Source organism: Trinickia mobilis (assembly GCF_017315705.1).
Taxonomy (GTDB): domain Bacteria; phylum Pseudomonadota; class Gammaproteobacteria; order Burkholderiales; family Burkholderiaceae; genus Trinickia_A; species Trinickia_A mobilis.
The window spans coordinates 152,930-210,600 of record NZ_JAFLRF010000010.1 but is presented as its reverse complement, the minus strand read 5'-3'; the positions used below and the strand labels follow the sequence as shown (position 1 = coordinate 210,600).

At 65.1% G+C, this 57,671-nt stretch carries 46 protein-coding genes, 2 tRNA genes and 1 pseudogene (1 of these 49 cut by a window edge); 19 read left to right on the top strand and 30 right to left on the bottom strand.

Annotation, left to right across the window (positions count from 1 at the left end; genetic code table 11):
- The 3 genes in view from J3489_RS16505 to J3489_RS16495 are tightly spaced (at most 47 nt apart) and all read left to right on the top strand, a layout consistent with a single transcriptional unit that may run on beyond the window.
- Positions 1-1,191 carry the 3' portion of an acyl-CoA synthetase gene (locus J3489_RS16505; protein WP_206999733.1) on the top strand. Its footprint begins 444 nt before the window's first position, so 1,191 of the gene's 1,635 nt are visible here — the last part of the coding sequence; the start codon falls outside the window, past its left edge; the stop codon is at positions 1,189-1,191.
- Between the two features lie 47 nt (positions 1,192-1,238).
- Positions 1,239-1,559, top strand: coding sequence for a DUF2288 domain-containing protein (locus J3489_RS16500; RefSeq protein WP_206999731.1), 321 nt, complete (start codon positions 1,239-1,241; stop codon positions 1,557-1,559).
- A 10-nt stretch (positions 1,560-1,569) separates the two neighbouring features.
- The gene (locus tag J3489_RS16495; RefSeq protein WP_374193457.1) at positions 1,570-2,997 is read left to right on the top strand and encodes an MATE family efflux transporter; all 1,428 of its coding nucleotides are present in this window, start codon (positions 1,570-1,572) and stop codon (positions 2,995-2,997) included.
- An 82-nt stretch (positions 2,998-3,079) separates the two neighbouring features.
- Here J3489_RS16495 and J3489_RS16490 read toward each other — a convergent pair whose 3' ends face one another.
- A complete protein-coding gene (locus J3489_RS16490) occupies positions 3,080-3,241 on the bottom strand; it encodes a hypothetical protein (RefSeq protein ID WP_206999729.1) in 162 nt (53 codons plus the stop codon).
- A 245-nt stretch (positions 3,242-3,486) separates the two neighbouring features.
- Between J3489_RS16490 and J3489_RS16485 the strand changes: the two genes are divergently transcribed.
- Both J3489_RS16485 and J3489_RS16480 read left to right on the top strand, forming a co-directional pair.
- Positions 3,487-3,660 (top strand): hypothetical protein, encoded by a 174-nt coding sequence (locus J3489_RS16485; protein ID WP_206999727.1) that lies wholly within the window; start codon positions 3,487-3,489, stop codon positions 3,658-3,660.
- A gap of 341 nt (positions 3,661-4,001) precedes the next feature.
- Positions 4,002-4,991 (top strand): sulfonate ABC transporter substrate-binding protein, encoded by a 990-nt coding sequence (locus J3489_RS16480; protein WP_206999725.1) that lies wholly within the window; start codon positions 4,002-4,004, stop codon positions 4,989-4,991.
- A gap of 10 nt (positions 4,992-5,001) precedes the next feature.
- Here the strand turns inward: J3489_RS16480 and J3489_RS16475 are convergent, their stop codons facing one another.
- The 3 genes from J3489_RS16475 to J3489_RS16465 form a co-directional block, all read right to left on the bottom strand.
- Positions 5,002-5,292 (bottom strand): hypothetical protein, encoded by a 291-nt coding sequence (locus J3489_RS16475; protein WP_206999722.1) that lies wholly within the window; start codon positions 5,290-5,292, stop codon positions 5,002-5,004.
- Positions 5,293-5,456: 164 nt separating this feature from the next.
- Positions 5,457-6,995 carry a glycosyltransferase family 2 protein gene (locus tag J3489_RS16470; RefSeq protein ID WP_206999720.1) on the bottom strand — a complete coding sequence of 513 codons (1,539 nt, stop codon included), beginning with the start codon at positions 6,993-6,995 and terminating at the stop codon, positions 5,457-5,459.
- Positions 6,992-7,519: a cytochrome b gene (locus tag J3489_RS16465; RefSeq protein WP_374193459.1), complete on the bottom strand. Its 528-nt coding sequence runs from the start codon at positions 7,517-7,519 to the stop codon at positions 6,992-6,994. The genes J3489_RS16470 and J3489_RS16465 overlap by 4 nt, the downstream gene beginning before the upstream one ends.
- 520 nt (positions 7,520-8,039) lie before the next feature.
- Between J3489_RS16465 and J3489_RS16460 the strand changes: the two genes are divergently transcribed.
- Positions 8,040-8,606 (top strand): phasin family protein, encoded by a 567-nt coding sequence (locus J3489_RS16460; RefSeq protein ID WP_206999716.1) that lies wholly within the window; start codon positions 8,040-8,042, stop codon positions 8,604-8,606.
- A 490-nt stretch (positions 8,607-9,096) separates the two neighbouring features.
- Here J3489_RS16460 and J3489_RS16455 read toward each other — a convergent pair.
- Positions 9,097-9,173: transfer RNA gene (locus tag J3489_RS16455), tRNA-Pro, on the bottom strand.
- 143 nt (positions 9,174-9,316) lie between these two features.
- Here J3489_RS16455 and J3489_RS16450 point away from each other — a divergent pair.
- Positions 9,317-9,775, top strand: a complete 459-nt coding sequence (locus tag J3489_RS16450; RefSeq protein ID WP_206999715.1) for a SixA phosphatase family protein — start codon at positions 9,317-9,319, stop codon at positions 9,773-9,775.
- Between the two features lie 121 nt (positions 9,776-9,896).
- On the top strand, positions 9,897-10,715 hold the full coding sequence (locus J3489_RS16445) for a GNAT family N-acetyltransferase (protein ID WP_206999713.1): 819 nt from the start codon (positions 9,897-9,899) through the stop codon (positions 10,713-10,715).
- Positions 10,716-10,804: 89 nt separating this feature from the next.
- On the opposite strand, the gene J3489_RS16440 is transcribed toward J3489_RS16445, so the two are convergent.
- Positions 10,805-12,394: a Ppx/GppA phosphatase family protein gene (locus J3489_RS16440; RefSeq protein WP_374193456.1), complete on the bottom strand. Its 1,590-nt coding sequence runs from the start codon at positions 12,392-12,394 to the stop codon at positions 10,805-10,807.
- Positions 12,395-12,536: 142 nt separating this feature from the next.
- Here J3489_RS16440 and ppk1 point away from each other — a divergent pair, with 142 nt between their 5' ends.
- Positions 12,537-14,657 (top strand): polyphosphate kinase 1, encoded by a 2,121-nt coding sequence (ppk1, locus tag J3489_RS16435; protein ID WP_309491378.1) that lies wholly within the window; start codon positions 12,537-12,539, stop codon positions 14,655-14,657.
- A gap of 95 nt (positions 14,658-14,752) precedes the next feature.
- Here the strand turns inward: ppk1 and phoR are convergent, their stop codons facing one another.
- The 11 genes from phoR to J3489_RS16380 form a co-directional block, all read right to left on the bottom strand.
- Positions 14,753-16,066: a phosphate regulon sensor histidine kinase PhoR gene (gene phoR / locus J3489_RS16430; protein ID WP_206999708.1), complete on the bottom strand. Its 1,314-nt coding sequence runs from the start codon at positions 16,064-16,066 to the stop codon at positions 14,753-14,755.
- 125 nt (positions 16,067-16,191) lie between these two features.
- The gene (gene phoB / locus J3489_RS16425; RefSeq protein ID WP_137333025.1) at positions 16,192-16,893 is read right to left on the bottom strand and encodes a phosphate regulon transcriptional regulator PhoB; all 702 of its coding nucleotides are present in this window, start codon (positions 16,891-16,893) and stop codon (positions 16,192-16,194) included.
- A gap of 17 nt (positions 16,894-16,910) precedes the next feature.
- Positions 16,911-17,615, bottom strand: a complete 705-nt coding sequence (gene phoU / locus J3489_RS16420; protein ID WP_206999706.1) for a phosphate signaling complex protein PhoU — start codon at positions 17,613-17,615, stop codon at positions 16,911-16,913.
- 28 nt (positions 17,616-17,643) lie between these two features.
- Positions 17,644-18,492, bottom strand: coding sequence for a phosphate ABC transporter ATP-binding protein PstB (gene pstB / locus J3489_RS16415; RefSeq protein ID WP_206999704.1), 849 nt, complete (start codon positions 18,490-18,492; stop codon positions 17,644-17,646).
- 15 nt (positions 18,493-18,507) lie between these two features.
- Positions 18,508-19,404, bottom strand: coding sequence for a phosphate ABC transporter permease PstA (gene pstA, locus J3489_RS16410; protein ID WP_206999702.1), 897 nt, complete (start codon positions 19,402-19,404; stop codon positions 18,508-18,510).
- Complete coding sequence (pstC, locus tag J3489_RS16405; RefSeq protein ID WP_206999701.1) at positions 19,401-20,387, bottom strand: phosphate ABC transporter permease PstC; 987 nt, start codon at positions 20,385-20,387, stop codon at positions 19,401-19,403. Before pstC ends, pstA begins: the two co-directional genes overlap by 4 nt.
- Before the next feature lie 141 nt (positions 20,388-20,528).
- Positions 20,529-21,560 (bottom strand): phosphate ABC transporter substrate-binding protein PstS, encoded by a 1,032-nt coding sequence (pstS, locus tag J3489_RS16400; RefSeq protein WP_206999700.1) that lies wholly within the window; start codon positions 21,558-21,560, stop codon positions 20,529-20,531.
- Between the two features lie 387 nt (positions 21,561-21,947).
- Positions 21,948-23,306 carry a phosphoglucosamine mutase gene (glmM, locus tag J3489_RS16395; RefSeq protein ID WP_206999699.1) on the bottom strand — a complete coding sequence of 453 codons (1,359 nt, stop codon included), beginning with the start codon at positions 23,304-23,306 and terminating at the stop codon, positions 21,948-21,950.
- A 27-nt stretch (positions 23,307-23,333) separates the two neighbouring features.
- Positions 23,334-24,305 (bottom strand): dihydropteroate synthase, encoded by a 972-nt coding sequence (gene folP / locus J3489_RS16390; protein WP_242540062.1) that lies wholly within the window; start codon positions 24,303-24,305, stop codon positions 23,334-23,336.
- 16 nt (positions 24,306-24,321) lie between these two features.
- The gene (gene ftsH / locus J3489_RS16385) at positions 24,322-26,208 is read right to left on the bottom strand and encodes an ATP-dependent zinc metalloprotease FtsH (RefSeq protein WP_206999698.1); all 1,887 of its coding nucleotides are present in this window, start codon (positions 26,206-26,208) and stop codon (positions 24,322-24,324) included.
- Positions 26,209-26,399: 191 nt separating this feature from the next.
- A complete protein-coding gene (locus J3489_RS16380) occupies positions 26,400-27,062 on the bottom strand; it encodes an RlmE family RNA methyltransferase (RefSeq protein ID WP_206999697.1) in 663 nt (220 codons plus the stop codon).
- 200 nt (positions 27,063-27,262) lie between these two features.
- On the opposite strand from J3489_RS16380, the gene J3489_RS16375 reads away from it, so the two are divergent.
- The gene (locus J3489_RS16375) at positions 27,263-27,790 is read left to right on the top strand and encodes a YhbY family RNA-binding protein (protein WP_206999696.1); all 528 of its coding nucleotides are present in this window, start codon (positions 27,263-27,265) and stop codon (positions 27,788-27,790) included.
- A gap of 106 nt (positions 27,791-27,896) precedes the next feature.
- Here the strand turns inward: J3489_RS16375 and J3489_RS16370 are convergent, their stop codons facing one another.
- The 6 genes from J3489_RS16370 to gloB form a co-directional block, all read right to left on the bottom strand.
- Positions 27,897-28,370, bottom strand: coding sequence for a DUF4149 domain-containing protein (locus tag J3489_RS16370; protein WP_206999801.1), 474 nt, complete (start codon positions 28,368-28,370; stop codon positions 27,897-27,899).
- Between the two features lie 51 nt (positions 28,371-28,421).
- On the bottom strand, positions 28,422-28,898 hold the full coding sequence (gene greA / locus J3489_RS16365) for a transcription elongation factor GreA (RefSeq protein WP_206999695.1): 477 nt from the start codon (positions 28,896-28,898) through the stop codon (positions 28,422-28,424).
- Positions 28,899-29,038: 140 nt separating this feature from the next.
- Positions 29,039-32,293, bottom strand: a complete 3,255-nt coding sequence (gene carB, locus J3489_RS16360) for a carbamoyl-phosphate synthase large subunit (protein WP_206999693.1) — start codon at positions 32,291-32,293, stop codon at positions 29,039-29,041.
- 145 nt (positions 32,294-32,438) lie between these two features.
- Positions 32,439-33,593 carry a glutamine-hydrolyzing carbamoyl-phosphate synthase small subunit gene (carA, locus tag J3489_RS16355; RefSeq protein ID WP_206999691.1) on the bottom strand — a complete coding sequence of 385 codons (1,155 nt, stop codon included), beginning with the start codon at positions 33,591-33,593 and terminating at the stop codon, positions 32,439-32,441.
- A gap of 644 nt (positions 33,594-34,237) precedes the next feature.
- Positions 34,238-35,908: a transglycosylase SLT domain-containing protein gene (locus J3489_RS16350; protein WP_206999690.1), complete on the bottom strand. Its 1,671-nt coding sequence runs from the start codon at positions 35,906-35,908 to the stop codon at positions 34,238-34,240.
- Positions 35,909-36,068: 160 nt separating this feature from the next.
- A complete protein-coding gene (gloB, locus tag J3489_RS16345; RefSeq protein WP_206999689.1) occupies positions 36,069-36,872 on the bottom strand; it encodes a hydroxyacylglutathione hydrolase in 804 nt (267 codons plus the stop codon).
- Between the two features lie 19 nt (positions 36,873-36,891).
- Between gloB and J3489_RS16340 the strand changes: the two genes are divergently transcribed.
- The 4 genes from J3489_RS16340 (at position 36,892) to J3489_RS16325 (ending at position 39,106) form a co-directional block, all read left to right on the top strand.
- Entirely contained in the window at positions 36,892-37,737 is an 846-nt protein-coding gene (locus J3489_RS16340; protein ID WP_206999688.1) for a class I SAM-dependent methyltransferase, read from the top strand.
- Positions 37,727-38,194, top strand: a complete 468-nt coding sequence (gene rnhA, locus J3489_RS16335; RefSeq protein ID WP_206999687.1) for a ribonuclease HI — start codon at positions 37,727-37,729, stop codon at positions 38,192-38,194. Before J3489_RS16340 ends, rnhA begins: the two co-directional genes overlap by 11 nt.
- 30 nt (positions 38,195-38,224) lie before the next feature.
- Positions 38,225-38,983 (top strand): DNA polymerase III subunit epsilon, encoded by a 759-nt coding sequence (gene dnaQ / locus J3489_RS16330; protein ID WP_206999686.1) that lies wholly within the window; start codon positions 38,225-38,227, stop codon positions 38,981-38,983.
- Between the two features lie 48 nt (positions 38,984-39,031).
- Positions 39,032-39,106: transfer RNA gene (locus tag J3489_RS16325), tRNA-Val, on the top strand.
- Between the two features lie 173 nt (positions 39,107-39,279).
- On the opposite strand, the pseudogene J3489_RS16320 reads toward J3489_RS16325, so the two are convergent.
- The 3 genes and pseudogenes from J3489_RS16320 to mdlC all read right to left on the bottom strand — a co-directional run.
- Positions 39,280-40,537, bottom strand: a pseudogene (locus J3489_RS16320) (MFS transporter); the annotation flags it as partial.
- 40 nt (positions 40,538-40,577) lie between these two features.
- Entirely contained in the window at positions 40,578-42,029 is a 1,452-nt protein-coding gene (locus tag J3489_RS16315) for an aldehyde dehydrogenase (protein WP_206999685.1), read from the bottom strand.
- Positions 42,030-42,090: 61 nt separating this feature from the next.
- Positions 42,091-43,698 carry a benzoylformate decarboxylase gene (gene mdlC, locus J3489_RS16310; protein ID WP_206999683.1) on the bottom strand — a complete coding sequence of 536 codons (1,608 nt, stop codon included), beginning with the start codon at positions 43,696-43,698 and terminating at the stop codon, positions 42,091-42,093.
- Positions 43,699-43,893: 195 nt separating this feature from the next.
- On the opposite strand from mdlC, the gene J3489_RS16305 reads away from it, so the two are divergent.
- The 5 genes from J3489_RS16305 (at position 43,894) to J3489_RS16285 (ending at position 48,961) form a co-directional block, all read left to right on the top strand.
- Positions 43,894-44,799 (top strand): LysR family transcriptional regulator, encoded by a 906-nt coding sequence (locus J3489_RS16305; RefSeq protein ID WP_206999681.1) that lies wholly within the window; start codon positions 43,894-43,896, stop codon positions 44,797-44,799.
- Between the two features lie 55 nt (positions 44,800-44,854).
- Entirely contained in the window at positions 44,855-45,913 is a 1,059-nt protein-coding gene (locus J3489_RS16300) for an aldo/keto reductase (RefSeq protein ID WP_206999679.1), read from the top strand.
- A gap of 188 nt (positions 45,914-46,101) precedes the next feature.
- A complete protein-coding gene (locus J3489_RS16295) occupies positions 46,102-46,815 on the top strand; it encodes a PadR family transcriptional regulator (protein ID WP_206999678.1) in 714 nt (237 codons plus the stop codon).
- 17 nt (positions 46,816-46,832) lie between these two features.
- The gene (locus tag J3489_RS16290; RefSeq protein ID WP_206999677.1) at positions 46,833-47,648 is read left to right on the top strand and encodes a siderophore-interacting protein; all 816 of its coding nucleotides are present in this window, start codon (positions 46,833-46,835) and stop codon (positions 47,646-47,648) included.
- A gap of 56 nt (positions 47,649-47,704) precedes the next feature.
- Positions 47,705-48,961 carry an MFS transporter gene (locus J3489_RS16285; RefSeq protein ID WP_206999676.1) on the top strand — a complete coding sequence of 419 codons (1,257 nt, stop codon included), beginning with the start codon at positions 47,705-47,707 and terminating at the stop codon, positions 48,959-48,961.
- 122 nt (positions 48,962-49,083) lie between these two features.
- Here the strand turns inward: J3489_RS16285 and uvrA are convergent, their stop codons facing one another.
- The 4 genes from uvrA to J3489_RS16265 form a co-directional block, all read right to left on the bottom strand.
- Entirely contained in the window at positions 49,084-55,068 is a 5,985-nt protein-coding gene (gene uvrA / locus J3489_RS16280) for an excinuclease ABC subunit UvrA (RefSeq protein WP_206999675.1), read from the bottom strand.
- Positions 55,069-55,380: 312 nt separating this feature from the next.
- On the bottom strand, positions 55,381-55,986 hold the full coding sequence (locus tag J3489_RS16275; RefSeq protein WP_206999674.1) for a uracil-DNA glycosylase family protein: 606 nt from the start codon (positions 55,984-55,986) through the stop codon (positions 55,381-55,383).
- Between the two features lie 16 nt (positions 55,987-56,002).
- Positions 56,003-56,371, bottom strand: coding sequence for a DUF488 domain-containing protein (locus J3489_RS16270; RefSeq protein ID WP_206999673.1), 369 nt, complete (start codon positions 56,369-56,371; stop codon positions 56,003-56,005).
- Positions 56,372-56,590: 219 nt separating this feature from the next.
- Complete coding sequence (locus J3489_RS16265; RefSeq protein ID WP_206999672.1) at positions 56,591-57,463, bottom strand: hypothetical protein; 873 nt, start codon at positions 57,461-57,463, stop codon at positions 56,591-56,593.
- Between the last annotated feature and the right edge of the window lie 208 nt (positions 57,464-57,671).

The window sequence follows — 57,671 nt, the reverse complement described above, 5'->3', positions numbered from 1 at the left end:
CTGAAGAGCATCTATTGCATCGACGCCGATCCTGCCGCCGCGGCCGCCCCAGGCGTTCAATCGTTCTGGCCCGCACTGCAAGGCGAATCCGATGCGTTCGAGCCCGTCGATACTGCCGCCGACGACCCGGCCGTGATCATCTACACCTCGGGCACGACCGGCAAACCGAAGGGCGCGCTGCATGGCCATCGCGTCCTGCTCGGCCACCTGCCGGGCGTCGAGATGCCGCAAGCGTTTTTCCCCGAAGGCGCCAAGCTGTTCTGGACGCCGGCCGACTGGGCGTGGATCGGCGGCCTGCTCGACGTGCTGCTGCCCGCGTGGCACCACGGCGTGCCCGTGCTCGCGCGGCGCTTCGAGAAGTTCGACGCCGATGCCGCTTTCGACTTGATGGCGCGCCACGGCGTCACGCACACGTTCCTGCCGCCCACCGCGCTGAAAATGATGCGGGCCGTCGAGCGGCCGGCCGAGCGTTACCGGCTCGCGCTGCGCGCGGTCGCGAGCGGCGGCGAATCGCTCGGCGTCGAGCTGATCGAATGGGGCCGCGCGGCGCTCGGCGTCACGATCAACGAGTTCTACGGGCAGACCGAGTGCAACGTCGTGCTGAGTTCGTGCAGCACGCTGTTCGAGCCGCGCATCGGCTCGATCGGCAAGGCGGTGCCGGGCCACGAAATCGCGATCGTCGACGACGCCGGCCGCGTGCTGCCGCGCGGCACCGAAGGCAACATCGGCGTGCGCGCGCCGGACCCGGTGATGTTCCTCGGCTACTGGCGCAATCCGGAGGCGACGCGCGAAAAGTTCGCAGGCGACTATCTCGTCACCGGCGACGTCGGCGTGATGGACGAGGACGGTTTCGTGCGCTTTGTCGGACGCAACGACGACGTGATCACGAGCGCGGGCTACCGCATCGGCCCCGGCCCGATCGAGGACTGCCTGCTCGGCCACCCGGCCGTGAGGATGGCGGCCGTCGTCGGCATGCCGGACGAGACGCGCACCGAGATCGTCAAGGCCTTTATCGTGCTGAACGCGGGCTTCGAACCCGGCGCCGCGCTCGTGCGCGAGATCCAGACGCACGTGAAGACCCGGCTCGCTGCGCACGAGTACCCGCGCGAAATCGCGTTCGTCGACAGCCTGCCGATGACCGCGACCGGCAAGATCATTCGCCGCGAACTGCGTAGCGCCAAGGGGCCTTGACCGATGGTTTATAGTTACGCCCGCCTGACTGACATCACGCACATTCGATGACTTCCCCCGATACGTCCAGTGCAGGCTCCCACAGCCCGCTCTACATGAAGCTGCTCGCCGAAACCGCCAAGATCGGCTGGTCCGAGCTCGAACGGTTCTTTGCACGCGGCCTGCTGCTGCGCGTGGCGCGCGACCTCGATCTGGTGAGCGTGGCCGTCGCCGTCGCCAACGACGACACGACGCAAGTCGCGCAATGGCTGTCCGCCGGGCTCATCGAGCGCGTGCAGGCCGAGACCGCCGCCGATTTCGCGGCACGCGACCCGGATCTGTGGGCGGTCGTCGTGTCGCCGTGGGTGTGCGTGCAGGAACGCGGCTAGGCACGCCCGCGTGAACCCGCCCTCCCGCCCTGCCGAAACCGCAGAAGACCCTCAGCCCGAGTCCGTCCCAAGCGCCGCGGCGCATGCCGCTCACGTGTTGCCGACACGCTGGCATCGCCGCGTGCTGACGCTCGCGTTTCCGATCGTTCTCGCGAATCTCACGCAGCCGCTGTTGTCGGCCGTCGATACCGCCGTCGCCGGGCATCTGAACGGCGCGGCGTATCTCGGCGGCGTGGCGCTCGGCGGGCTATTCTTCAGCTTCGTGTTCTGGGGCTTCGGCTTTTTGCGGATGGGCACGACCGGACTCGTCGCGCAAGCATTCGGCGCACAGGACCACGCCGGCGTGCGCTCGAACGTCGTGCGCGCGCTCTTGCTGGCGTTCGCGATCGGCGCCGTCGTGCTCGCGCTGCAAACGCCGCTGGTCCGCTATGCGCTCGCCGCGCTCGGCGGCAGCGATGCGGTACGCCAGAACGCAGCCGCCTATTGCCATGCGCGCATCTGGGCCGCGCCGCTCGCGCTCGCGAACTACGTCGTGCTCGGCTACCTGCTCGGCGCGCAGCGCGTGCGTCTTGCGCTGATCACGCAAGTCTTCATCAACGCCGTCAACATCGTGGCCGTGCTGCTCTACGTGTACACGTTCGACTGGGACGTCGCGGGCATGGGCGCCGCCACGGCCACGGCCGATGCGTGCGGCTTCGTGCTAGGCGCGTTCATCCTGTGGCAGTTGCGCCCACGCGGCTTGCCGGCGCTCGACGCCGCGTCGCTGATGGACACCGCCGCGCTCAAGCGGCTCGTCGCGATCAACCGCGACATCTTCATTCGCACGCTCTGCCTGCTCGCAGCGTTCGGCTGGTTCGCGCACGTCGGCGCCCAGGAAGGCGACGCGACGCTCGCCGCGAACGCGCTGCTGCTCAATTTCCAGACCTTCATGGCCTTCGGGCTCGACGGCTTCGCCCACGCCGCCGAAGCGCTCGTCGGCGCCGCGCTCGGCGCCCGGAATCGCAACGCGTTCCGGCAGGCCGTCAAGGTCACGCTGCTGTGGTCGGTGCTCGGCGCGCTCGCGTTCTCGCTCGTCTACTGGAGCGCGGGCGTGTGGATCATCGAACGGCTGACCGATCAGGCCCTCGTGCGCGCCGCCGCCGAGCGTTATCTGCCATGGGCGGCGCTATCGCCGGTGATTTCGGTGTGGGGCTTTCTGCTCGACGGCGTGTTCATCGGCGCGACGCAAACTCGCGAGCTGATGAAATCGATGGCGATATCTTTTGCGGTGTTCATGTGCGCGTCGTGGCTGCTCGCCGGGCCGCTCGGCAATCATGGCCTGTGGCTCGCGCTCACGATCTTCATGGCAGCGCGCGGCTTGGCGCTCGGCGCCTATTTGCCGCGTCTTTCGGCGGGCTTCGGCGACGGCCGCGGGCGGCGCCTGCCGGCCGCGACCTGAGTTTCGCAGCGGATCGCGCGAGCCCGTCGCGCCCCGCTGCGCTCAATCAGACCCCGACGCCCGCCGACGGCGCTTGCCGCCGCTATTGCGGCGCAGCGGGCGCATCGATCATCGAAGGCGGCCGGTCGTCGGTCGGCACGCCGTGGTAGTCGGGCGGATCTTGCGGCGGCTTGCCGTGATGAGGGGCGTCGACACAGCCGGCGATCGTCGTCGCGAGCAAGACAGCGATAGCAATGCGTTTCATGAAGGGTCCCGAATCGGATTAGGAACAGAGAAAAGAACGCGTGAGTCTAAATGAAAACGCCGGCCGGGTTCGATTCGACGTGTGCCCCCCGATGTCGTCAAGCGCGTTTTCTTCCGACATCACGAATCCCGCCCTTACTAACCGCCGACAACCATCCGCCTTTTGCGCGAGGTCGTACCCATCACGATTTCCTCGCGCATGTCCTACTATGTACGAGTGGCTGCAATCGCGAAAAGGAGGCTGCCATGGACGCTGAATCGATCGCTGGGCTGGTCGGGCTCGGAGTGGGTCTACTGGTGCTATTGGCGCTCACGATATTCGAATCGCGGTCGTACAAGCGCGAGCACAACGGTGAAGGGATGCTGCATCACTGGCTCGCGGAGCATCACATGCTCGATTGGCGGCGGACAAAACACTGACGTTCGCTGTCTCGCACATTTCAGGGGTTGCCGGCGCAGGCCTGCAACCCCTTCGTCATGCCCGAAACGCCGGAAGCACTGGCACGCCGAGTCGCCGGGCGGGACGTTTCGCGCTTACGAAGTGCAACAGCCGCCGCGATGGCCGGCTGGCGGCCGCTCACGCGCTTAGCGCCTGTTCATGCTAATAACGGGCCGTAACGGCTTTTCGTAAAAACGTTATCGAAAATCGTTGGTTTTCAGCCGGGCAGGCGCCCCGTAGATTCGGTGGTTTCGATACGGCGTTGCGCGCGACGCGCCCCTCGTTCGCGGCAACGCCCAACCTCACGCGAGACCACCGAGCCATGAAACACGACACCCCCTCAAATCTCGAGCGGCGCGCCTTGCTCAAAGCGTCCTTGGCGGCTGCGGCCGGCACGCTGATCGCGGGCGCCGGCGCGCTCGCGCCACTCGCCGCCCGCGCCGACGGCAGCGCCAAAGTGCTGCGCGTCGGCTATCAGAAGTACGGCGCGCTGATCCTGCTGAAGGCCCGCGGCACGCTCGAAAAACGGCTCGCGCCGCTCGGCGTCACGGTCGAGTGGCGAGAATTTCCGGCCGGGCCGCAATTGCTCGAAGGGCTGAACGCCGGCGCGATCGATGTGGGCACCGTGGGCGAAACGCCGCCGATCTTCGCGCAAGCGGGCGGTGTCAATTTCGTCTACATCGGCAACGAGCCGCCCGCACCCGCGGCCGAGGCGATCGTCGTCCCGCACGACTCGCCGCTCAAGACCGTCGCCGATCTGCGCGGCAAGCGCGTAGCGCTCAACCGCGGCTCGAACGTCCATTTCCTGCTCGTGCGCGCGCTCGAGAAAGCGGGCCTCAAGTACACCGATATCCAGCCGAACTACCTCACGCCGTCCGACGCGCGCGCGGCGTTCACGCAGGGAGGCATCGATGCGTGGGTGATCTGGGACCCGTATTTCGCGGCCATCCAGCGCCAGGAAAACGCGCGCGTGCTGACCGACGGCACCGGGCTCGTGAAGAATCTGCAGTTCTACGTCGCCACGCGCAGCTACGCGGGCTCGCAGCCGGCGATCTTGAATGCGCTGCTCGACGAAATTGCGGCGCTCGACGCGTGGGGCGCGCAGCATCTCCCCGACGTCTCGGCGTTATTGGCGGGACAAACCGGGTTGGACAACGCGACGGTCGACCTGGCGGTCAAGCGCACGATGTTCGGCGCGACCCGCATCACCGATGCGACGCTCGCCTACCAGCAGCAGATCGCCGACGCGTTCAACGAACTCAAGCTGATTCCGAAACCGTTGACCGTGACCGAGGCGCGCTGGAAGGTGTGAAGGCGGCAGCTCACTCTTGCTGCCAGCGCGGCACGCACTCGAAGCGCAAATCGGCCTCGCGCTGACTGAATCCGCGCACGCCGAAAGTGCCGATATCGACTTCGTGCATTGCCTTGTCCTGCTGGGCGCAGAACTCCGTTGCCGGACCGATGCTCGCGTTCATCAGATGGCGCCAGGAGACCAACGGATTGCTCGTCTTCGAGACCACCGTGTAGCGCTCGCGGGCCTCTCGCTGGATCGGGGAAACGCTGGTACACCCGTACAGCAGCAGGGCAACGGACAGCGCGGTATAGGTCTTCATCGGCTAAGGACGGTTGGATTTCGGCGATTCTGTCGTGCGGCTTGCGATTGTGCAAGCGGTTAGGCGACGGCTTCGGACGCCGCGGCGCCCGTTGGGAACCCAAGGTTATCTATGCGTCCGCCGATTCCAATCCAGAGGACAAGCCCCAATCTCGCGCGCCTGAATCACGGCGCGCCCACGCCTCCCCGGTCGCTCGCGACGAGTCCCGTGCGCTGCTGCGCCCCCCAGCTCCGGCGTCCGCTCAGAAAATGCAGCCAGCCGAGCGCCGCGCCCGTGTGCCGCAGCAACTGGAAGCTGAACGGCTCGGCGAGTGCCGCCAGAATCGCCATCGACAAATGCGAGCCTTGACGATTGGCCGTCCAGCGCCGGTACAGATGCACGGACCAGAGATGAAACGCGAGGTCCGCCACGATCTTCGCGAGGATGACGCCCGATACCGACAGCGCGATCCCGAGCCGCCCCGTGAAGAGAAACATCAGCAGCAGAACGAATGCGGTCAGCCCGTAGATCGGCTGCAGCGTATCGAATGCCTTCACCGGCATCATCAGCAAGCCCAGCGCACCGTAGCGGCGATTGCCGGTGATGTCGCGATTCCAGTACTGAGTCTGCAGGAATCCCGCGAACCAGCGGCGCCGCTGACGCAGGAAGCTCGCGAGCGTGCCCGGCGCGTCGGTATGCGCGCGCGCATCGCCGATCACACGCACGCGCCAGGTCTCGCCGTGCTCGACCGCATAGCGGCGCAAGCGATGGATCAGCTCGTAGTCTTCGACGAGACACTCCGGATCGAAACCGCCGACCGTCAGAAGCGCATCGCGCCGGAAGCACGCGAACGCGCCCGACACCAGCAGCAGACTGTCCGCACGCATCCACGCAAAGCGCGAAATGGAGTTGCGGATGTACTCGTAGGTCTGGAACCACTGGAAGAAGCGGCCGGCGGCATCCTTCGCGCACAGCGGCGTGAGAATGCCGGTCGCCGCGACCAGCTCCCGTTCGGCGGCGAACGCGCGGAACATGGCGGCGCACGCGTCCGGCTCGACGCGCGTGTCGGCGTCGACCGTCAGCACGACATCCGTGTCGAGCGCAGTGATCGCCGCGTTCAAAGCGCACGCCTTGCCCGCATGCGGCACGCGCAGCCAGCGCAACGACGGGAACCGCGAGCTCGGCTCGCTGAGCTGCCCTTCTGCCGGCTCGATCAAACCGTATTCGCCCGTGAGCAATGCCGCGGTGCCGTCGGTCGAACCGTCGTCCGCGATCACGATTTGCGCCGGCGCCGCTGTTTGTTCGAGCAGGCCCTCGAGCGTCACCGGCAACACCGCCGCCTCGTTGTAGGCGGCCACGACGACGCCGAGCGCAGGCAACGCCGGCGGATCGGTCGGTGTGCCGGTTCGCGGCTTCAGCAACGGCAAGGTCTTGAACGTGACGAAGGCCAGGAGCAGCGTATCGTAGATTACATACGCGATGCCGACCGACCACGCGACCACGCCATGCAGCATGAACGCGCGCACAAAGAGCGTGATCCAGAGGACGAACACGCCGCCGTGAATCAGCACGCTGGCAAGCGGCGTGCCGCGCGGGGACACGCGCGGCGACACGCGCGCAAACGCGTCGTCGAGCGCGTTGCGCTCGGCGCACGCCGGCTGCCGGCGATGCGCGCGCGGGCGCTGCCGCTTCGGCGCAAAGGCCGGATGCGTGGGCGAGCTCATGGCAGCATCCGGCGCAAAACAGATTCGCGGTCGATCAGCTCATGCTTGAGCGCGCCGCCGATATGCAGCGCGAGCACCGCGTACAGCCCATATCCGAAGCAGGTGTGCAGGGCGCCGAGCACGTCGTGCATGTGCTCCTTGAAAGCCGGCTCGAGGTTCATCACGAAGCCGATGCGCGGCCACGGCACGAGGTGGAAAAGCGTCATCGGATGCGTTGCCGCGTCCTTCCAAGCCGAATCGTGCAGCCAGCCCGAAAGGGGCAGGCCGATCATCAACACATACAGCAGCAGATGCGCGGCGTGCGCGCTCGCGCGTTCCCACGACGGAAACGCCTTCGGCAACGGCGGCGGCCGGTGCGCGACGCGCCAGAGGATGCGCAGCAGCACGAGCCCGAGCACGGTGATGCCGATCGACTTGTGCGTGTCGATCACAGGGCGAATCCAATCGTCGGGCAGGAAGTCGACCGAGAGACCGAGCGCGACGTTGCAGAGGATTCCCGCCGCGATCACCCAGTGAAGAATCATGGCCGTGCGGCTGTAGCGAATGAGCGGCTCGGCATGATGCGGCGAACCTGTTTGGTATTTTGTAACGTCGGCTGGCGTAGTCATCGGTGGCGTGCTGTGTTTTGGGTTCTTTGGAGATCAACGTACGTCGCGGCAACGTATCGGCGATATCGATGGGCACCGGCGGCCGCGCCCGTACACCGAGAACGCGGGGACCGCATAGTTTATTCCCATGTTGGTCGGCGAGCAGACCGTCAAGGAGATCGCCACCAAGGCGGGAATGCGAAACCGGGCAAGGATCGGAGCTCGCGCCCCCAAAAAAGTACCGCCGAATGTCACACATACTTCATAAGACATTGTTTTACTGATAAATTATCGATTTTGTGCAGCGCACAAAAAAATCCTTGACACAGCGCTTTGCTGACCTAGAATGACGATGGTTGCTGCAACGCACAATGATTCGCCGCATCAGCAATAGCCACTTCCAACGTCAATTCAACGAGGTCCACACCGGGTGGGCCCGTCCATCAGGAGCGCAGACATGAACCTGCTCACGCCCGAGCAATTTGCCGCAGCCCAAAAGGCCACCCTCGAGACCCTCTTCGGCCTGACGAACAAGGCTTTTGACGGTATCGAAAAGCTGACCGAACTGAATCTGCAAGTCGTGAAGTCGACGCTCGCGGAAGGCCAGGAAAACGCACAACGCGCGCTGTCGGCCAAGGACGCGCAGGAAATCCTCGCGCTGCAAGCCAGCATCGTGCAGCCGGCAGCGGAAAAGGTCCTGTCGTACGGCCGTCATCTGTATGAGATCGCGTCGGCGACGCAAGCCGAGTTCGCGCGCGCCGTCGAAGCGCAATACGAAGATCAGAACCGCAAGGTTCAAGCGCTCGTCGACAACGTCGCGAAGAACGCGCCGGCCGGCTCGGAAACCGCTGTCGCCGTGATGAAGGCCGCGATCACCGCCGCCAACACCACGTACGAAACGGTTCAGAAGGCCGCGAAGCAAGCCGTCGAAATCGCCGAAAGCAACTTCAACGCCGCTACGACGGCTGCGACGAAGGCTGCCGAACAAGCCTCGCGCGCAAGCAAGAAGGCCGCTGCGGTTTAAGTACCGGGCGCGCCGCTGCAAAGAGCGCGATCTCCTGCAGCGGTGCGGCCAGCGAGAAGCGCCGCGCAGTCGTCCCTTCAGGTGGATGGCTGCGCGGTCCAACGCTCCGATACGTTCAGCAGCGTATCGTTTGCCCGGCGAACGCCGGGAATTTTTTTGTCGACCAGAGTTAGTGCTTCAGCTGTCGGTCGGAGTTAGTGCTTCAGCACTTACTCGAGTCCCATGCAGAGCGGTTTCTGCACGCCGCCTTCCACGAATCCTTTCGCCCGCGCATCGTCTGAACGTACTGGCGGCCGGAAAGAGATGTCCCCAGCGCCATTCGAGCGCGTGGTCTGCGCTGATCAAGAACGTTCCGATGGGTCCTCGCGCCGACGATCCCTCGGCGCCTGAACCGAAACTGCGCAAATCGAATTTGCCTTGAAAGGCCCTACACGAATTCCAGAAAAGCAAAAGCCCGGCCATTGAGACCGGGCTACATGCTTGATTCCATTGGTCGGAGCGATAGGATTCGAACCTACGACCCTCTGATCCCAAATCAGATGCGCTACCAGGCTGCGCTACGCTCCGACGAATCCGAGATACTAGCGCGAATGCGTCTCCTCGGTCAATCGCGAATTCCGCCTTCACTGCCCGCTCAACGGCCGATATAGTCTCTGCCCATCACCTGGGCGCAGACAAAGACGCCCTTCGCCCCCCTTCCGGAGCCGACCATGAACCTCATCCTATGGCGCCACGCCGAAGCCGAAGACACCGCATCGAGCGACCTCGCCCGCCAGCTCACCCCACGCGGGCGCAAGCAGGCGCTGACGGTCGCCAAATGGCTGCGCAAGCGCCTCGAGCCGGATGCCGTGATCCTGGTCAGCCCGGCTGCGCGCACCGTGCAAACGGTCGAGCCTCTGACCGACCAGTACCGCGTCGTAAAGGAAATCGCCCCGGGCGCCAGCGTGCCGGACGTGCTCGAAGCCGCCGCGTGGCCCGACGGCATCGCGCCGACGGTCGTCATCGTCGGCCATCAGCCCACCCTCGCACGCGTCGCGTCGTTCCTGGTAACGGGCCAGGAAACCGATTGGACCATCAAGAAAGGCGGCCTCTGGTGGCTCTACAAGCGCGAGCGCAACGGCGACGACCAAGTGATCGTACGTGCTGTCATATCTTCCGACCTTGCGTGAAACGGGTGTGTCGGTATGACAACTTGTCATCCCATAGACACGGATTTGCCACGCAAAAGTCATCCCCGGTTACTACATTGGCGGGAACGTTGCATCCGACCAATCTCGATCAGGAAGCCTCATGCGAGAACTGCCGACGCCTGACCTGCCCCTCGCTTCGATCCCCGTCGATTCCCGCCGCCGTCTGCCCCGCGCGGAAGAGACGGTCACCGCGCAGCACCGCCTGCAAGTGGCCTGGGCGCGTACCGAAGAGGAGCTTCGCGAAGCACAGCGGCTGCGCTACCGCGTCTTCGCCGATGAAATGGGCGCGCAAGTGGCCGGCCCTGCCGGCCTCGACGTCGACTCCTTCGACACCTACTGCGACCACCTGCTGGTGCGCGATCTCGACACGCTCAAAGTGGTCGGCACGTATCGCGTGCTGCCGCCGCACGAGGCTGCCCGTATCGGCCGCCTCTACGCGGAAGGCGAATTCGACCTGTCTCGCTTGACGCACCTGCGCTCGAAGATGGTGGAAGTGGGCCGCTCGTGCGTGCACCCGGACTACCGCAGCGGCTCGGTGATCATGTCGCTGTGGGGCGGTCTCGGCGCTTACATGACGCAAAACGGCTACGAAACGATGCTCGGCTGCGCGAGCGTGCCGATGGCCGACGGCGGCCACTTCGCAGCGAACCTGTACTGCTCGCTGCGTGACCAGTCGCTTACGGCGCCGGAATACCGCGCGTTCCCGCACACGCCGCTGCCGGTCGACGAACTGCGGACCGGCGCGCAAGTCGCACCGCCGCTACTGATCAAGGGCTACCTGCGACTCGGCGCGAAGATTTGCGGCGCGCCGGCCTGGGACCCCGACTTCAACTGCGCTGATTTCCTGACGCTGTTCCGTTTGTCGGACATCAACGCGCGCTACGCCCGCCACTTCCTCGGCGACGCACTGCCGCGCTAACGCCGTCCTGTGCAGCGTTGCATGGGACAAAAAAGCCCGGTTGCTTCAACGCAACCGGGCTTTTCCTTTCGATATCGAGCAACGTCGCTTTATTGGTCGTCCGTGTAAACCACGCGATACGGAATGCCAACCTTTTCCCACTCGGCGGCCTCCTGAATCAAGCTGTAGTCGGTCAGCGGATTGTTCGCTACCCACTCGTTCGGCACCCGAACCTCATAGCCGCCGTTCGCCTGCGCGACGAGAATGCCGGGCAGCCCGACGTCGGTGCGCCGCCGGCACAGCAACGCGGCGAGCCGCAGACAGAACAGCAACCGCCATTCGACGTCGCGAGATTGCGACAGCTTGCCGAGCTTGCCCGCGTGGCCCAGCACGAGCGCGGCCAGACGCGCCTGATCGGTGCGAGAGAAGCCGGGCATATCCGCATTGCTCGCGATGTAAGCCGAATGCTTGTGATACGAGCTATGCGAAATCGACAGTCCGATTTCATGCAGCGCGGCGGCCCAACTGACGAACATCCGGTTTTCCTCGGCGACTTCCGCGTCCGGCTCCTTCAACTGATCGTAGAAGCCAATCGCAAGATCGCGGATGCGGTCGGCCTGCGGACGATCGATGCCGTAGCGCCGCATAAAGCCTTCGACCGTGACTGCACGCATGTCCTCGTGCTGCGAGCGTCCGAGCAAGTCGTACAGGACGCCGAGGCGCAACGCGCCGTCGGTGGTATCGACATAGTCGACGCCGAGTTCTTCGAACACCGCCAGCATGATCGACAGACCGCCCGCCAGCACCGGCACGCGATCCGGTTTCAGCGCGACGAGCTTCAGCCGATTGACGTTCTCGGCCTTGATGAGCGCGCGTTTGAGCCGCTCGAGCCCGCCGCGCGAGATGCCGTGCGTGATGCCCGGGTCGTTGAAGCCGTTCGCCTCGACCAGTTCGGCAAGCGCCCGCGCCGTGCCCGACGAGCCGATCGCCTGATCCCAGCCGGTCTGCTTGTACTCGCGCGAGATGATCTCAATCTCGCGCGTGGCGGCGAGTTCGGCCTGCCGCATCGTGTACTCGTCGACGTTGCCCGCCGGAAAGAAAGCACGGCTGTGGCTCACACAGCCGATATAGAGGCTCTCCATGATGAGCGGCGTGTAGTGCGAGCCGATGATGAATTCGGTCGAGCCGCCGCCGATGTCGACGACGAGCCGCTTGCCCGAGATCGCGGGCACCGAATGCGCGGCGCCCGCGTAAATCAGGCGCGCCTCTTCGCGCCCCGCGATCACTTCGATCGGGAAACCGAGCGCCGCTTCGGCTTCGACTAGAAATTCACGCGCGTTTTTTGCCACGCGCAGCGTATTGGTGGCGACCGCCCGAACGTGGTCCGGATGAAAATCGCGCAGGCGTTCGCCGAAGCGCTTGAGTGCGTCCCATGCGCGCACTTGCGACGCGCGGTCGAGCAGCTTGTCCGCCGACAATCCTGCCGCGAGCCGGACCGGTTCGCGCAAGGCGTCGACTTGATAGATTTGACTGCCGGCTGGTGTCTCCTCGACGCGCCCGACGATAAGCCGGAAGCTGTTCGAGCCGAGATCGACGGAGGCCAGAAGATGTGGTGTTGTAACCATCGGGTAACGAGGCTCCGTTCGCGAACGCGGCTTCGCCCGTGACATTGGGGCAGCAGCGCGGTTCAAAGACGCCATTTTAAGCATAGTGCCCCCACAGTGCCATTCGTTACGAACCATGAGCCCGCGCACGCCGAATACCCGTCTCCCGGTCTCAAATTAGATGAAATACCGCGTAAAATTGATGACAACGAGTACGTCACGAGCCTGTCACCAAATTGTGAGAATTTCCGAGCGCCCTTTCGAAGCCCCCACCGAACCGTCCTACACCCCGCAGATGGCCCAACGCTACCCGCTTTTGAACCGCGAATTGGGCATTCTGGGTTTCAACGAGCGCGTGCTTGCACAAGCGGCCGATCCGTCGGTCCCGCTCCTCGAACGGCTGCGCTTCATCTGCATCACGAGCAGCAACCTCGACGAATTCTTCGAAGTCCGCATGGCGGGGCTGCAGGAGCAGATGCGCGACAATCCCGGCACGCTGTCGCCGGACGGCATGTCGCTCCAGCATGTGTATGACCTCGTCGTCGAACGCGCGCAAAAGCTGGTGCACCGCCAGTACACGATGCTGCACGACACGGTGCTTTCCGCGCTCGAACAGGAAGGCATCTACTTCCACGGCACCGACATGTGGAACGAGGCGCAGACCGCATGGGCGCGCCAGTACTTCTTCAACGAGCTGCTGCCGGTGCTGACGCCGATCGGCCTCGACCCCGCGCACCCTTTTCCGCGAGTACTGAACAAGAGCCTGAACTTCGCGATCGAGCTCGAAGGCAAGGACGCCTTCGGCCGCCAGGCGGTGATGGGCATCGTGCAGGCCCCGCGCGCGCTGCCGCGCCTCGTGCGCATGCCGCAGGAGCTGTCGGGCTTCGCGCACGGCTTCGTGCTGCTGAGCTCGCTGATGCAGCGCTTCGTCAACGAGCTGTTCCCGAACCTCGTCGTGCGAAGCTGCAACCAGTTCCGCATCACGCGCAACAGCGAGCTGTTCGTCGACGAGGACGAAATCACGAACCTGCGCGTCGCGCTGCAGGGCGAACTGCCCGCGCGCCATCTCGGCAATGCGGTACGGCTCGAAGTCTCGGCGGAAACGCCGCTCTATCTCGTGAAGCGGCTGCTCGACGAGAGCGGGCTCAGCGAGAAGGACTGCTATCGCGTCGATGGTCCGGTGAATCTCGTGCGCTTGATGCAATTGCCCGAGATGGTCGACCGGCCGGACCTGAAATTCGTCCCGCATATTCCGGCGATTCCGTCGTCGATCGCCAATTCGGCGAACCTGTTCGATGCGATCGATCGGGGCGACATCCTGCTGCATCATCCGTACGAGAGCTTCCAGCCGGTGCTCGAAATGCTGCTGCAGGCGGCGAAAGACCCGAACGTCGTGGCGATCAAGCAGACGATCTACCGCACCGGCACCGATTCGCCGCTGATGGATGCGCTCATGCAGGCGGCCCGCAACGGCAAGGAAGTGACGGTCGTCGTGGAGCTGCTCGCGCGCTTCGACGAGGAAACCAACATCAACTGGGCCGCGCAGCTCGAAGCAGTGGGTGCGCATGTGGTGTACGGCGTCGTCGGCCACAAGTGCCACGCGAAGATGATGCTGGTCGTGCGGCGCGTGACGGCCGGCGGCAAGTCGGTGCTCAAGCGCTACGCGCACCTCGGCACCGGCAATTACCATCCGCGCACCGCGCGTCTTTACACCGACTACGGCCTGATGACCGCCGACCAGAAAATCTGCGAAGACGTGCATCACGTTTTCCAGCAGTTGACCGGCATCGGCGGCGAGCTCTCGCTGAACGAGCTGTGGCAGTCGCCGTTCACGCTGCATCCGCGGCTCGTCGACGCGATTCGCGCTGAAAGCGAGAACGCGCGCGCCGGCAAGAAAGCGCGCATCGTCGCGAAGATGAATGCGCTGCTCGAACCGACGGTCATCGCAGAGCTATATGAAGCGTCGCAGGCGGGCGTGAAGATCGATCTGATCGTGCGCGGCGTGTGCTCGCTGCAGCCGGGTGTGGCCGGGCTGTCGGAGAACATCTCCGTGCGCTCGATCGTCGGGCGCTTCCTCGAGCATCACCGGATCTTCTATTTCTACGCAGACGGTGCCGAGAACGTCTATCTATCGAGCGCCGATTGGATGGACCGCAACTTCTTCCGCCGCGTCGAAGTCGCGTTTCCGATCAAGAACCGGCGCCTGAAGCGCCGCGTGATCGCCGAAGGCCTGTCGGCGTTCCTCGGCGACAATCAATGCGCGTGGATCATGCAAAGCGACGGACACTATCGGCGCCGTCGGCCCGGCAAGTCGATACGCAACGCGCAGCTCAACCTGCTCGCCAAATTCTGTTCGTAGTTGGGATTGCGCCGCGCTTGGCCTTGGGTCGCGCCGGTGGTCCGTGCAGTCGCTCAGGCTTCCGACGGGCGGACCGCCAGTGTTTCGCGTGACGCTTACGCGTGCGTCGCCTGATGACGCATCGAGCGCTGCGCCGGAAAGCGCACCGTGAACGTGCTCCCGCGCCCTTCTTCGCTCTTCACGTCGAGCACCGCGTCGTGGCGCTGCAGCACGTGCTTGACGATCGCGAGCCCCAGCCCGGTCCCGCCCGTGTCGCGTGAACGGCTCCGGTCGACGCGATAGAACCGCTCCGTCAGGCGCGGAATGTCCGCGGCCGGAATGCCGAAACCGCTGTCCGTCACCGAAAAAACCGCGCTGTGGCCGCTCATCCGCCAGTCGACGTGGATCGTGCCGCCGTCCGGCGTATAGCGGATCGCGTTCGTCACCAGATTACCGAGCGCGCTGAGGATTTCCGTCTCGACGCCCTTGACCGTCAACGTCTCGTCGACATCGAACGCGATCCGGTGCCGGTCGCCGGAGAGGGTTGCCGCATCCTCGCGCAGATGCCGCACCACCGATCCCATGTCGATTACGTGATCGCTCGGCGGCTTGTTGTCGCCTTCGAGCTTCGCGAGCACGAGCAAGTCGTCGACGATATGCCGCATGCGCGACGCCTGCTGTTCCATCAGCTCCAGATAGCGCGTGCGCTCTTCCTCGCCGAGCGGCAACTCGCGCATGGTCTCCAGAAAACCTGACAGCACCGTGAGCGGCGTCTTCAATTCATGCGACACGTTCGCGACGAAGTCGCGCCGCATCGAATCGGTACGCTCGAGCTCGGTGATGTCCTGCGACAGCACGAGCTTGCGGTTCTCGCCGTACGGAAACACCTGCACCGAGAGCACGTTCTGGCGCTTGTCACCCATGCCTCGCATGATGAGCATTTCTTCGTAGCGCTGCGAGTTCAGATAGCGGATGAACTCCGGACGGCGCACGAGATGCGTGACGTGCTGTCGCAAGTCGCGTTTTGCATCGAGGCCGAAGTGCTGCTCCGAAATCGCGTTGCACCACTCGATCTGATCGTGATCGTCGAGCATAGCGACGCCGTTCGGCGACGCCTGAATCGCCTGTATGAAACGCGAGTGCTGCTGCTCGACTTGCCGCACTTGCGCGTGCCAGCGCTTCGCGAGCTTGTGCAGCCGGTAGTAGATCTCGCCCCAGACGCCCGGCGCGCTCGGCACTTCGCCGTACACGGGCGCATCGAGCAGGCGCCAGAGGCGCTGCGTGTGATAGAGCGCAAAGACACCCTGAGCGACGAGCACGACAACCGCGAATATCAACGCCGTCTTGACGCCGGCAAATGCGCCGAGCGCCACGCACAGAACAGCAAGCAGCACGAGCGACACAATCGAGCGCGCCCAAATGATGTTCATGTGTGTAGAAATCCTGCGTTCAAGAGGAGGACGCACGCCGCGACAGAACATCACGGCGGATGAAGCTGAAGCCGCCGGCTCGACGCTGACCGACGGTAGAAACCAACGCGTTCTGCAGCGGCCGCTTAAGCGCTCTTCGCAAGCCGGTAGCCGCTGCCGCGCACCGTTTCAATCATAGCATCGCAGCCTGCGGGCTTGAGCGCCGCGCGCAGTCGCTTGATGTGCACGTCGACGGTGCGCTCCTCGACGAACACATGATCGCCCCACACCTGATCGAGCAATTGCGTGCGGCTGTGCACGCGCTCGGGATGGGTCATGAAGAAATGCAGCAGACGGAATTCGGTCGGGCCGAGATCGAGCTTGATCTCGCTGCCTTCTGCGTGGGCGGCGACGCGGTGCGTCGCCGGATCGAGCTTCAGGCCGTTGATTGCGACCACGTCCTCAGTGAGCTGCGGCGCACGGCGGCGCAGCACCGCCTTGATGCGCGCCATCAGCTCCTTCGGCGAGAACGGCTTCGTCACGTAGTCGTCGGCGCCGATCTCGAGGCCGAGCACCTTGTCCTGCTCATCGCCGCGCGCGGTCAACATGATGATCGGGATGTGCTTCGTGCGCTCGTTGTTGCGCAGATCGCGGGCGAACGCGATGCCTGACTTGCCCGGCAACATCCAGTCGAGCAGGACGAGATCGGGCAGCACATCGCTGATCAGGGTCTGCGCCTGCTCGGCGTTGTACGCGCGAATCGCGCAATGTCCCGCGTGCTGAAGATTGACCGAAATCAGCTCGGAAATCGCGGGTTCATCTTCAATGACGAGAATGCTGCTGGGCATCGGCACCTCTGGACCTTTTAGCTGAGAGCTTCGCGCTCGAGCGCGTCGCGCGACTTGTGCCGCACGTCCGTGCCCTTCACGATATAGATGATGAATTCGGCGATGTTCTTCGCGTGATCGCCGATCCGCTCGATCGCCTTCGCGATGAACAGGAACTCGAGGCCCGCCGAAATCGTGCGCGGGTCTTCCATCATGTAGGTGACGAGCTTGCGCACGAACGCGCGGAATTCCTCGTCGATCGCTTTGTCGTCGCGCACGATCTGCGCGGCGGCAACGGTGTCGAGACGCGCGAACGCATCGAGTGCGCGACGCAGGATCGACACGGCCATGTCGCCCGACAGCTTGATCTCGGCGATGTTCACCGTGCGCGACGCGCCGTCTTCCATCAGGCGCTTCACGCGCTTGGCGATCTTCTCGGCTTCGTCGCCGGCGCGCTCGAGATTGGTGATCGTCTTCGAAATCGCGAGCAAGAGGCGCAGGTCGCGCGCAGCGGGCTGGCGGCGCGCGATGATGTTGCTGCACTCCTCATCGATCTCGATTTCCATCGAGTTCACGCGCTCTTCCGCCGCGATCACCTGGTCGGCCACGTCGGCGTCGAAGTTGTTGAGGGCTTGCATCGCGTGGGTGATCTGCGCCTCGATGAGGCCGCCCATTTCGAGCACCTTCGACGAGACGAGGTTCAGATCGGCGTCGAATTGGCTCGACAGGTGTTTATCGGACATGATGAGCTCCCGCGGTCTTAGTTTTGCCTCAGCCGAAGCGGCCGGTAATGTAATCCTCGGTTTCCTTGCGGACCGGCTTGATAAAGATCTTCTCCGTATCGCCGAATTCGATCAGTTCACCCAGGTACATATAGGCAGTGTAGTCCGAACAACGCGCGGCCTGCTGCATGTTGTGCGTCACGATCACGACCGTGTAGTCGCTCTTCAGCTCCGCGATCAGCTCTTCGATGCGGCCCGTCGAGATCGGGTCGAGCGCCGAGCACGGCTCATCGAGCAGCAGCACTTCCGGACGGATCGCAATGCCGCGCGCGATGCACAGGCGCTGCTGCTGGCCGCCCGAGAGGCCGTAGCCGCTCTGGCTGAGCTTGTCCCTCACTTCGTTCCAGAGCGCCGCTTTCGTCAGCGCCCACTCGACGCGATCGTCCATCTCCGAGCGCGGCAGCGTCTCGAACATCTTCACGCCGAACGCGATGTTGTCGTAGATCGACATCGGGAACGGCGTCGGCTTCTGGAACACCATGCCGATGCGCGCGCGCAAAAGCGAGATGTCGCGCTTGGCCGTGAGCAGGTTTTCGCCGTCCATCATGATCTCGCCCTCGGCCCGCTGTTCCGGGTAGAGCGCATACATCTTGTTGAACGTGCGCAAGAGCGTGGACTTGCCGCAGCCCGACGGGCCGATGAACGCCGTCACCTTCCCTTCGGGAACGCGCAGATTGATGTTCTTCAGCGCGTGGTACTTGCCGTAGAAGAAGTTGAGGTTGTTGACCTCGATCTTCGGCGTGATCGGCGCGAGCGGACGGCCGTTCGTCGCGGAGTCGAAACCGGCCGGCGCCGAGGCGCGTTCGATGGGGTTCAGGTGGCTCTCTGCCATATTCATCGGATTGCTCCGCCGTTACTTGTTCGAAAACATGGCGCGCGCGAGGATGTTCAAGCCCAGCACGCCCAATGTAATGAGGAACACACCCGCCCACGCGAGCGACTGCCACTGCGCAAACGGACTCATTGCGAATTTGTAGATCGTGACCGGCAGGTTAGCGATCGGCTGATTCATGTTCAGCGAGAAGAACTGATTCGACAGCGCAGTGAAGAGCAGCGGCGCAGTTTCGCCGGCGATGCGCGCGACCGCGAGCAGCACGCCCGTCACGATGCCGCCCACCGACGCCTTCAGCGTGATCGACAGAATCATCTTCCACTTCGGCGTGCCGAGCGCGAACGCCGCTTCGCGCAGCGCGTTAGGCACGAGCTTCAGCATGTTCTCGGTCGTGCGGATGACGATCGGGATTTGCAGCAGCGCGAGCGCGATGACACCGGCCCAGCCGCTGAAATTGCCCATGCTCGCGACGACGATCGCATACACGAACAGGCCGACGACGATCGAAGGCGCCGACAGCAGGATGTCGTTGATGAAGCGCGTGATTTGCGCGAGCCAGCCCTTCTGCCCGTACTCGGCCAGATAGACGCCGGCAAGGATGCCGATCGGCGTGCCGATGAACGTCGCGAGCACCACGAGCATCAGGCTGCCGACGATCGCGTTCGCGAGACCGCCGCCATCGGTGTTCGGGGGCGGCGTCGACTGCGTGAACAGCTCGACCGACAAACCGCCGATACCGAGGCGCAGCGTCGTATAGAGAATCCAGACGAGCCAGAGGAGGCCGAAGGCCATCGCCGCGAGCGACAGCGTGAGCGCGACCGCGTTGGTCGCACGGCGCCGCCTTTGCAGGCGGTCGCGCACCGCCTCGAGTTGTTCGGGGCTTGCCGAACCCGGCATCTTCATGGACGACTGGCTCATTTCGTGCCCTCACTCTTTTCGAGGCGCAGAAGCATCATCTTCGAGATCGCCAGCACGATGAACGTAATCACGAACAGGATCAGACCAAGCTCCATGAGCGCAGACGTATGCAGGCCGGGGCTCGCTTCCGCGAACTCGTTCGCGAGCGCCGACGTGATGCTGTTGCCGGGCGAGAACAGCGACACGTTGTCGAGCAGGTTCGTGTTGCCGATCACGAACGTGACGGCCATCGTCTCGCCGAGCGCGCGGCCGAGGCCGAGCATGATGCCGCCGATCACGCCGGTTTTCGTGAACGGCAGCACGATCTTCCACATCACTTCCCAGGTCGTGCAACCGATTCCGTACGCCGACTCTTTCAGCAGCACCGGCGTCACTTCGAAGACGTCGCGCATCACCGAGGCGATGTACGGAATGATCATGATCGCGAGAATCACGCCTGCGGACAGAATGCCGATGCCGATCGGGGGGCCCTGGAAGAGCGCACCCAAAAACGGAATCGGACCGAGCACGTCGCCGATCGGTTTCTCGAAGTACTGCGCGAAGATCGGCGCGAACACGAGCAGACCCCACATGCCGTACACGATCGACGGAATCGCCGCGAGCAGTTCGATCGCGATGCCGAGCGGACGGCGCAGCCAGGCGGGAGAGAGTTCGGTCAAGAAGAGCGCAATGCCGAAGCTGACGGGCACCGCGATGATGAGTGCAATGATCGACGTGGCAATCGTGCCGTAGATGGGCACGAGCGCGCCGTAGGTGTCGCTGGGCGGATCCCAGTCGGACGTCCACAGGAACGCGAGCCCGAATTTGTGGATGGTCGGCAGCGACGCGACGATCAGCGACACAATAATGCCGCCGAGCAGCAGTAAGGTCACGATCGCAGAAAGACGCGTAAGGCCGCCGAAGATGATGTCGCCGGCAGGGCTTGGCGCGCGCTGCGTCCCCTGGCTGGCGGGCGGCGACGACGCGAGGTTAATGTCGGACATTTGACCTGTTTCCTGAAGCCGCGCGTCACGTGCCGCGCGACCGATACCGCAAGCCGCCCAGCCTCGAGCGAGGTCTGGGCGGCGGATCACCCTGTGCCGCAACGCCGGTGCAGCGGGCGAAGCGGCTGGCCGAAAGCCTTATTACTCAGCAACTGCCTTGCCCGAAGCGTCCTTGACCTTCGCCTTCCATTGCGAGCGGATTTCCGACACGACCGACTCTGGCAGCGAGATGTAGTCGAGATTGTCCGCGGCTTGCGTGCCGTTCTTGAACGCCCAGTCGAAGAACTTCAGCGTTTCCGTGCCTTGGGCCGGCTTATCCTGCGTCGTGTGCAGCAGCACGAACGTCGCGCCGACGACCGGCCATGCGTCCTTGCCCGGCTCGTTCGTCAGGATCTGGTAGAACGACTTCTTCCAGTCCGCACCAGCAGCGGCGGCCTTGAAGGTTGGCGTGTCCGGCTGAACCACGGCGCCAGACTCGTTCTTCATAGCCGTGTAGATCATATGGTTCTGCTTCGCGTACGCCCACTCCACATAGCCGATCGCGCCCGGCAGACGCTGCACGAAGGCCGCCACGCCGTCATTGCCCTTGCCGCCGGTGCCCGTCGGCCAACTGACGGTCGTGCCTTCGCCGACCTTGCTCTTCCACTCGGGGTTCACCTTCGACAGGTAGTTCGTCCAAATGAACGACGTGCCCGAACCGTCGGCGCGGCGGACCACGGCGATGTCGAGGTCAGGCAGCTTCACTTTCGGGTTCAGCGCGACGATGGCCGGATCGTTCCACTTCTTGATCTTGCCGAGGTAGATGTCGCCGAGCACTTCGCCCGAGAGCACAATTTCGCCGGCCTTCACGCCCGGAACGTTGATCGCCGGCACGACGCCGCCGACCACCGTCGGGAACTGGAACAGGCCATCCTTCGCCAGTTCGTCGTCCTTCAGCGGTGCGTCCGAGCCTGCGAAGTCAACGGTCTTCGCGTTGATTTGCTTGATGCCGCCCGACGAACCGATGCCTTGGTAGTTGACCTTGCCGCCACCGGACTTCTGGTAGGCGTCGGCCCACTTCGTGTAGATCGGTGCTGCAAAGGTGCTGCCCGCGCCGGTGATGTCGGTGGCTTGCGCTGCGATCGCGAAGAGCGCGCTAGCCAAGCCAGCGAACGCGGTTTGCATCAATTTCATGGGACAACCTCCAGGTGGTGTGAGCGGTAATTTGCGACACCGCGAAGGTTAGGGCCTCACTGTGACAGTAACGTGACTATCGATGAAGAATCCATGACAGAAACATTACCGACATGAAAGGAAATTAGCCGATGTTGGGCTTATGTAAGGCGAAGTTAACCCCTGTCTGTAGAGACTAGATGAAAAATCGCCTGACGGGAAATGTGGCAGCCCCGATGACGGAAATCTGTAAGGCCAAGGTTTTGTCCGTTTGCGCAGTGATCGCATGACACATTCGGACGCGGCTTTCAAAAAAACCAATGGGCTGATGAAAGCTTTGGGGCCGGGGTGCGACAGCTTGCCGCACCCCGGCCCCGCTTGCAGACTTCTTGCAGGCGCGTTCGCCGCTCAGGTCGCGACCGCCTTCACCACACGCGCGATGCTCTCCGCGTGCTCCAGCGCGTCCGGAGCATGTTCCGCTTCCACCATCACGCGCAGCACCGGCTCGGTGCCGGACGCCCGGATCAGCACGCGGCCCGCGCTGCCGAGCGCACGCTCCGCCTCGCCGATCGCTTGCCGGATCGCGTCACTGCCCTTCCAGTCGGCGCCCGGCCGCATCCGGACGTTGATGAGCGTCTGCGGAAACAGCGTGACGCCCTCGAGCAGGTCGGCAAGCGAGCGGCCGCTGCGCTTCATCGCCGCGAGGATGAGCAGCGCGGAAACGATGCCGTCGCCGGTTGAATGCCGGTCGAGCGACAGAATATGTCCCGAGCCTTCCGCGCCAAGCTGCCAGCCGTGCTCGCGCAGCTTTTCGAGCACGTACCGGTCGCCGACCGCCGCCCGCACGAACTTCACGCCTTCGCGCTCGAGCGCGACTTCGACCGCCATGTTGGTCATCAGCGTGCCGACCGCGCCGGGGACGCTGCCGTGAGTCGCGATGCGGTCCTTGACGAGCACGTACAGCAGTTCGTCGCCGTTGTAGAGGCGCCCCGCCGCATCGACGACTTGCAAACGGTCCGCGTCGCCGTCGAGCGCAATGCCGAAATCCGCGCGATTCGCACGCACCGCTCGCATCAGCGCATCGGGCGCGGTTGCGCCGACACCGTCGTTGATATTGAAGCCGTTCGGAGCGACGCCGATCGGAATGACGTCCGCGCCGAGCTCGTGGAACACGTGCGGCGCGACGTCGTACGCGGCGCCATGCGCGCAATCGACGACGAGCTTGATCCCGCGCAGATCGAACGCCGCCGGGAACGTGCTCTTGCAGAATTCGATGTAGCGGCCGGCGGCGTCATCCAGCCTGCGCGCCTTGCCGAGGCGCTCGGACGGCGCGCACTCGAGCGGTTCGTCGAGCTGCTTCTCGATCTCCAGTTCGACATCGTCCGGCAGCTTGTTGCCGTCGGCCGAAAAGAACTTGATGCCGTTGTCAAAGTACGGGTTGTGCGACGCGCTGATGACGACGCCCGCCGCAAGCCGCAGCGCGCGCGTCAGATAAGCGACGCCGGGGGTCGGCATCGGACCGGCCAACATGACGTCGACACCGGCCGCCGAGAAGCCCGATTCGAGCGCGGCTTCGAGCATATAGCCCGACACGCGCGTGTCCTTGCCGATCAGCACCGTGGGGCGCGTGCCCGTCTTCGCCCAATTGTCCGCGCCGGCGAGCACCTTGCCTGCCGCATACCCAAGCCGCAACACAAAATCCGGCGTGATCGGCGCCTCGCCGACTTTGCCCCGAATGCCGTCTGTACCGAAATAGCGACGTGCCATATTGAATATTTCTCCTCGTCTACTGATTCAGCCGCGTCGTGTCGCATCGCGCACGGCGGCCCATATTTTCATCGCGTCCACGGTTTGCGCGACCTCATGCACGCGCACGATCGCGGCGCCACGTTCGGCCGCGCACACTGCCGCGGCGATGCTCGCCGCGACGCGCTCCGGTGCGGGACGCCCTATCACCGCCCCCAGCATCGACTTGCGCGACATGCCGGCGAGGATCGGGAACGGCCTCGCGCCGGCGGGCGGTCGCGGCGCCGTATCCTGCAAATGCGCGAGCAGCGCGTAGTTGTGCTCGACCACTGACTTGCCGAATCCGAAGCCGGGATCGACGCTGATGCGCCCGCGAGCGACGCCCGCCCCCATCAACGCGTCGACGCGAGCATCGAGAAACGCGCGCACGTCTTCGACCACATCGCGATAAGACGGCTCACCGCGCTGCATCGTCTGCGGTTCACCGAACATGTGCATCACGCACAGCCCGCAGCCGCTATCGCGCACCGCGTCGATCGCGCCTTCCTGCCGGAACCCCCAGATATCGTTGATCAGATCGGCTCCCGCCGCCAGCGCTTCGCGCATCACCTGCGGCTTATAGGTATCGACCGACAGCGGCACATTCGCATCGCGCAACACCTCGACGAGCGGTAAAACCCGCTCGAGCTCCTCGTCGAGCGGCACCGGCGGAGCGCCCGGACGGGTCGACTCGCCGCCGATATCGATGATGTCCGCCCCGTCCATGAGCATCCGTTCCGCTTGCCGCAGCGCCGCGCCGCGCTCGACATAACGGCCGCCATCGGAAAACGAGTCAGGCGTGACATTGAGGATGCCCATCACGAGCGGGCGTTCGAAGGACAGCGTGAACCGGCCGCATTGCAGCGGTTCGGGAATGACAAGGCTAGAGAGATCGGCGAGCGACACGACGGGAAACAAGCGGGTGGGGAAACTGGGATAAACGAAAAAACGGGCCGGTGTGAAACCACACCAGCCCGTCATTCGCTCACGCGCAAAATCACGCCGGTGCGGTGGCGCTGCCCGGCTTGACTTCGGTGCCGGCGCTACCGCTGCTGCCCGACGAGGTGTCCGTGGGCACGCTCTTCGGCGAGCGCGGCGGCCGGCCTTCCATGATGTCGTTGATCTGATCGGCGTCGATCGTTTCCCATTCCATCAGCGCCGCGGTCATTGCCTCGACCTTGTCGCGGTTTGCTTCGAGCAGGCGGCGCGCCAAGCTGTACTGTTCGTCGAGCACGCTGCGGATTTCCGCGTCAACTTTCTGCTGCGTCGCTTCGGAAATGGTCCGCGTGAAGCCGCGGCCAAACGGCGACGCATCGTTTTCGTCGTCGACGTAGACCATCGGCCCCAGTGCATCGGTCATGCCAAAGCGGGCAACCATCGCGCGGGCGGTCTGGGTCGCCTTATTGAAGTCGTCCGACGCCCCCGTGCTGATCAGGTTCAGGAACAACTCTTCCGCAACACGGCCGCCGAACAGGATCGCCAGACGGTCCAGCAGATAGTCCTTCGAGTACGTTTCGTTATCGTGTTCCGGCAGCTGCCACGTGACGCCAAGCGCGCGGCCGCGCGGAATGATCGTGACTTTGTGGACAGGATCGGCCTTCGGCAACAGCTTCGCAATGACCGCGTGACCTGACTCGTGGTACGCCGTCGCGCGCTTTGCCTCTTCGCGAATCACCGCCGACTTGCGCTCCGGACCCATGAAGATCTTGTCCTTCGCGTCTTCGAAATCCTGCATCTCGACGATGCGCTTGCCACGGCGTGCCGCAAAGAGCGCCGCTTCGTTGACGAGGTTCGCGAGGTCGGCGCCGGAGAAGCCCGGCGTGCCGCGCGCGATCACCGCCGCATCGACGTCGTTTGCGATCGGCACCTTGCGCAGGTGCACCTTCATGATCTGCTCGCGGCCGCGGATATCGGGCAAGCCGACATACACCTGGCGGTCGAAGCGGCCCGGACGCAAGAGCGCTTTGTCGAGCACGTCCGAACGGTTGGTTGCCGCGATCACGATGACGCCCGAGTTCGCCTCGAAACCATCCATTTCGACGAGCATCTGGTTCAGCGTCTGCTCGCGTTCGTCGTTGCCGCCGCCCATGCCGGCGCCGCGATGACGGCCGACCGCGTCGATTTCGTCGATGAACACGATACACGGCGCGTGTTTCTTCGCCTGCTCAAACATGTCGCGCACGCGGGCGGCACCCACGCCGACGAACATTTCGACGAAGTCCGAACCCGAGATCGAGAAGAACGGCACCTTCGCCTCGCCGGCGATCGCACGGGCGAGCAACGTCTTACCGGTACCCGGAGGGCCGACGAGCAGCACGCCGCGGGGAATGCGGCCGCCGAGCTTTTGGAACTTCTGCGGATCGCGCAGGAAGTCGACGAGCTCCGAGACTTCTTCTTTGGCTTCGTCGCAGCCGGCGACGTCGGTGAAATTAATGGCGTTGTTGTTCTCGTCGATCAGGCGCGCACGGGATTTGCCGAACGAAAAGGCCCCGCCTTTGCCGCCCCCCTGCATCTGCCTCATCATGTAGAACCAGAACCCGATGATCAGGATCGTCGGCCCGAGGTAGTACAACGCGGAGACCAGCGCGTTCGGCTCTTCGTCAGCCTTGCCGCTCACCTGCACGCCGTATTTCATCAGGTCGCCGACCATCCAGATGTCGCCGGGAGACACGATCTGATACTTCTGACCGTCCGCTGGAGTGACCGTGAGATTCCGCCCCTGGACGATGACGCTCTTGACCTTGCCGTTCTTGGCGTCGTCCATGAATTGCGAGTACGAAACGCCTTCCTGAACGCGGGGCTTGTCGAACTGCTTGAACACTGTAAACAGCACCAGTGCGATGACCAGCCACACTGCTGCCTTCGAAAACATATTGTTGTTCAAAGCACCACTCCTTCACTGAAGACCATGCGCCTACATTTTCCTTGCGGCGCCATCAAGTCATTCTAATCCAGACCGGGGGCCCCTGCCATAACGTTTCTCTACCGCTTACATAGCTTGCCGGGCTGTTGCGACGGCATTTTCGCGGCAATTATCGCGCTTTCGGCGGAACCTCGACCCGCACCTCTCGCCCTTTACGCCGGGCGCTTCAGGTGCTTACCCAAAATAAATGTTTCCGACGATTTGTCCCGCGACGCTTTCGGTTTGCGCGCGGCAACCGTCTTAAATTGATGCTTGAACTTTTCGACAATCTGACTGTAGCCGCTGCCGTGAAAGCATTTGACTAAAAGGGCACCATCCGGCTTCAGGTGGTTTTGCGCAAACTCGAGCGCGAGATCGCACACATGCTCGATCCGCGCCGCGTCGGCCACCGCCACTCCCGACAGATTGGGTGCCATGTCCGAAATTACAAGATCCACTTGGCGGCCGCCGACGACTTCTTCCAATTGGCTCAAAACACTGTCCTCGCGGAAGTCGCCCTGAATGAAATGCACGTCGGCGATCGGCTCCATCGGCAGCATGTCGAGCGCAATGATCGTGCCTTCGATACCGCCCTCGCGGACTGCATCGCGCCGCGCGCTCTGCGCGAGCTTGTTGCGCGCATACTGACTCCAGCTCCCCGGCGCCGAGCCCAGGTCGACGATGATCTGCCCCGGACGGATCAGTTTGTCCTGCTCGTCGATTTCCTTCAGCTTGTAGGCGGCGCGCGCACGATAGCCTTCCCGCTGCGCCATCTTCACGTACGGGTCGTTGATGTGGTCATGCAGCCACGATTGATTGAAGCGGTTTTTTGCCATTAACAGTTGAACTCTTGCTGCGTGATGCGGCGCTTTTAGCGGATAATACGCGTCTTATCGGCGCGGCTTCCGGCTTTCAAGCGGCAAGCCGCGATTCTACGTTGTTCTGATGCGCCGCCGTGCCGCGTGCACGTTCATGCGGCCCTCCGCCGCCCTGCCGTGCGGGCGCCATCATTTTAGTCGAGTCGTACAGTTTCCCTATGCCAGCCCTCAAAGTCTCCCCCGCCGAACGCGCGGACTTGCGTTCCCAGGCCCATGCGCTCAAACCGGTCGTGCTGATCGGCGCCGAAGGTCTGACTGATGCCGTGCTGGCCGAGATCAAAGTCCACCTCGCTGCGCACGAACTGATCAAGATTCGCGTGTTTGGCGACGAGCGCGAAGCGCGCGTCGCGATCTACGAAGAGATCTGCGATCGATTGAACGCTGCACCGATACAGCATATCGGCAAGCTGCTCGTGATCTGGAAGCCGGAAGCGGCCGAGCCGGCCGCCAAGACTAAGCGCGCAGGCGGTTTGCCGAGCGCGCGCGAAGCCGCCGGCGAAAAGCCCGCCGGCGGCGCCGCGCCGCGCATCGTCAAAGTCGTGAAGCAGACGGACAATCCGGTGCGCCGCCCGCGGCCGCAAAAAGTCGTGGTTCGCGGCAATGAGCGCGTGACGGCAGGCGGCAATGTCAAGCGCGCGAAAAAGCGCCAGACCAGCGCGAAGCGCCAGCATCAGACCGTAAAGTAAATCGAGGGTTGCGCTGCGTGCGCCATCCGCGCAGCGCTGACGCCATCAATGGCAGCGGCTCGGTCAGGCCGCGCTACCGCCCGGCACCGCCGGACGCCGCCCCGCGTCAATGACCCGCGCTCTTGGGCGCGCCGACCTCTACCCGCCCGGACACACCATCGCCCGCTGGCAGCTTCCAAATCAGGACGAGGCCAAGCAGGCTCTCAATCACGTAAAACAAGCTCGACACGCCGTGCAACATGCCGAAACGCGCCGCATAAGCCGAGTGTCCGACGTCCGCGCCTTCGGCAAGGGCCGCGAGACGCAGCGCGTTCATGAACGGCTGCAATGCAAAGTAACCAAACAGCACGCAAATCAGCATGCCGGTCAACACCCAGCGCAGCCGTCGGTACGCTGTCGCGCCACGGCGCACCAGCAAATTGCCGAGCGCCAGCAGCAAGACGCCGCACAGCACGCCTACGATCGCTTCGATGCGAAAAAGCTGCGCGGCAACCGCGCCCGCCGAGATCCGATCGAGCATCACGAACAACGTAGGCGCGGCTGCATAGCCGATGGTCAACAAGCTGCCGACCCAGATCATCGTCAACAGCCGGAACACGCGATGAGGTACCGGAGACACGAACGCGCGCCTTTAGACGTAGCGGACCGCGATGATTTCGTACTCGCGCACGCCACTGGGCGCCTGCACAGAAGCGACGTCGCCTTCGAACTTGCCGATCAGCGCACGCGCGATCGGCGAGCTGATCGAGATCAGACCATGCTCGAGATCCGCCTCATCGTCGCCGACGATCTGATAGGTAACGGTATCACCCGAATCGAGATCCTCGAGCTCGACGGTCGCCGCAAACACAATGCGGCCCTCCGCGTCGACCGCGGACGGGTCGATTACTTGGGCCGCAGCCAGCTTCGATTCGATCTCCGCAATGCGGCCTTCGATGAAACCCTGCTTCTCTTTCGCAGCGTCGTACTCGGCGTTTTCCGACAAGTCGCCTTGCGCGCGCGCTTCGGCGATGGAATTGATGACTGACGGACGCTCGACCGATTTCAGTCGTTGCAGTTCGTCGCGCAATTGGTCGGCGCCACGCTTCGTCAATGGAATCGTGCTCATAGAATTCAGTAGCAAAAAACGGCAATAAAAAAGCACCGCGGTTAAGTGCATCCCGCCGGGCGCCGCATGCGAACTCGCGCTGCAGCCCGGGGGACGCCGCTTAACCGCGGCATCGATCGGTTGGACAGATTGTCGAGGCTTTAGTTTAGGCGAGCATGGAGTCCTTGTAAATCATAGACTTCCAAGTTCTTCAGATAGCGCAGACCCTCTACCGCGGCACGCGCGCCCGACATCGTCGTGTAGTAAGTGACCTTGTTCGCCTGCGCGCTCATGCGGATCGAACGCGAGTCGGCGATCGCCGCGCGCGTTTCGTCGACGGTGGTGAAGACGAGTGCAATCTCGCCGTTCTTGATCATGTCGACGATGTGCGGACGGCCGTCCTTCACCTTGTTCACGACTTTCACCGGCACGCCGGCCGCCTCGATCGCCGCCGCCGTGCCCTTCGTCGCGACGAGCGGATAGCCGAGCTCGTGCAGCATGCGCGCGACTTCGACGGCCTTCGCCTTGTCGGCATCCATCACGGTCAAAAGCACTGTACCCGACTCGGGCAGGCGCGAGCCCGCTGCGAGCTGCGACTTGAAGAGCGCTTCGCCGAACGTCTGGCCCACGCCCATCACTTCGCCGGTCGAACGCATTTCCGGTCCGAGCACCGGGTCGACGGTCGGGAACTTGACGAACGGAAATACCGCTTCCTTCACGCTGAAGTACGGCGGCTCGACTTCCTTCGTGACGCCCTGCTCCGCGAGCTTCTGGCCGACCATCGCGCGCGCGGCGATCTTCGCGAGCGGCAGGCTCGTCGCCTTCGAGACGTACGGCACCGTGCGCGACGCGCGCGGATTCACTTCGAGCACGTAGATCACGTCCTTCACGGAGCCATTGTCTTGCGGTACCTGCTGGATCGCGAACTGCACGTTCATCAAGCCGATCACGTTCAGCGCCTTCGCCATCGCGGCAGTCTGGTGCTTCAGCTCGGCGACGGTGTCCTTCGACAGCGAGTATGGCGGCAACGAGCAGGCGGAATCGCCCGAGTGCACGCCCGCCTGCTCGATGTGCTCCATCACGCCGCCGATGAACACCGCGTCGCCATCGGAGATGCAATCGACGTCGCATTCGATCGCGTCGTTCAGGAAGCGGTCGAGCAGCACCGGCGAATCGTTCGACACCTTCACGGCCTCGCGCATGTAGCGCTCGAGATCGCGCGGCTCGTGGACGATTTCCATCGCGCGGCCACCCAGCACGTACGACGGACGCACCACGAGCGGGTAACCGATTTCGTCGGCAAGCTTCAGCGCTTCGTCCTCGGTGCGCGCCGTGCGATTCGGCGGCTGGCGCAAGTTGAGATCCTGCAAGAGCTTCTGGAAGCGCTCGCGGTCTTCGGCAGCGTCGATCATGTCCGGCGAGGTGCCGATGATCGGCACGCCGTTCGCTTCGAGATCGAGCGCGAGCTTGAGCGGCGTTTGGCCACCGTATTGGACGATCACGCCGAGCGGCTTTTCCTTGTCGACGATTTCGAGCACGTCCTCGAGCGTGAGCGGCTCGAAGTACAGGCGATCGGACGTGTCGTAGTCGGTCGAAACGGTCTCGGGGTTGCAGTTGACCATGATCGTTTCATAGCCGTCCTCGCGCATCGCGAGCGCCGCGTGCACGCAGCAGTAATCGAACTCGATGCCCTGACCGATCCGGTTCGGGCCGCCGCCCAGCACCATGATTTTCTTGTTGTTGGTCGGCTGCGCCTCGCACTCTTCTTCGTACGTCGAGTACATGTAAGCGGTCTTCGTCGCGAATTCCGCGGCGCAGGTATCGACGCGCTTGTAGACCGGGCGAACATTCAGTTCGATACGGCGCTTGCGGACATCGGCCGGCGCGGCACCGAGCAGCTTCGCGAGACGGCGGTCCGAGAAACCGCTTTGCTTGAGATAATGCAGTTCTTCCTTCGTCAGGCTCACGAGCGTGCGGCCGGCAAGTGCCTTTTCCTTCAGCACGATCTGCTCGATCTGCGCAAGGAACCACGGGTCGATCGCGGTTTCCTCGAAGATCTCCTGCAGGCTCATGCCGACGCGGAACGCGTCGCCGACGTACCAGATCCGGTCCGGACCGGCTTCGCCGATCTCGCGCACGATCTCGTCGCGGCTCGTGGTCTTTTCGTCGAGCCCGTCCACGCCGACTTCGAGGCCGCGCAGTGCCTTCTGGAACGACTCCTGGAACGTGCGGCCGATCGCCATCACTTCGCCGACCGACTTCATCTGCGTCGTCAGGCGCGGATCGGCTTCGCGGAATTTCTCGAATGCAAAGCGCGGGATCTTCGTGACGACGTAGTCGATTGTCGGCTCGAACGAGGCCGGCGTCTGGCCGCCTGTGATTTCGTTCTTGAGTTCGTCGAGCGTGTAGCCGACCGCGAGCTTCGCCGCGACCTTCGCGATCGGGAAGCCGGTCGCTTTCGACGCGAGCGCCGACGAGCGCGACACGCGCGGGTTCATTTCGATGACGATCACTCGGCCGTCCTGCGGATTGACCGAGAACTGCACGTTCGAACCGCCGGTATCGACGCCGATCTCGCGCAGCACCGCGAGCGATGCGTTGCGCAGCAGTTGGTATTCCTTGTCGGTGAGCGTCTGCGCAGGCGCGACGGTGATCGAGTCGCCCGTGTGGATGCCCATTGGATCGAGGTTTTCGATCGAGCAGACGATGATGCAGTTGTCCTTTTTGTCGCGGACCACTTCCATCTCGTACTCTTTCCAGCCGAGCAGCGACTCTTCGATCAAGAGCTCGCGCGTCGGCGACAGGTCGAGCCCGCGCTTGCAGATCTCTTCGAATTCCTCACGGTTGTACGCGATGCCGCCACCCGAGCCGCCCAGCGTGAACGAAGGACGAATCACGACCGGATAGCCCATGGTGTTGGTGGCCGCCGCGATCTCGTTTTGCACCTTCAGCGCTTCTTCCATCGAATGCGCGCTGCCCGATTTCGCCGAGCCCAGGCCGATCTTCGTCATCGCGTCCTTGAACTTCTGACGGTCCTCAGCCTTGTCGATCGCTTCCGGCGACGCGCCGATCAGCTCGACGTTGTATTTCTTGAGCACACCATGATGGTGGAGATCGAGCGCGCAGTTCAGTGCGGTCTGCCCGCCCATCGTCGGCAGGATCGCATCCGGGCGCTCCTTCGCGATGATGCGCTCGACCACTTCCCACGTGATCGGCTCGATGTAGGTGACGTCGGCCGTGTTCGGGTCGGTCATGATCGTCGCCGGATTGCTGTTGACGAGAATGACCTTGTAGCCTTCCTCACGCAGCGCCTTGCATGCCTGCGCGCCCGAGTAGTCGAACTCGCACGCCTGGCCGATGATGATCGGACCCGCGCCGATGATGAGGATGCTCTTGATGTCTGTCCGCTTGGGCATAACGCTCTCGCTAATGGATTCCTGAGTTCTTTCTGTTGGCGCGCTGCCGGGCGGCGCGCGCTCGTGTGCGTTTTCGGGCTGGCGCGACATGCCGTGTCGCGCTGCGCTGCCGCCGCTCGGTTTGCCGTTATCGCCTGGTCGTTCGTTACGCTGCCGCGTTGCTGCGCGCGCGCTTCGCGTCCATCAACACGGTAAAGCGGTCGAACAGATAGCCGATGTCGTGCGGCCCGGGCGACGCCTCCGGGTGTCCCTGGAAGCAGAACGCCGGCTTGTCGGTCAATTCGAAGCCCTGGAGCGTGCCGTCGAAAAGCGAGATGTGCGTCGCGCGTGCATTCGCGGGCAACGTGTCGGCATCGACCGCAAAGCCGTGATTCTGCGACGTGATCACGACGCGGCCATCGATCAGATCCTTCACCGGGTGATTGGCGCCGTGGTGGCCCGTCTTCATCTTCATCGTCTTCGCGCCGACCGCAAGGCCCATGATCTGGTGCCCCAGGCAGATGCCGAAGGTCGGCACGCCGCGTTCGATGAACGTCTTGGTCGCGGCAATCGCGTAGTCGCAAGGCTCGGGATCGCCAGGGCCGTTCGACAAGAACACGCCGTCCGGATTGAGCGCCAGGGCTTCGGCCGCGCTGGCCTGAGCCGGCAGAACGGTGACCTGGCAGCCGCGCTCGGCCAGCATGCGCAGGATGTTGTGCTTGACGCCGTAGTCGAACGCGACGACGCGATACTTCGGCGTGCGTTGCGCGCCGTAGCCGCCTTCAAGGCGCCATTCGGTCTGAGTCCATTCGAACGGCTTCGTGGTCGAGACGACCTTCGCGAGATCCATCCCGGCGAGCCCCGGGAACGAGCGAGCGAGTTCGATGGCCTCGGCTTCGTCGCCGCTGCCGGCGAGAATGCAGCCGCTTTGCGCGCCCTTGTCGCGCAGCACGCGCGTCAGCTTGCGCGTGTCAATGCCCGCGATCGCGACGACGCCCTCATCTCCCAAGTACTCCGAGAGCGTACGTTCCATCCGGAAGTTGGACGCGAGAACCGGCAGATCACGCACGATCAGGCCGGCGGCATGGACTTTCGTCGCCTCGACATCTTCAGCATTGACGCCGACGTTGCCGATATGAGGATACGTGAGGGTAACGATCTGGCGCGCGTAACTCGGGTCCGTCAGGATTTCCTGATAGCCGGTGATCGCGGTATTGAACACGACTTCGCCGATCGTGTGACCGGGCGCGCCGATCGAATAGCCACGAAAGACCGTGCCGTCGGCGAGCGCGAATATTGCGGGAGAAAAAGACGGCAACACGAGAGGCTCCTTGGGGGAACACCCTGTTGCCGACCTGTCTCTCCGACGTGCGGGCTCTCGCTTGAATCGCGACCATCGCAAAAATGTGCGTGCGAGGAGCCCGCTCGCTGTCGCGGCTGACGTTGGAGGGCGCAATGCAGTCCGTCGTACGGACGCCTCGGCAGCACGCTCCAATCACGCCAAATCACGCGATATGCGGCGGATAAACGGTGTGGGGAAGGTAGGCGCTAGGGTGCGGGTTGATTAGTGCAAACTTTCAAATTATAGCGGGAAATAGGCCTTCCCTCAATCGCGAAATGGTGACGGAAGCCATGCGACAGACTCTCGCAAGGCGGCTCACCGCGCGGCGGGGCTCCGCGAAGCGCAACTTGTAATGCGGCGATCGTACACCCGCCGAAGATCCCCGCAAACGCCGCGAGTCATGCTCGGGTCGACCGCTCTGCATGGGACCCGAGTAACCGCTGAAGCGCTAACTCGGGTCGACCGCTCTGCATGGGACCCGAGTAACCGCTGAAGCGCTAACTCGGGTCGACAAACGAAAACGCCGTCACACACGTGACGGCGCCTGAAAAGAACGAGAGGTGATCGGAGCGCACTTCATGCGCTGCCCCCGCAGCGCATGGGGTCACCTTCGTGGGAGCCGCTTATTGTGGCTTGTGCTTCTGCGCCCCGGCCGCAGTCTTCGGGCGGCTAGCTGCAGCCTTCGACGCCTTGTTGGTCGAGCTCGGCGAACCCCCGGCTTTCGACGACTTCGACTTGCCGGCCGGATCGGCCACCTTGACGGCCTTGGCCGTCGCCTGACCCCGACCCTTCTTGCTATCGTAGCGCGAATTATTCTTCGCGTCCGAAACGCGCGCATCGACCTTCTCGATGCGGCCGCCGGCCGGAATCGCCGTGGCGATCTTCTGCGGTCCGGGCTCGGCCGGCATCGCCTTGCCGACCGGCACGTGCAGAACGATCACCTGACCCGGCATCACAACATCGCGCTTCGTCTTGTTCCAGCCCTTCAATTGCGCGACGGAGACGCCGTAACGGCTCGCCAGCGCCGACATCGGCTGGTTGCGGCGAACGCGGATGAGCATCTTGCGCGTATCGGGGACGTCGGGCTCCATCGCGAGCACTGCGCTTTCGGCGACGTCGGCGCTGATGTCCTCGTCGTCATCATCGGTGCGCGGCACGACGAGCGTCGAACCCGACTTCAAGCGCATGCCCACCGGAATCTTGTTCACCGACATCAGCGTGTCCGCGTCGACGCCGATCTTCTCGGCGAGCGCCGCAGGCGTCGTGCGCTCGTTCACCGTGTAAGTGGTCCACGACGACAGCGCGCCGGAGTACGACTTCAGATTGCGCTCGAACGCGCTGGCGTTATCGAACGGCAGCAGGATCTGCGGCTGGGTCGCACCGAGAATGACCGGCTTCGAGAACGACGGATTGAGCGAGCGGAACTCGTCGGTCGTCATGTTCGCGAGCTTCGCGGCCATCGTCACGTCGATGTCGTGCGACGTCGTGACCGTCACGAAATACGGGTGGTTCGGGATGTCCGGCAGCGTCAGGCCATACTGCCGCGGGTTCATCACGATGTTCTTGATCGCCTGCAGCTTCGGCACGTAGTTGCGCGTCTCGTTCGGCATGCGCAGGCTTTGATAGTCGGTCGGCAGGCCGGCCGCCTGGTTGCGGGCGATCGCGCGCTGCACATTGCCCTCGCCCCAGTTGTATGCGGCAAGCGCCAGATACCAGTCGCCGAACATGTCATGCAGACGGGACAAGTAATCGAGCGCCGCGCTCGTCGACGCGAGCACGTCGCGGCGCTCGTCCTGCCACATGTTCTGCTTGAGCTTGTAGGTCTTGCCGGTACCCGGCACGAACTGCCACATCCCGGCCGCCTTCGCGACCGACAGCGCCTGCGGGTTATACGCGGATTCGACGAACGGCAAGAGGGCAAGCTCGGTCGGCATGTTCCGCGCCTCGAGCTCTTCGACGATGTGATACAGGTACTTTTGCGAGCGCTCCGTCATGCGCTGGACGTAGTCCGGGCGCTGCGCATACCAGTTGGCCTGCATGTCGACGAGATCGCTTTGCAGGTCGGGAATCTGAAAACCACGGCGTATGCGGCCCCAAAGATCAGCGTCTTGACTCTCCAGTTGATCAACCGAGCTGTTGTCGACATCGATGGTTTCGTTGGCGGCGGCGGTCTTGCGGAGGGTATCGGATACGGCTTGCGGATCAGAAGCTGCAGCTGGATTGGACGCTATCGGGCCTTGGCTCGCGCACGCGGCGAGCGTCAGGACCAATAGCGCGCTGGAAATGAATCGCATGGAACGTCTCGGATTCCAAAAGGCTGGAAATTGCAGGCGATAGTACGAAAGTGTGCCTCCTGCGTCAATAAGAAAAAGGCGAAAAAAAACCTTCGAAATCTGAGGGTTGGCACACGTTCTCTAGTATTGAGATGAGCTTGTCCCCCAATTCTTCATTTCCTCAGCGGAATCGATTTTTCCACTCGCGCATCAGCGTGAACGAGGTCAGCCGATCCGGCACCGTTTCGTGCAATTGCTCGGCAAGCGTGTGCTGGACTGCGGCCACGTCCGCGCGCAGGAACGGGTTCACGGCGCGCTCATGCGCGATCGTGGTCGGCAAGGTCGGCTCGTTGCGCGCGCGGCGTGCGTGCGCTTCTTCATGCCAGGCATGCAAGTCGGCATTGCCCGGTTCGCAAGCGAGCGCGAACTTGATGTTCGACAGTGTGTACTCGTGCGCACAATGCACTTCGGTCGCGCCCGGCAATGCGGCGAGGGCATCGAGCGACGCGAGCATCTGGCGCGGCGTGCCCTCGAAGAGACGCCCGCAGCCGCAGGCGAACAGCGTGTCGCCGCAGAACACGTGCGGCGTGCCGCGCGGATCGGCAGCCTGAAAGTAGGCGATGTGGCCGCTCGTGTGGCCCGGGACGTCGAGCACCGTGAATTCGGCGGCAGGCGACGCGATCTGCACGCGGTCGCCGCCGCGCAAGCGTTGGGTCAGGCGGTCGATCGCCTCGTCGGCCGGACCGTACACGGCCAAAGGATGCGATGCGGGCTGAGTCCTCAGCAACTCGGCCACTCCGCCGACGTGGTCCTGATGGTGGTGCGTGAGTAAAATAGCGGTCAGCCGCCACCCCCGCTTCGCCAGATACGCGCGGACCGGAGCGGCCTCCCCCGGGTCGACGGCAAACGCGTCGCACCCGTCGGAAACGAGCCAGATATAGTTGTCTTCAAATGCCGGCACCGGCACGTATTCCAGCGATTTCATAGGCGACGCCATCCTCCATATGCCTGATCGATCGATTATAGACTGGCCCGCCTGGACCGATTCGCCGCCCGGACGCTACGTGCTCGCATGGGAGCAGGCGCAGTTGGATCGGGTCGTGTCCAACGTTTTCGGTTATCACGCGCTGCAGCTCGGCCTACCCCAGCTCGACGCACTGCGCGAGAACCGGATGCCGTGCCGCGGCCTGGTCCTCGACGCAGCCAGCGGCGCCAGCGCCCCGTACGAATACCCGCGCGCGAACTCGCTTGCCGGCTGCGGCGAATCGGCCACGCCCAGCGACCGTCACGCACCCGACGGCCGCACGACCGTCTGGTGCGACCTGCTCGATCTGCCGTTCGAAGCGCAGAGCGTCGATCTCATCGTGATGCCGCACACGCTCGAATTCACGAGCGATCCGCACCGCCTTCTGCGCGAAGCCGAGCGCGTGCTGATGCCCGAAGGCCAACTGATCATCCTCGGCTTCAATTCGCTGAGCCTGTGGGGCGCGCGGCAATCGTTCGGCAAGATGGCGGGGCGTCCTTTCGTGCCCGCCGCGCACGACCTGATCGCGTTCACGCGGCTCAAGGACTGGATCAAGCTGCTCGGCTTCGAACTTGAACGCGGACGCTTCGGCTGCTATCGTCCGCCCCTCGCCACCGATAAATGGTTCGCGCGCTATGCGTTCATGGAAGCAGCCGGCGACCGCTGGTGGCCGATCTTCGGCGCGTCCTACATGGTCACGGCGATCAAGCGCGTGCGCGGCATGCGCCTCGTCGGCGCGATGAAGGTGAAAAAGCCGGTCTTGGCTCCCGGCCTCACGCCCGCGGCCACCCAGAAAACCCATACCACCCGGAAATATGACATCTGAGCTCATCGAAATCTTCACGGACGGCGCCTGCAAGGGCAACCCCGGCCCCGGCGGCTGGGGCGCGTTGTTGCGCTACGGCACGCAGGAAAAGGAACTCTTCGGCGGCGAAGCGTCGACGACGAACAACCGGATGGAACTGATGGCGGTGATCGCCGCCCTCGAAGCGCTGAAGCGCCCCTGCAAGGCGATCGTGCATACCGATTCGCAATACGTGCAAAAAGGCATCAGTGAGTGGATTCACGGCTGGAAGAAAAAGAACTGGATGACCGCAGCGAAGACCCCGGTGAAGAACGCCGATTTGTGGAAGCGGCTCGACGCGCTCGTCGCTCAGCATGAGATCGAATGGCGCTGGGTCAAGGGCCACGCGGGACACCCCGAGAACGAGCGCGCCGACGCGCTCGCGAACCGCGGCGTGGCCGCGCTCGCCGAAAGCCGAGCGCGCACCGCCCTTCCTTAACTCGACTGACGAATCAAGCTATCCGACACCATGCGCCAAATCGTTCTCGACACTGAAACCACCGGCCTCAATGCGCGCACGGGCGACCGCATCATCGAAATCGGCGGCGTCGAAATCGTGAACCGCCGGCTGACTGGCAACAATCTGCACTTCTACGTCAACCCGGAACGCGACAGCGACCCGGGCGCGCTTGCGGTCCACGGGCTGACGACCGAATTCCTGAGCGACAAGCCCAAGTTCGCCGAGATCGTCGATCAACTGCGCGATTTCCTCGGAGACGCCGAGCTCATCATTCACAACGCGCCGTTCGACCTTGGCTTTCTCGATGCCGAGTTTGCGTTGCTCGGTCTGCAGCCGTTCACTCAGACGTGCGGCGACGTGATCGATACGCTCGTGCGTGCGAAGTCGATGTTCCCGGGCAAGCGCAATTCGCTCGACGCGCTGTGCGACCGCTTCGGCATCAGCAACGCCCACCGGACGCTGCACGGCGCGCTGCTCGACTCCGAGCTGCTTGCGGAAGTGTATCTGGCGATGACGCGCGGCCAGGAGAGCCTCGTCATCGATATGCTCGGCGAGGCGGCGGCGGAAGGCGGCGAGGCCGGTCCGCGCGTCGCGCTCGAATCGCTGGCGCTGCCGGTGCTCACTGCCGGCGAAGACGAGCTGTCGGCGCATCAGGCGGTGCTCGACGATCTCGACAAGGCGATCAAAGGCACGAGCGTATGGCGGCGCGAACCAGCCCCGGCGGAGCCGGCCGACGCTGCCAAAGCCGCCGACACGCAAGCCGCTTAGAAAGTGCTTTACGATCCCGCGAAGCTCTGACATAATTCGACGCTCTTCGGGTGGTTAGCTCAGCGGTAGAGCACTGCCTTCACACGGCAGGGGTCACTGGTTCGATCCCAGTACTACCCACCAGAATTCCTGGTGCCCGACACCGAAGAAAAAAAGCCCTCGGCAAATGTCGAGGGCTTTTTGCTTTATGCGGCAAATTTCTGCGGTGTTCGTCCGAGTCGCTTCGGTGCCCGCAGGGGCATCGAACGCCGAAACCGCGCGAGCGCAAGTGTCACGCCCATGCGGACACTCATCTTCTACCCCTGCAACGGCGCAATGTGCCGCTTGACCACCATCAGCGCCACGCAAACCAGACACATCGCCACGCCAAGCATCCCCAAATACAGCGGCGCGCCGCCCGCCGTGATCACCATCGCTCCCGCAAACGCACCGAGAATCGCGCCGAGCCGCCCAAATGCGAGCGCGGCCGCCGTCCCTGTCGCCCGCACGAGCGTCGGGTAGACGAACGTGCACAGCGCGTACATCGTCGACTGCACTGCATTCACGAACAAGCCGTGCAGACCGAGGCCCAGCACGAGCCAGCCTGTATGCTCCGCCGCATTCACTTCGCGCAGCATGAACGCCGTCGCCGCGCCGCCCGCCGCGCAGAGCAAGAGCGGCCAGCGCGAACCGAAGCGCGTGATCGCCAGCGCGCAGCACAAAGCGCCGAGCACGCCGCCTAGGTTATAGGCAATCAGCCCCGTGCCCGCGACCGAAACGGCGAGTCCCTCGGAGGCCAGCATCGTCGGCAGCCAGCTGAACGCGCTATAGACCGCCAGCAGGCACATGAAGAACGCGCACCAGATCGCGAGCGTATCCCGGCGGCGTCCCGGCTCGAACAACGCGCCGAATCCGGCGCGCGCCTCGGCCTTCTGCTCGTTCGCGTCCGCGAAGGGGATGTTCGTCTGCGCCGGCCGCGACATGCGCGCGAGTAGCGCGCGCAGTTCGCCCCAGCGAGCCGGCACGCGCGCGAGAAAGCGCGGCGATTCGGGCAGCGCGGCGAACAGCAGCACGGCCATGCCGAGCGGCAGCGTCCCGCCGATGAAGAACAGCGCGCGCCAGCCGTGATGCGCGAGTACTTGGCTCGAGAACAACCCGGCCAGCATGCCGCCGAGCGGCACGCACACGATGGATGGTCGCAGTGACGGCCAGCGTCCGCCGCCGCGCCGGCGTGAATTCGGCGGTCATCGTGGTCGCCGCCGGCAGCGCGCCGCCGACGCCGAGTCCGGCGATGAAGCGCAGCACGGCGATCGTCGCCACGTTATTGGCCAGGCCGATCGCGCAGGTTGCCGCGCCGAACGTCAATACGCTCAGGAGGATCGCCCAGCGCCGCCCGAAGCGGTCCGCGCAGACACCGCCGAGCGCGCTGCCGATGCCCATGCCGATCAGCCCGGCCGCCACCGCGGGCGCAAACGCGTTGCGCGTGATGCCCCACTCCTTGATGAGGACGGGAATCGCAAAGCCGATCAACTGGCCGTCGAATCCGTCCAGCACGATCGACAGCGCCGCGAGCAGTGCCTGCCCTCAGCCTGTCCATTTGCACGGGCACGCTCGCTCAGAACGGATACTGGCGCGGCGTGGTCTGCACCGTCATCCAGCGCAGATCGGTGAATTCGGCCACCCCGGCCATACCGCCGAAATGCCCGAAGCCGCTCGACTTGACACCGCCGAACGGCATCTGCGCTTCGTCGTGGACGGTCGGCCCGTTGATGTGGAAAATGCCCGATTCAATGCGCTTCGCAAGCTGCATCGCGCGTGCGATGTCGCGGCTGAAGACCGCCGACGACAGCCCGTATTCGTTGTCGTTCGCGCAGGCGACGGCCTCGTCGTCGTCGCGCACGCGCACGATCGGCTTCACCGGGCCGAACGACTCCTCCGCGTAGATGCGCATGGCCGGTGTGACGCGATCGAGCAGCGTCGCCGGCATCAGCGTGCTGTCGGCCTTGCCGCCGCAGACGAGCCGCGCGCCTGCGGCGAGCGCGTCGTCGATCAGCGCGTTGCAGCGCGCGACCGTCGTCATGTCGACTACCGAGCCGAGCACAACGGCTCCCTTGCGCGGATCGCCGAGCGGCAAAGCTCGCGCCTTGGCCGCGAGCCGCTCGACGAACGCATCGGCGATTGCCTCCGCGACGATGATGCGTTCCGTCGACATGCAGATCTGACCGGAATTCGCGAACGCGCCGAACGCGCACGCGTTGACCGCCGCGTCGAGGTCCGCGTCGTCGAGCACGATGAACGGCGCCTTGCCGCCCAGCTCCAGCACGGCCGGCTTCAGATGCTTCGCACAACCCGCGGCGATGATCTTGCCGACGCGCGTCGAGCCGGTGAAGTTCACGCGCCGCACCGCGCGCTCGGCGATCAGCGCTTCGACGACCGCGCCGGCGTCGTCCGGCGCATTCGTGATGAAGTTGACGACGCCCTTCGGCAGCCCCGCTTCGTTCAATGCCTCGGCGACCAGCCCATGCGTGGCCGGGCACAACTCCGAGCCCTTGAGCACGGCCGTATTGCCGCACGCAAGCGGCAGCGCGAGCGCGCGCACCGCGAGGATCACCGGCGCGTTCCAGGGCGCGATGCCGAGCACGACGCCCGCGGGCAGGCGCACGGCCATTGCGAGGCTGCCGGGCACATCCGACGGAATCACTTCGCCCGCGATTTGCGTCGTCAGCGCCGCGGCCTCGCGCAAGCCCTCGGCCGCCAGACGCACGTTGAAATCGGCCCAGATGCGCGATGCACCGGTCTCGGCGGCCATCGCTGCGGCGAACGCGTCGGCTTTGCCTTCGAGCGCGCCGGCGGCACGTGTCAGCAGGTGGCGGCGCTCGGTCGGACCCATCGCTGCCCAGCCCGGGAATGCATTCGAAGCCGCGTGTACGGCGCGGCGCGCGTCGTCGAGCGTTGCAGCGGGGGCGCGCGACGCGGTCTCGCCGTCGAGCGGATTGCGGCGCTCGAACGTCGCGCCGTTGCTCGCCCGGACATGCTCGCCGTCGATCAGCATCGAAACCTGGTGCATATGCGTGTCTCCTGAGAATTTGTTTTGGGGGTTGGACGGCCGCGGACCGCGCCGCCGCACCTCAAGCGACGATCACTTCGACCACCGCCGGCTCGCGCGACGCGAGCGCCGCCGTCAGCACGTTTTTCAGCAACGCGGGATCGGCCACGCGCGTGCCCTTGCATCCCATGCCCGCGCCGAGCGCGACGAAGTCGAGGCCGGGCAGATCGGTGCCCTGGACCGGATCGGTCTTCGCGAAGCCGAACACCGGCGCGAATTCCTGCAGCGCGGCGTAGCGCGAGTTATTGAGGATGACGAACGTAATCGGCAAGTTCCATCGCGCCGCGCTGTAGAGCGCCTGAATCGAGTACATGCTCGAGCCGTCGCCGATCAGGCCGATCACGCGCTCGCCCGGCCGCGCGAGCGCGACGCCCACGGCGGCGGGCATGCCGTAGCCGAGACCGCCGCTCGCCATCGTGTAGAAAGTGCCGGTCTTCGTGATCGGCAGGTAGTCCTGCATGACCGGGCGCGAACTCGGGGCTTCTTCGACGACGATGTCCGCGGCGTCGCGCACCTCGGCGAGCGTCTGCAGCGCGAACGCCACCGACATGAGCGGCGTCGGCGCCGCCCGCGGCCGGGCGGCGCGCGGCAAGGGCAATTCGCGGGAGGTGGGAGCCGGACGCGCGAGCAGGTCAGCAATGCCGAGCCGCAAATTGCCGACCACCGACGATCCCGTCGGGATCCACGCGGCGACCGACGGATCCTCCGTCAATTGAAACAGCGCCGCGCCTTCCGGCACGTGCGGCCCGCAGCCCTCGACGTGGTACGTGAACGCAGGCGCACCCAGCGCGACGATCACGTCATGCCCGGCCAGCGCAGCGACGATCTTCTCGCGCATCGCCGGCAGGAAGCCGGCGAACAGGCGATGGTTCTCGGGAAACGAGCAACGCGCGGACATCGGGGCCACGAACACGCGCGCATGGTGCCGTTCGGCCAGCGCGACGACGCCCTCCCAGGCGCCCGCACGGTCCACCGACGCGCCGACGACGAACGCCGGCCGCCGGCACGCATCGAGTGCTGCGCCGAGCTGCTGCAGCGCGTGCGGATCGGGACGCACTTCGGTGCTGACCTGGGTCGGCTCGACGGAGTGAGCGGGCTGATCCCAATCGTCGACCGGAATCGACACGAACACTGGGCCGCGCGGCTCCTGCATCGCGACGTGATACGCGCGGGCGAGCGCAAGCGGAACATCCGCGGCGCGCGAAGGCTCGATGCTCCACTTGACGTAAGGCTTGGGCAGCTCCGTCGCCTCATTCGAAGACAGGAACGGATCGAACGGCAGAATCGAGCGCGCTTGCTGGCCTGCGGTCACGATGAGCGGCGTCTGGTTCTTGTACGCCGTGAAGAGGTTGCCCATCGCATTGCCGACGCCCGCCGCCGAATGCAGATTGACGAGCGCCGCATGGCCGCTCGCCTGCGCGTAGCCGTCGGCCATGCCGACGACGACCGCCTCCTGCAGACCGAGGACGTAGCGGAAATCGTCGGGGAAATCGCGGAACATCGGCAATTCGGTCGACCCCGGATTGGCGAACACCGAAGTGATGCGAAGCCGGCGCAGAAGGTCGATCACGGCATCGCGGACTGTCACGGCGCTTTGCACGCCCGCACCATGCGTTGTCGAGGTATTCATGGGAATGCCTTTGCGTGGCGCCGCTCGGCCGGCCGGCGCGAAGGAATGTCGCAGCAGTATCCGAGACCAGCCCATGTTTGAAAATTGCTTTTTTGATGCACAAGGCATTACCTTTTGGCATGCCCTGCCGTCCCATCCGTCTACGGAGAGCGGCCCCGCTCCGACTCCCTCCGCGCGCCTGCCGGCGCAACAAACATGACGTTGAATCTCCAGCAATTGAGCGCGTTCACGACGATCGTCGCTTGCGGAAGCCTCGGCCGCGCCGCCGCCGAGCTGCATCTGACCCAGCCCGCGCTCAGCCGCACGGTCAAGCGACTCGAAGACCATCTCGGCGCACCGCTTTTCGAGCGGCATACGAAAGGCATGCAGCTCACCGCGATCGGCAGCGCGTTGCTGCCGCACGCGATGCTGCTGCTGCGCGAAGCCGAGCACGCGCGCGAAGAGATCGACGCGATGCGCGGCCTTGCGAAGGGCACGCTCAAGGTCGGCACGGTCGGCAGCATCGCGAGCCTTCTGCTTCCGCTCGCCATCGGCCGCGTGCTCGACAAGTGGCCGAACCTGCGCGTGCAGATCATCGAAGGGGTGTGGGACCGTCTCGCCGAAGGCCTGCTCACGCACGAAATCGACCTCGCGCTCAGCATCGTCGCGCCGGATACCGAGGAGATCTGTGCGATCGCCGAGTGCCGCTGGCAGGACGACAGCTTTGTCGTCGCGGCTGACGATCATCCTTTGCGCAGCAAGCACAAGCTGCAGCTCGCCGATACGCACGACGCGCGCTGGGCGGTGCCGCCGCGCGGCACCGCGCCGTTCGAGCACATGCAGGAGGCGTTCACCTCGCGCGGGCTCGAGCTGCCGAACGTGGTCGTCGAGACCCGCTCCGTCACCGTGCTGAAGAGCCTCGTCGCGCACTGCGGCTTCCTGTCGTGGATGGCCGAGCCGATGTACCGGATCGAAAGCCAGGCCGGCGTCATGCGCGCGCTCGACATCGACGGCCTGACGGCCACCCGCACGCTGACCGCGTTTCGCCGCCGCCAAGGCATCCTCCCCGGCCCTGCCGTGAAGCTGCTCGACGAGCTGCGGCAGATCGCGGAGATGAATTAGACGCACTGACCTATTCTTAGCAAGTCGTCCTTCCCCAACCCACGGAGACTTGCGAATGCGTTACAACCGACTCGGCCGCACCGGCCTTTTCGTTTCCGAACTTTGCCTCGGCACGATGACCTTCGGCGGAGGCGCCGGCATCTGGGATCAGATCGGCCGCGTGCAGCAGGAAGACGCGGAGCGCCTGATCGGCCGCGCGCTCGATGCGGGCATCAATTTCATCGATACGGCCGATGTCTATTCGGCGGGGCTGTCCGAGCAGATCACGGGACAGGCGTTGAAGAACCTGCGCGTGCCGCGCGAAAGCGTCGTGATCGCCACCAAGGTGTTCGGCGCGACGGGCAGCACGCCCAATACGCTCGGCGCCTCGCGCTATCACATCATGGACGGGATCAAGGCGAGCCTGCGGCGCCTGCAGCTCGATCACATCGACCTGTACCAGATCCACGGCTTCGATCCTGCGACGCCGATCGAAGAGACCGTTCGCGCGTTCGACACGCTCGTGCAGCAGGGACATGTGCGCTATGTCGGCGTGTCGAACTGGGCCGCGTGGCAGATCGTCAAGGCGCTGGGTATCGCCGAACGCGGCGGGCTCGCGCGTTTCGAATCGCTGCAGGCGTATTACACGCTCGCGGGCCGCGATCTCGAGCGCGAGCTCGTGCCGATGATGAAAAGCGAGGGACTCGGGCTCATGGTCTGGAGTCCGCTCGCGGGCGGGCTCTTGTCCGGCAAGTACGGACGGCAAACGGAAGCCGCCGAGGCCGGCAGCCGGCGCACGACGTTCGATTTTCCGCCAGTGGATCGCGAGCGAGCGTATGACTGCATCGACGCGATGCGGGTGATCGCCGATGCGCGCGGGGTGTCGGTCGCGCAGATCGCGCTCGCCTGGCTGCTGCATCAGGAGGCGGTGACGACGATCATCGTCGGCGCAAAGCGCATCGAGCAGCTCGACGACAACCTCGCCGCGACACAGATCGAACTCTCCGCCGACGAGCTCGCGCGGCTCGACGAAGTCAGCCGGCTGCCCGCCGAGTATCCCGGGTGGATGCTGGCGCGCCAGGGCGAAGCGCGCCGCAATCAGTTGCAAGCGGCTCGCCGCCGGACCGGCGAATAGGCGCTTCGCTTCGATTCGACCGGCGCGGCGCGGGAGAGACGCCCCGCGCCGCGCTTCCCTTTCGATTCGGCTTCAGTAAGCCACATCCAAGGCGACTCAAAAAAATCCGACTTCCAGGTTGACTTTGTATCTTTCGATATATATCTTACGACATGTTTTCCGATACAACAGAATCTGGAGCACCTATCATGCGTCACTCTCATCACGCCCGTTTCGCCTGGGACCGCGACCCGGCGTTCGCGGACGCTTTCTCGTTCCGTGCGTTTTGGCACGCCATCGGCCGCCACGCTCATTCGCGCGGCGGCAGTGGCGGCTACTGGGGCGGCCGCGGCGGCTTCGACGGCGACAACGAGGGCCTGCCGCGCGGCCGCAAATTCACCGGCGACGACCTGCAACTGCTGCTCCTCGCGCTGATCGGCGAAGCGCCGCGCCATGGCTACGAATTGATCAAGGCGCTCGAAGCGCGCTCGAACGGCTTCTACGCGCCGAGCCCCGGCATGGTGTACCCGGCGCTGACGTATCTGGAAGAACTGGGCTATGTGACGGTCCAGATCGAAGGCAACCGCAAGCGCTACGAACTCGCCGCGCCGGGCCGCGAGCACCTGGCCGCGAATCGCGAGCGCGTCGACATGATGCTGGCGAAGCTCGCCCACATCGCCCACCGCATGGACTCCGTGCGGCGCGCTTACGCGGGCGAGGAAGCCGGCGACGCCGAACCGGGCGGCTGGCTGCCCGAACTCTACGAGGCTAAAAAGGCGCTCAAGCGCGCGCTGTTGCGCCACGCGGGCGCATCCACGGCGGAACAGCAGCGCATCGCCGCGATCCTGCTGCGCGCAGCCGCCGAAATCGAAGGCGGCGCGGGCAAGCCCGCCAGCGACCCCAGCGCCGGCGAAACCGTTTGAATCTATTGGATAAATCTATGCAGAACCGGCCCGAACTGACGGTGACGCGCGTGCGTCACCCGCTGAAATTCCGTCTGCTGCAGGTCAAGCGCGTCCAGGCGCTGACGCCGCTTTTGAAGCGCGTCACGCTGACGGGCGAAGACCTCGCCGACTTCGAATCCGCGTCCTTCGACGATCATGTCAAGGTGTTCTTCCCCGAACCCGGCGCGGACAAACCCGCCCTTCCCGTTGCCGGCCCGGACGGCCCCGTGTTTCCGTCCGACCGTCCGCGCCCCACCGCGCGCGACTACACGCCGCGGCGCTTCGACCGCGCCGCGCGCGAGCTCGATATCGACTTCGTGCTGCACGACGCGGGTCCGGCCACGACCTGGGCCGCACAGGCGCGGCCCGGCCAGCATCTCGGGATTGCCGGTCCGCGCGGCTCGTTCGTCGTGCCGACGGGCTTCGACTGGCATCTGCTGATCGGCGACGAAACCGCGCTGCCCGCGATCGCGCGCCGCCTCGAAGAACTGCCGGCGGGTTCGCGCGTCGCCGCAATTCTCGAAATCGCCGATTTCTCGGCGCAGATCGAATTCGACACGGCCGTCGATCTTCACGTCGTCTGGCGGCATCGCAACGAAGCGGGCGGGCAAGACGATGCGCTGCTGCAAGCCGTGCGAGACACCTACCTGCCCGACGGCGACGGCTATGTGTGGGCCGCGGGCGAGTCCTCGGCGATCCGCGCGGTGCGGCAGCACCTGTGCACCGAGCGCGGCATCGACAAGACGCGCATTCGCGCATCGAGCTACTGGCGGCGCGGCGCAGCGGCGGTTCACGAGTCGATCGACGACTGACGACTTACGCGCGGCCGGCCGCCAGACGGACATGACAAACAACAGGACATAAAAAAATGTACGCCCTTCCCCCCGGCCGCGAGCGCAGCCTGCTGTGGCTCCTCGCGCTGACCCAGTTCACGCTCATCATGGACTTCATGGTCATGATGCCCCTGGGTCCGCAGATCATGCACGCGTTCGAGATCGGCCCCGCCGCGTTCGCGACGGCGGTGTCGACTTACTCATGGTGCTCCGGTCTTTCAGGACTCTTCGCCGCCACCTATATCGACCGCTTCGACCGCCGCCGTCTGCTGCTCGCGGTGTATGCGCTCTTCGCGCTCTCGAACCTCGCCTGCGCAGGCGCGACGAGCTTCCCGATGCTGCTCGCCGCCCGCGCGTTTGCCGGTATCACGGGCGGCGTGCTCGGCTCGGTCGTCATGGCGATCGTCACCGACGTCATCCCCGTCGCGCGCCGCGGCGCCGCAACCGGCGTGATCATGACGGCGTTCTCGCTCGCCGCGATCGCCGGCGTGCCGGCCGGCGTCGTGCTCGGCGCGCACTTCGGCTGGAGCGCGCCGTTTTGGCTCCTCGTCGCGCTGTCCGTGCTGGTCTGGCTCGGCTGCTCGCGCGCCGTGCCGCAGTTGGCCGAGCATCTCGTGCACCACGCGCCGCCGCTCGCCGAAGTGCTGCCCGCGCTGCGGCGTCTCCTGACCTATCCGCGGCACCTGAAGGCGTTCGCGCTCACTTTCGCGATGATGCTGTCGCACATGCTCGTGGTCCCGTTCATCTCGCCGGTGCTGGTCGCCAATCACGGCGTGCCGCCCGCGCAGCTGTCGTGGATCTACATGGCGGGCGGCGGCGCCACGTTCTTCACCTCGCGCGCCATCGGCCGGCTCGCCGACCGCTACGGGCGCCGCCGGGTCTTCCGCGTGTTCGGCGTGGTGTCGATGCTGCCCGTGCTGCTCGTCACCCATCTGCCCGACCTGCCGTTCGCCGTTTTCATCGTGTTCTTCGCCTTCTTCATGGTCGCGATGTCGGGCCGCATGGTGCCGATGCAGGCGTTGGTCACCACGGTGCCGGGGCCTTCGCAGCGCGGTGCGTTCCTGAGCGCGAACAGCGCGGTGCAGGCGCTCGGCACGGGCTGCGGCGCTTGGCTCGGCGGCTTGCTGCTATCGCAAGGCGCGGCGGGACAGATCCTCGGCTACGGGACGAACGGCTGGCTGGCCGTCGCACTCCTCGCCGTCGCGCTGCTGTGGGTGAGCCACGTGAAGGGCGCGGCCGAAGGCCAGGCCGCGCCGGCGCAGGAGAAGCCGGAATGGATCGGGGAAGCGTGAGTGATGGCACCCGCTCGCCGCCTCAGCCGCCTCAGCCGCCTCAGCCGCCTTGGCTGCGGCCGCTTCCGAAGCCGGGCCCCACGAGGGGCCCGACGCGCAACCGGCAGGCCCGGGGGCGCTCATTACCCGGTCCGCAACCCCGCTTCCGTTCGCCGAGACGTGTCGCCACTGCCCGTGCGCGCGAGCACCGGCGCGAGCGCCGCACCCGTGTGGCTCGCGCGCACCTGCACGAGCGTTTCCGGATCGGCCGCCGCAACGATCGCGCCGCCGCCGACACCGCCCTCCGGCCCGAGATCGATGATCCAGTCCGCCTCGGCGATCACATCGAGATCGTGCTCGATCACGACGACGCTATGCCCGCCGTCGACGAGCCGATGCAGCACGCGAATCAGCTTCGCGACGTCGGCCATGTGCAGGCCGACCGTCGGCTCGTCGAGCACGTAGAGCGTGTGCGGCGCCTTTTGGCCGCGGCGCGTGATGTCGTCGCGCACCTTGGAGAGCTCCGTGACGAGCTTGATGCGCTGCGCCTCGCCGCCGGAGAGCGTCGGCGACGGCTGGCCTAGCGTGAGATAACCGAGGCCCACGTCCTTCATCAATTGCAGCGGATGGGCGATGTTCGACATCGATGCGAAGAACTCGACGGCCTCGTCGACCTCCATCGTCAGCACGTCGCCGATGTTCTTGCCGCGCCAAGTCACCGCGAGCGTCTCCGGGTTGAAGCGCTGGCCGTGGCAGACGTCGCACGGCACTTTCACGTCGGGCAGGAAGCTCATGCCGATCGTGCGCACGCCCTGGCCTTCGCAGGCGGGGCAGCGTCCTTCGCCGGTGTTGAACGAGAAGCGCGAAGCGGTGTAGCCGCGTGCGCGCGCTTCGAGCGTGTCGGCGAAGAGCTTGCGGATCGTGTCCCACACGCCGATGTAGGTTGCGGGGCACGAGCGCGGCGTTTTGCCGATCGGCGTCTGGTCGACTTCGAGCACGCGATCGATCGCTTCCCAGCCGCTGATCGAGTCGCAGCCTTGCCAGCTGTGCGTGACGCTGAGCGACGCGCGCGGCGCCGAGCGCGCCAGCACGCTCGTGCGACGCTTCTGCGCGGACGGCCCGCCTGCTCCGCCCTGCTGCGCGACCTTGCGCGCGCGTCTCGTCGCCGGCGACGACAGCACCGAGCGGCCCACTGCGTCGAGCAGGTTCGTCATCAGCACGTCGCGCGCGAGCGTCGATTTGCCCGAGCCGCTCACGCCCGTGATCGCCACGAGCCGCGCGAGCGGAATGTTCGCCGTGACGTTGCGCAGGTTGTGCAGCTTGCCGCCGTGCACGGTCAGCCAGCGCTCGGGCACCGCGGCCGAGCGCTTGGTTTCCTGCGCGACCTCGCGGCGCGTCTGCAGCGGATGCACGATCGGCTCCGCGAGGAACTGCCCGGTCAGCGAATCGGCGCGCGCGGACAGGTCGCCGACGCCGCCTTGCGCGACCAACTGCCCGCCGCGCTTGCCCGCGCCCGGACCGATATCGATGATGTGATCGGCACGCCGGATCGTGTCCTCGTCGTGCTCGACGACGACGAGCGTATTGCCCTTGTCGCCGAGCTTTTTCAGCGCGTTCAGCAGGATCTGGTTGTCGCGCGGATGGAGGCCGATCGTCGGTTCGTCGAGTACGTAGCAGACGCCCTGCAGATTGCTGCCGAGCTGCGCGGCGAGGCGGATCCGCTGCGCTTCGCCGCCCGACAGGCTCGGCGCCGCACGATCGAGGCTCAGGTAGCCAAGGCCCACCTCTTCGAGGAATTGCAAGCGGCTCTGAATCTCGCTGACCACGTCGCGCGCAATTTGCGCATCGCGTCCGCTCATCTTGAGCGCATCGATCCAGCGGCGCGTATCGGACACCGTCCATTGCGCGACGTCGACGATGGCGTGCGCGTCGAACGTCACCGCGCGCGCGGCGGGATTCAGGCGCGTGCCGTGGCAGTCCGGGCACGGCGCGTCGCCGACGCCTTCCGGCTCCTGCTCCTCCGACGGCAGGCTCTGCTCGCGGCCGCGTCCGTCTTCGGCAAAAGTCGTGTCGTCGAACGCCGCGCGCTGCTCGCGCGTGAGCGCGAGGCCCGTGCCGACGCAGGTCGTGCACCAGCCGTGCTTGCTGTTGTACGAGAACATGCGCGGATCGAGTTCGGGGTAGCTCGTGCCGCACACCGGGCACGCGCGCTTCACCGACAGCACCTTCACCGTGCCGACGCGCGACGTGCCGTGACCGTTGCTGAGCGCATCGCCGAGACCGTCCAATGGCGCGAGCAAGTGCATGACGCCCTTGCCGAGTTCGAGCGTCTGATCGAGCGCGCCGCGCAGCTCGGCTTCGCGATCGGCCGATACGACGAGATCGGCAACGGGCAGCTCGATCGTATGTTCGCGGAAGCGATCGAGCTTCGGCCAGGGATCGACCGGCAGGAACTCGCCGTCGACGCGCAAATGCGTATTGCCGCGCGCCTTCGCCCACTTCGCGAGATCCGTATAGACGCCCTTGCGGTTGACGACGAGCGGCGCGAGCAAGCCGACATGCTCGCCCTTGTGATCGCGCAGCAGTTGCGCCGCGATCGATTCGACACTTTGCGACGTGACGGGCGTGCCGTCGTTCACGCAATGCTGGATCCCGAGCTTCACATAGAGCAGGCGCAGGAAGTGCCAGACTTCCGAGGTCGTCGCGACCGTGCTCTTGCGGCCGCCGCGCGAGAGGCGCTGCTCGATCGCGACGGTCGGCGGAATGCCGTAGACGGCGTCGACTTCGGGCCGCCCCGCGGGCTGTACGATCGAGCGCGCGTAGGCGTTGAGCGATTCGAGGTAGCGGCGCTGGCCTTCATGGAACAGGATGTCGAACGCGAGCGTCGACTTGCCCGAGCCGGACACGCCGGTGATGACGTTGAAGCGCCCGTGCGGGATGTCGACGTCGAGCGCCTTCAGGTTGTGCTCGCGCGCGTTGACGATGCGCACGACGTTGTCGCCCTCCACCGCGCGGCGTGCGCGAGCCGCAGCGAGCGCCGATTGCAGCGGCACGCCGGTATCGATTTGCGCTGCGGCGGCCACGCCCAGCGCTTGGTCGTATTGAATCAGCGCCTGCCCCGTGTGCGATTCGGCGCAGGCCTTCACGTCGTCGGGCGGGCCCGCGACGAGCACGCGTCCGCCGCCGTCGCCGCCCTCGGGGCCGAGGTCGATCAGCCAGTCCGCCGCGCGGATCACGTCGAGGTTGTGCTCGATCACGATCAGCGAATGGCCGCCCGCGAGCAGCTTGTTGAACGAGCGCATCAGCTTGGCGATGTCGTCGAAGTGCAGGCCCGTGGTCGGTTCGTCGAACATGAAGAGCCGGCCGGCGGATGCCCCTTGTTTGCCGCGCGCCTGCGCGGTCTCCGCGAGGAAGCCCGCAAGCTTCAAGCGCTGCGCTTCGCCGCCCGACAGCGTCGGCACCGGCTGGCCGAGCTTCACGTATTCGAGGCCCACGTCGACGATCGGCTGCAGGACGCGCAGCACCTCGGCGTCCTTCGCGAAGCACGCCGCGGCCTCGTTGACGGTCAGTTCGAGCACGTCGGCGATCGACAGCGCGCGCGGCGGCATCCCGCGCTCGATCTTCACGTCGAGCACTTCGGCACGATAGCGGCGGCCGTCGCAATCGGGGCAGCGCAAGTAGACATCGCTCAGGAACTGCATCTCGATGTGCTCGAAGCCCGAGCCGCCGCAAGTCGGGCAGCGTCCGTCGCCCGAGTTGAAGCTGAACGTGCCCGCGCCATAGCCGCGTTGCGCGGCGAGCGGCGCCTTCGCGAAGAGCTTGCGGATCTCGTCGAACGCGCCGACGTAGCTCGCCGGATTCGAGCGCGCGGTCTTGCCGATCGGCGATTGGTCGACGAAGACGACATCGCCGATGCAATGCGCGCCCGTGAGCCGGCGATACGCGCCGGGCGCTTCGGTCGCCTTGCCCAGTTGCCGCGCGAGCGCCGGATACAGCACGTCCTGCAGGAGCGTCGATTTGCCTGAGCCGGAAACGCCCGTCACGCAGACGAGGCGCTGCAAAGGAATCTCCACCGTCACGTCCTTGAGGTTGTGCTGGGTCGCGCCTTCGAGGACGACCTTCGGCGTGTTCGCGTCGACTTGGCGCCGGGCCCAGTGCGACGCGTCGGCGACATGCTTCCTGCCGCTCAGGTAGTCGCCCGTCAGCGTGCCGGCCTTGCGGATATCGCCGGGCGCGCCGTCGAAGACGATCGTGCCGCCGCGCTCGCCCGGGCCGGGCCCCATGTCGATCAGGCGGTCCGCGGCCAGCATCACCGACGGATCATGCTCGACGACCACGAGCGTATTGCCCGCGTCGCGCAGCCGCTGCATCGCCTCGACGATGCGGTTCAGATCGCGCGGATGGAGGCCGATACTCGGCTCGTCGAGCACGAAGAGCGTCTTCGTCAGCGACGTGCCGAGCGCGGTCGTCAGGTTGATCCGCTGGACTTCGCCGCCCGACAGCGTGCGGCTCTGGCGATCGAGCGTCAGATAGCCGAGGCCCACGTCGCAGAGGTATTTCAGGCGCGTGCGCACTTCGGAGATCAGGAGCTTCAGGGCGTCGTCGAGCAATGCGCTCGGCAGCGTGATCGCGTCGAAGAACCGGCGGATGCGCTCGATCGGCAGCAGCATCAGATCGTGCACGGTGAGTCCGGGCAACGCTTCCAGCTGCGGGCGCGTCCACGCAACGCCGTGCGGCATGAAGCGCGCCTCGGGAGCCAGCACGGCGTCCGCGTTGACCTTTGTGCCGAGGCGCCACAACAGCGACTCGGTCTTCAGGCGCGCGCCGCCGCAGGTCTCGCACGGCGTATAGCTGCGGTACTTCGACAAGAGCACACGGATGTGCATCTTGTACGCCTTCGATTCGAGGTAGCTGAAAAAGCGCTTCACGCCGTACCACTGGCGCTGCCAGTGGCCGTCCCAGTCGGGCGAGCCGTTGACGACCCAGTCGCGCTGCTCGGCGGTCAATTCCGCCCAAGGCGTGTTGACCGGGATGCCGGCGCGCCCCGCGTAGCGCATCAGGTCGTCCTGGCATTCCTTCCACGCGGGCGTCTGCAGCGTCTTGACCGCGCCGCCGCGCAAGGTCTTGCGCTCGTCGGGAATCACGAGCCCGAGGTCGACGCCGATCACGCGGCCAAAGCCGCGGCACACGTCGCATGCGCCGTACGCCGAATTGAACGAGAACAGGCCCGGCTGCGGATCGGCGTAGCGCAGATCGCTGTCGGGGCAATGGAGGCCGGTCGAGAAGCGCCACACTTGCGGCGCGCTCGGCGTGCCGCTCGCTTGCGCATCGTCGCCGCTCGATTCCGGCAGCACGTAAACGTTCACGCGCCCCGCCCCGCGCTTGAGCGACGCTTCGATCGCCTCGACCGCGCGCACCTTGTCGGTCTTCTGCAGGCGGAAGCGGTCGGCGACGACATCGAGCAGCTTGCGCGTGCCGGTCGGGGACTGCGGTACGCGCCGGGCCGCCCCAAGCGCACCGCCGCCCCCTTCGGGGGCAGCGAACGCAGTGAGCGTGGGGGCCCTGACTACCTCGCGCTGCGCCTGCACGCGCGTGTAGCCGCTCGCCGAAAGCCACTGCTCGACCTCGGCCTCGGTCGCCGATTCCGGCAGCTCGACCGGGAACGTGACGGCGAGGCGCGGATCGCCGGCCTTGCTGCGCTCGAGCAATTCGGCGTAGATCGTTTCCGGCGTGTCGTGCCGCACGGCTTGCGCGGTTTCTTTGTCGAACAGTTCGGCGGCGCGCGCGTACAAGAGCTTCAGATGGTCGTTCAGCTCGGTCATCGTGCCGACCGTCGAGCGCGAACTGCGCACGGGGTTGGTCTGGTCGATCGCGATCGCCGGCGGCACGCCGTCCACGCGGTCCACTTGCGGCCGGTCCATGCGGTCCAGAAATTGACGGGCGTACGCGCTGAATGTCTCGACGTAGCGCCGCTGCCCTTCCGCGTACAGCGTATCGAACACCAGGCTCGACTTGCCCGAGCCCGACGGACCCGTGACCACGGTCATTTCGCCGGTGTGCAGATCCAGGTCGACGTTTTTCAGGTTGTGCTGACGGGCTCCGCGAATGCGGATGACGCCGGATGTCATGGGAGGGATCCTTTTCTGATGCCTGGGAGAGTCGGAATGCGTCCTCGGTGATGCCTCGTTTGCGAAGCAAGAAGAGACGCCAGGGGTGCAATGATAGCCCCGCCAAACGCGCGTCGCTAACGCTCGATTTCGTGCGGGGTTTGTGCCGCGGATCGATGCGTGACGCCGGTTTTCGGGCCGATTGATTTACGCGCGCGACTAATGGAACGACGAGAAAAACCCGTCGCGCGCCGTCACTAAGACAGCCGCAAGCGCACGTCTCTCGCCCGCGCCGCGGCCCCCATTCACGCCCGGGTTCGCGTCATTCGGCGGTTAGTTGCCTTTGCCTGCCAGCACCGCCGCGACACGCGCACGCAACACCGGCACAAGATCGCGCTCGAACCACGGATGATGCTTGAACCAGCCCTGATTGCGCGGCGACGGATGCGGCAACGGCAGCCGATGCTCGCCGTAAGCGCGCCACGCTTGCACGGTCTCCGTCAGTGTCGGCCTGCGCTCGCCGGCGAGGAAACGCTGCTGCGCGTAGCTGCCGACGAGCAGCGTCAGCTCGACGTGCGGCAACTCGGCAAGCACACGCTCCAGCCACAGTTCCGCGCACTCCCGGCGCGGCGGCAGATCTCCCGATGGTCCCTTGCCCGGATAGCAGAAGCCCATCGGCACGATGGCGATTTGCGAGGCGTCGTAGAACGTCTCCTCGCCGATGCCCATCCACGACCGCAACCGCTCGCCGCTCTTGTCGCTCCACGGCACGCCGGTCTCGTGCACGCGCGCGCCGGGGGCCTGGCCGACGATCAGCACGCGCGCCGCGCGCCCCGCCTGCAGCACCGGGCGAGGGCCGAGCGGCAAGTCGTACTCGCACACCCGGCACGTGCGAATCTCGGCGAGGAGCGCCGGCAAACCGGGTTTTTGATTTCGCATCGGATGTCTGCTGATGTCAGTGGTGCGCGAGCTTCGCCAGCAAATAGTCGCGCAGCACGACCGCCTGGTTGTGCTCGGGATCTCGCGCGCCGAACAGCAGCGTGACCGGGCCCTTCGCGGCGGCTTCGAGGATTGGCTCCAGGACGCCAGGATGCGCATCGAGCTCCGAGCGGTAACGGCTCACGAATTCGCTCCAGCGTTTCGGATCGTGGCCGAACCAGCGGCGCAGCTCGTCGCTTGGCGCGGCGTCGCGCAGCCAGGCGTCGAGATGCAGTTCTTCTTTCGTCACGCCGCGCGGCCAGACTCGATCGACGAGAAAACGCGCACCGCGCTCCCTGAGCGGACGGTCATAGGCTCGGCAGATACCGATCTGGGACGATTTCATGATGTTCGCATGCGGGCGGAAACCGAGCCGGAACGCTTCGCCGCCGCGCAAAACTGACGATTTGAGGGAGGTTCAATATATCACTTCGTGATACAGGTCGCCGGGGGGCGCCGCGGCCAATCTCGAAGTGTCTCGAGAGCGAAAAAAGCGGGAGATGGTGCGCGGCGGCTCGCCGACATGCCGCAGCCGCGCGGCCGCGAAACGGCAAGCCAGCGCCGGTCAGGCTCGAGGAATGACGGGACCGCTATCGGGCGACACCTGCTGCAAAGTCGCATCGAGCGCCCTGGCCGCGACGCGATCGCCTTCGGTTGCGAGCGGCACCCGAAAGACGGTCTGCCGGTTGTGCCCGGCCGCCGCCGGCGAATCCCACAGGAGTTCGATCCGTTGCCGCAGCTCCCGGCCGCCCGCACGCGAGTGCGCGGATGCCATCGCCGGCGCGGCGCCCGGCAACGCGGTTTCGACGGCGCGCACGTCCCCGAGCGGCGTCACGACAGGCTGCACGGCCGGCGCCGGCCATTTGACCGACAGCTCGCGCGCGTCGTACTGCCCGACCTTGCGGCTCTCGACCCACACGACGACGGTGCGCGTGCCCGCATCGAGCGAAATCGCGTAGCGGCCGATTGCGAAACGCTTGGCCGCGATGTTGGTGCGCCACAGCGCGCGCGGACGGCAAATCCACATGACCGCGACATAGAGCGCCGGCGCGACGACGAGCCAGCCGTTGGTTTCGGCGATCGTATTGATGGTGCGGCGCCAGCCCGCGGCCCAGATGAATGCGCCGATCGACGAGACCGCGAACGCCAACCCAAGCAGCGCAAAGAACCTGAGCGCCTGACGCAGCCGTTGCGGCAGCGGATGAAACGGACGCTCGGCGCGAGCCTGAGCGCCCGGCAGGACAATCAGGAGAAACAGGAAGACGACGTTGATGGAAGCCCATGGCGACGACGTCATCGCCGACAGCGACGCGCCGTACCCCATCTGCGACATCGAATACACCCAGCGCGCGAGGATCACGAGACCGATGGCGCGCAGCGCGAACATCGTCCCGGCGCCGGGCGCGGGATTCGCACGCGTTTGATTCGTTCTCGTCAAAACGTTCTCCTGACATCGCTGGGCGCCGTCGGGCTGGACGGCCCCGACCAGGCGCCCGCCGAAGAACGGCACGGCGGCCATTATAGGGACATTGCACGAAGCGCTCACGCGCGTTGGCCGCATCAAAGGCAAAATCGGCGCAACGACGCGCTGGCGGGCGTTTCCGGCGCGGCGCAAAAACAACAACGCCCCGCACGCGGGACTTCGC

Coding starts and splice junctions, on each gene's coding strand:
- J3489_RS16500 (WP_206999731.1), top strand. CDS start 1,239: ATGACTTCCCCCGATACGTCCAGTGCAGGCTCCCACAGCCCGCTCTAC.
- J3489_RS16490 (WP_206999729.1), bottom strand. CDS start 3,241: ATGAAACGCATTGCTATCGCTGTCTTGCTCGCGACGACGATCGCCGGC.
- J3489_RS16485 (WP_206999727.1), top strand. CDS start 3,487: ATGGACGCTGAATCGATCGCTGGGCTGGTCGGGCTCGGAGTGGGTCTA.
- J3489_RS16480 (WP_206999725.1), top strand. CDS start 4,002: ATGAAACACGACACCCCCTCAAATCTCGAGCGGCGCGCCTTGCTCAAA.
- J3489_RS16475 (WP_206999722.1), bottom strand. CDS start 5,292: ATGAAGACCTATACCGCGCTGTCCGTTGCCCTGCTGCTGTACGGGTGT.
- J3489_RS16470 (WP_206999720.1), bottom strand. CDS start 6,995: ATGAGCTCGCCCACGCATCCGGCCTTTGCGCCGAAGCGGCAGCGCCCG.
- J3489_RS16465 (WP_374193459.1), bottom strand. CDS start 7,519: ATGATTCTTCACTGGGTGATCGCGGCGGGAATCCTCTGCAACGTCGCG.
- J3489_RS16460 (WP_206999716.1), top strand. CDS start 8,040: ATGAACCTGCTCACGCCCGAGCAATTTGCCGCAGCCCAAAAGGCCACC.
- J3489_RS16450 (WP_206999715.1), top strand. CDS start 9,317: ATGAACCTCATCCTATGGCGCCACGCCGAAGCCGAAGACACCGCATCG.
- J3489_RS16445 (WP_206999713.1), top strand. CDS start 9,897: ATGCGAGAACTGCCGACGCCTGACCTGCCCCTCGCTTCGATCCCCGTC.
- J3489_RS16440 (WP_374193456.1), bottom strand. CDS start 12,394: ATGGCGTCTTTGAACCGCGCTGCTGCCCCAATGTCACGGGCGAAGCCG.
- phoR (WP_206999708.1), bottom strand. CDS start 16,066: ATGAACATCATTTGGGCGCGCTCGATTGTGTCGCTCGTGCTGCTTGCT.
- phoB (WP_137333025.1), bottom strand. CDS start 16,893: ATGCCCAGCAGCATTCTCGTCATTGAAGATGAACCCGCGATTTCCGAG.
- phoU (WP_206999706.1), bottom strand. CDS start 17,615: ATGTCCGATAAACACCTGTCGAGCCAATTCGACGCCGATCTGAACCTC.
- pstB (WP_206999704.1), bottom strand. CDS start 18,492: ATGAATATGGCAGAGAGCCACCTGAACCCCATCGAACGCGCCTCGGCG.
- pstA (WP_206999702.1), bottom strand. CDS start 19,404: ATGAGCCAGTCGTCCATGAAGATGCCGGGTTCGGCAAGCCCCGAACAA.
- pstC (WP_206999701.1), bottom strand. CDS start 20,387: ATGTCCGACATTAACCTCGCGTCGTCGCCGCCCGCCAGCCAGGGGACG.
- pstS (WP_206999700.1), bottom strand. CDS start 21,560: ATGAAATTGATGCAAACCGCGTTCGCTGGCTTGGCTAGCGCGCTCTTC.
- glmM (WP_206999699.1), bottom strand. CDS start 23,306: ATGGCACGTCGCTATTTCGGTACAGACGGCATTCGGGGCAAAGTCGGC.
- folP (WP_242540062.1), bottom strand. CDS start 24,305: ATGACGGGCTGGTGTGGTTTCACACCGGCCCGTTTTTTCGTTTATCCC.
- J3489_RS16380 (WP_206999697.1), bottom strand. CDS start 27,062: ATGGCAAAAAACCGCTTCAATCAATCGTGGCTGCATGACCACATCAAC.
- J3489_RS16375 (WP_206999696.1), top strand. CDS start 27,263: ATGCCAGCCCTCAAAGTCTCCCCCGCCGAACGCGCGGACTTGCGTTCC.
- J3489_RS16370 (WP_206999801.1), bottom strand. CDS start 28,370: ATGATCTGGGTCGGCAGCTTGTTGACCATCGGCTATGCAGCCGCGCCT.
- greA (WP_206999695.1), bottom strand. CDS start 28,898: ATGAGCACGATTCCATTGACGAAGCGTGGCGCCGACCAATTGCGCGAC.
- carB (WP_206999693.1), bottom strand. CDS start 32,293: ATGCCCAAGCGGACAGACATCAAGAGCATCCTCATCATCGGCGCGGGT.
- J3489_RS16350 (WP_206999690.1), bottom strand. CDS start 35,908: ATGCGATTCATTTCCAGCGCGCTATTGGTCCTGACGCTCGCCGCGTGC.
- gloB (WP_206999689.1), bottom strand. CDS start 36,872: ATGAAATCGCTGGAATACGTGCCGGTGCCGGCATTTGAAGACAACTAT.
- J3489_RS16340 (WP_206999688.1), top strand. CDS start 36,892: ATGCCTGATCGATCGATTATAGACTGGCCCGCCTGGACCGATTCGCCG.
- rnhA (WP_206999687.1), top strand. CDS start 37,727: ATGACATCTGAGCTCATCGAAATCTTCACGGACGGCGCCTGCAAGGGC.
- dnaQ (WP_206999686.1), top strand. CDS start 38,225: ATGCGCCAAATCGTTCTCGACACTGAAACCACCGGCCTCAATGCGCGC.
- J3489_RS16315 (WP_206999685.1), bottom strand. CDS start 42,029: ATGCACCAGGTTTCGATGCTGATCGACGGCGAGCATGTCCGGGCGAGC.
- mdlC (WP_206999683.1), bottom strand. CDS start 43,698: ATGAATACCTCGACAACGCATGGTGCGGGCGTGCAAAGCGCCGTGACA.
- J3489_RS16305 (WP_206999681.1), top strand. CDS start 43,894: ATGACGTTGAATCTCCAGCAATTGAGCGCGTTCACGACGATCGTCGCT.
- J3489_RS16300 (WP_206999679.1), top strand. CDS start 44,855: ATGCGTTACAACCGACTCGGCCGCACCGGCCTTTTCGTTTCCGAACTT.
- J3489_RS16295 (WP_206999678.1), top strand. CDS start 46,102: ATGCGTCACTCTCATCACGCCCGTTTCGCCTGGGACCGCGACCCGGCG.
- J3489_RS16290 (WP_206999677.1), top strand. CDS start 46,833: ATGCAGAACCGGCCCGAACTGACGGTGACGCGCGTGCGTCACCCGCTG.
- J3489_RS16285 (WP_206999676.1), top strand. CDS start 47,705: ATGTACGCCCTTCCCCCCGGCCGCGAGCGCAGCCTGCTGTGGCTCCTC.
- uvrA (WP_206999675.1), bottom strand. CDS start 55,068: ATGACATCCGGCGTCATCCGCATTCGCGGAGCCCGTCAGCACAACCTG.
- J3489_RS16275 (WP_206999674.1), bottom strand. CDS start 55,986: ATGCGAAATCAAAAACCCGGTTTGCCGGCGCTCCTCGCCGAGATTCGC.
- J3489_RS16270 (WP_206999673.1), bottom strand. CDS start 56,371: ATGAAATCGTCCCAGATCGGTATCTGCCGAGCCTATGACCGTCCGCTC.